Raw genomic sequence first — 57671 nt, forward strand, 5'->3', positions numbered from 1 at the left:
TCAAACCCGAGTGGTCGCGCCGTGGCCCAGATCGGCCCTCATCGCTCAACCGAACATAGCCAGTGATAGTGTTTCCCACAGTAATGCCCCTCCGCCAGTGGGTACGCGGCATCATGTGCCGGTCAGCTGAAGACCGCGGGCAAGCTCGTGGGAAGAGAGAGCTGCGCCACGAACTCGACGTGCTCGCGCAGGACCTCCGCTACAACGTCCGGGTCATTCGGCGCGCGGGTCCCCTGTCGATCGCCGTCGTGCTGACTCTCATCGTGGGGCTGGGCATCAACTCGATTGCCTTTTCCCTATTCAACGGTTTGCTGTTCCGTCCGTGGGCAACGCGCGATCCCGATAGCTTCGTGCATGTCTACGCGCGGCCGTCCGGATCGGCGCGTCCCGCGTCGGATGGCCCAGACACGATGGTCACCCTCGAGGACTTCACGGCAATCCGGTCCGACACGCGCACGTTGTCAGCCGTGACGGCGGAGCGGTGGGCGTCGTTCAGGCTCGGCGAGGGCGACGGCGACGGTATTTCGTTACGGGGCGTGTTCGTATCGTGCAATTTCCTTTCGGCGCATCTCGGACCGATGCAGCTCGGGCGCGGGCTGCTCGACAGCGACTGTTCGGGGTCTGGCCGGGAGCCGGTCGTCGTGGTGACGAAACGGGGCTGGAATCGGTATTTCGCCTCCGATCCCAACATCATTGGGCGCACGCTGCGGCTGAATGACAATCTGCTCACGGTCGTTGGCGTCGCACCGGACGATGCGGTCGGCGGTCCGATCGCGGCGATGCTGTACGTCCCGTATACGATGCAGCCCGTCCTGTATGGCCCGACTGACTATTTTCGCGAGCCGGCGGGGCTGCATGCGTGGCTGAACCTTGCTGGGCGACTGGCGCCCGGGCACACGATCAGCCAGGCAGGAGCTGAGCTGGCCGTCATCGCGCGATCGCTTGATCGTCTTCACCCCGGTCGAGCGACCGGCCTGCAAGTCACCGACGGCGCGATCATCCACGAACCCAACACGGTTCGCACGATGCCGCTGCTGTTTGCCCTGTGTGTTGGCACCACCGTGCTGATCCTGTTGATGGTCTGCGCAAACGTCACGACGCTGCTCCTGGCTCGGGCAGTTGCCCGCCGACAGGAAATGGCCATCCGATTGGCGCTTGGCGGCAGCCGTTCGCGACTGCTGCGGCAGCTACTGACCGAGACGATCGCGCTCGCCAGTTTCGCGGGGCTTGGCAGCATCGCGCTCGCCTGCTACGTGCCGCAGTACGTGGCAGAGCGGCTATCGCTCTTTCCGCTGCTGAAAGGATTCGCGCCAGACTGGCATGTCTTTGCCGGCACCCTCGGGCTCGCTCTACTGGCCGGGTGCGTTGCGGGTGTCTCGCCGGCGATGGAGACGCTGAGGGTCGATATCATCACGGCGTTGAGGGGCGCCGGAAGCGGCGGCGGTCCCGCAGTTAGCCCGACGCTCCGCGGAACGCTGATCGCCAACCAGCTTTCGATCAGCCTGGCGCTCCTCATCGTCATCGGGGTGATCGTGCGGACGCAGGATCGGCTCGTCCATACCACGCTCGACTACGACGCCAACGCGACGATCGTCACCACAGTCGACTTGTCGCACTCCGGCTACTCTGGCCCCTTGGCGCGCGCGTTCTACGACCGGCTGGTGCCCAGTCTCCAGGCGTTACCGAGCGTCCGCGCGGTGGCCCTCGCCAGCCCGCCTCCGTTTAGCGGCATGCCGCGGACGTCCTTTTCACTGGACACGGCCCCCGGCCGTACGCTCGTCGCCTCCTTCCGCTGCGTCACGCCGGAATACTTCGCGGTGACGGGCGTACACGTGCTGGCGGGACGTCTGTTCTCCGACCTCCAGGCACGAACACCGGCGCAGGTCATGCCGATCGTCGTTTCGGACTCGTTTGCGCGGACCTTCTTTCGAGGTGTCGAGGCTGTTGGCGGACGTATCCGCTTCGGCAACGACGACCTGGCCCAGATTGTCGCCGTCGTCCGGGACACGTCGAGCCTACGGCCGACCGAGCCCGACGAGCCAATGATCTATCAGCCGATCTACAGCGCCGAACTCACGAGCCTCGCGCCGGTGCTTAGGGTTGACGGGGACCCGCGGCCGGTGATGCAAGGCATTCGCGCGGAGGTGCTGAGGCTCGATCAGAAGTCGTCCGCGCGTCCGGAGACGGTCGCCATGATAATCGCGGGCGCCGCCGGCCGATACGACGCGGTGATCGACGTCATCGCAATTCCGGCAATGCTGGCACTTTTCCTCTCGGTGATTGGCATCTACGGCCTGACGGCGTTCGCCGCCGCCCAGCGGACGCACGAGATGGGCGTGCGCGTCGCGCTCGGCGCAAGCCGGCGCGACATCGTCGTCCTGTTCTTCTGGTCGTTGCGCTGGCCGTTCGTGTTCGGGGTGGCTGGCGGATGCGTGTGCGCGGGCATTTGCGTCGCGATCCTGAGATCGGTCAACGTCTTGGCGAACGGTTCTTCGCTCGAGCCGTCTGCGTACGGCCTGTCGATCGTCGTGCTGCTGTTCACCGCAAGTGTCGCCACGCTGCTACCCGCAATTCGCGCGGCCCGCGGTGAACCATGGTCGAGCTTGCGAGACCATTAAAACATCGCAGGCGTCCGTCGCGGGCGTAGGCGGACTGCCACAGCCTCGGCTGCATGACCAGCTCACGAGGTCTCGCAGTGAGTGAGACAGTGGCAGACGTCGCGGGAAGTGCCACAGCGGTGCACTTTGGTGCAACGTGGTGTAAAATGATGTTATGGCTATCGTCGAAAAACGCGTCAGGCAGAGCGTCACGCTGCCGGCGCGCGTCGTCCGTCGGGTGAAATCGCTGGCAAAAACCAACGGCACAAGCGCCAACCGCATCATCGTCGAACTCATCGAGTCCGGTATCGAAGCCCGGCACCAGGAAAGGAAACGCTTCATCGACTTGGCGGACCGTTTGGCACGTTCACGCGATCCGGAAGAGCAGAGCCGCCTCAAGGAAGAACTCGCCGTCATGACCTTTGGCGAGTGATGCCCCGGATCCAGTGGAGCGGTACCTCCGGCGCTCCGCGACCATCTTTTTGAACGACTCCGTGAGCGCAAGATCACCGCAGAAGACCTCTATCAGCTGAAGCTGTGGAGAGAATCGAATCCGGACGCCCCGGACGGAGCCTGGTACAAGGACTTCGGCTCATTCAAGATCTGTCGCGAAGGAAGATTTCCCAAGACGTTCTTGCTGGCGAGCCACGCTGCCAAGGGGCAGGAACTCTGAGGTAGCTGAACGGTCATAACCCAGTCATTCCAAGGCCGAATGCTGGCGCTTATGAAGTGACATGAATCGTCGAATCGCACTTCACTGAAGGCGTCGAACTGTCGTCGCGTGTGTCGTGTTGCCGCGCCGATCCCCGCCAACACAGCTGCCACGGCAAAGCGTGTGAACACGCGTGTCGGAGAGCGGTTGTCGTCCGCGTGCGCCGCGCTGCGCGACGAGCCGGGCTCGACAACACCGGCCCGCACATTCTCCGACACACGTTCTGTTCGCACCTCTCCATGCGCGGAGCACCGGCGCGAGCAATTCAAGAGCTCGCCGGCCATCGAGATTTGATGACCACACCAGCGCTACATGCATCTCAGCGCGGCGGCTCTCGATCAGGCGATTCGCTTGCTGGAAGCCCCGAGGGCGACGCGCATGGCTGGAGACATTCTGGAGACGGGGCAGGTCGGTGAGACGAACTCGAACCGATAGAAGCAGTTAGTTGGTGCGGAAGAAAGGATTTGAACCTTCACTGCCTTGCGGCAACAAGCTCCTGAGGCTTGCGCGTCTGCCAGTTCCGCCACTTCCGCACGAAGGGGGCACGACCGTCTGGAATCACCAATTCTAGCCGATCAGCGGGCGCGAGTCGAGCACCGCCGGCCGAATCGGATCCGGCAGCGTCTTAGCCGCATGGACCGCCGCGCGTGGACAGGGCCAGGCCTTTCCGTGTTCCTGCACCTCGCGCTGCTGGGGATCCTGGTTTACGCCGCGCTGGACGCGTCGCGCCTCGCGGCGACCGCCGTCGACGCGTCGATACCGGCGCGCATCGTCTATAGAGTGGCCGCCGGCTCACGTGTCGGCGGCGACGGGGATCCGACCCCGACGATGCCCCGGCGCGCGCCGCTGCGTAGAGCGACGCCGATCGCTTTGGTGCCGCCGCCCACACTCACGCCCACCGATCCGCCGCCGGTCGCGCCGGTGCCGGCCATCGTCGAAGAGAGCGTCGCTGTGCTGCCCGGCGCGCCGACGCCGATCGACGGCGCGGCGCCCGGCAAGGGTGCCGGCCCGGATGGCCGCGGCGGCCGCGGCGACGGCATCGGGCCCGGCGACGGACCTGGCGCCGGCGACGTGTTCACGCCGGGCGTCGGAGGAGTGAGCGATCCGATCCTGGTGCGCGAAGTGCGGCCCAACTACACCGTCGATGCGATGCGCGCCAAGATTCAGGGGGTAGTCATCATGGACATCGTGGTCCGCGCCGACGGCACCGTCGAGGCGAGCCGCATCCGCATCACCCGGTCGCTCGATCCCGGTCTCGACCGCGAGGCGATCGCCGCCGTGCGTCAGTGGCGGTTCCGGCCAAGCCGCCTGCTCGCGCAACCGGTCGCGTCGCGGGTGATCGTCGAGCTTGCCTTCACGCTTCGCTAGCGTCCAATGCCACCGCGGCGCTCCCGCCGGCGCGGCGGCCGTGCTATAACCTGCGCCCATGCTGGTCGTCCTCTTTCGATCCAGGCTCGTGCCGGAGCCAGATGGCTACGCCGAAATGGCGCAGGAGATGTTCGAGACGGCGCGATCGATGCCCGGCTTCGTCGACGTGAAGGCGTTCACCGCGGCCGACGGCGAGCGGTTGACGCTCGTCTGGTGGCAGGACGAGGAGACGCTGCGCGCCTGGCGGCTGCACGCGCGACATCTCGTCGCGCAGAAGACCGGACGCGAGCGCTGGTACCAGCACTACACGCTCGAAGTCGCCGAGATCGTCCGCAGCAAGCAGTTTTCGCGGCCCGCCTGACCCCAGGCCGTCCCACTGCCGGTCCCAGGCGTCAGCGCGGTGTAGAGTCTGTCGCATGCTTGCACGCGTCCTGGAGATCACGCCCACAGTCGCCGGCATGTGCGGCGCAGGCCTGGTCGTACTCGTCATCGGCCTGCTGGCCGCGAAGCACGAGGTCGCTCGCGCCAGCGGCCTCGATTCGATCGTCGCGCTGGCCAACGTCTGCGTCGCGGTGCCGCTGGCGGTCTTCGGCGCGCTGCACTTGTTCGGCGTGCGATTCGTCCTCCCGCTCGTACCCCGCTACATGCCGGGGCGTCTCTTCTGGGCGTACCTCGTCGGCGTGGCGCTGATGGCGGCATCCCTGAGCATCGCGACACGCGTGGCGGTGCGCTGGTCGGGGCTGCTGTTCGGCCTCACGATGTTCCTGTTCGTCGCGATGATCCACTTCCCGGGAGCGCTGCGGACGCCGCACGACCGGATTATCTGGATGATCGTATTTCGCGAGATGTCGTTCGGCGGCGCCGGCTGGCTCCTCGCTGGCTGCGCCATGGCGGCGAGGCGCGAGCCCGGCTGGCGCGGCTTGATTGCGGTCGGTCGTGTCTGCGCCATCGCGGCGCTGCTGGTGTTCGGCGTCGAGCACTTCCTTCATCCGCTGGGCATGCCAGGCGTTCCGCTCGCGAAGGAGATGCCGTCATGGGTTCCGGCGCGGCCCCTGATCGACTACGTGACCGGCGCTGCGCTCCTCGCCGCGGCGGCGAGCGTGTTGACGACGCGGACGCGCACGGTGGCTGCCGCGGCCGGCGGCTGGCTCCTGCTCCTGCTCCTCGTCATCTACGTCCCCGTGATGATCGCCGCGCTGTCCAATCCGGGTGTCGGCGTCCAGCTCGAGGGCGTCAATTACTTCGCCGACACGCTGCTGTTCACCGGAGTCCTTCTCGCGCTGGCGCGCGCGGCAGGAGGCATCCTCGATCGCCCTACCAGTGGGTGAGAGATCCGTCAGGCCGCCGGTAGAGATTCTTGCGCCCGGGCTCAGTCACTTCGCCGACGAGCGTCAGGCGCTCGAGATCGACCGTCACGCCGAGGCCGGGCCGCTGGTTGAAGTAGGCCTTGCCGTTCTTGAAATCGAGGCACTCCGGCAGATAGTCGATCGGGCGGCCGCCGTAGTTGTATTCGAGGAGGACCGGACCTGAGAATGTCGACAGGCAGTTGACCAGCGCCGCCGTCGCCACCGGGCCGGTGAAGTGCGGGACGATCCCGACGGCGTGCGTTTCGCAGAGCGAGGCGATCTTCATCAGCTCGGTGATGCCGCCCACGTTGGGCAGCGTGCAGCGGACGAAGTCGACGTCGTGGTTCTCGACCAGCCGGTTGAAGTCCCAGCGCAGGCCCCACTCCTCGCCGTGCGTGAGCGGCACCGTCGTCTGCTGCCGAAGCTTGGGGATGTCCTGGAGCGCGTGCTCGTCGCGCACCGGGTCCTCGACGAAGAAGGGGTCGTAGGCCTCGATTGCCTTGCAGAGACGGAGGGCGTCGTTCAGCTCGAAGCGCTGGTGGAAGTCGATGCACCAGTTGCCGTCCGGTCCGACGCCGTCGCGCACGTCACGGCATTCCTGCGCGGCGCGCTGCACGAACGCGCGCGTGTCGTAGACGTCGCCGGGGGGGACGTCGACCGGCGTCATCCGGAACGCGCGATAGCCGGCTTCCATCGTCGCGCGCGCGCGCTCCTTGAGACTCAGACGCGCGCCGGATGGTGTGTCCGGCGGCACGGCGCCGCCTGTCGCGTAGCACTCGCAGTAGTTGCGCGCCGGTCCGCCGAGCAGTTGATGCACCGGTACTCCCAGCGCCTTGCCCTTGATGTCCCAGAGCGCCAGATCGAGGGCGCCGAGCGCGTGCGCCTTCTCGCGGCCTGGCGGATAGAACCAGGCGATGTAGGCTTCCTGCCAGATCGACTCGGTGTTGAAGGGATTCTGGCCGATCAGCGTGCCGGCGACCTGCTCGAGCGTATCCTTCGATCCGCCTTCGCCGATCCCGGTGAGACCGGCGTCGGTTTCGACGGTGACGAGCATGTTGCTCTGATTGAAGAGTGGATTGAAGCCGGGCGGGCGGTAGATCCGGACGCGCGTGATCTTCGCCGTCGGCGGGTTGGTCGTCGATCGAGCCGGCAGCCGCGGCGCGAGGCCAAGCGCAGACGCCGCACCGCCGGTCTTGAGGAACGTGCGCCGGTCCATGCGATCGGCTGCATCATGCCGCCCGGCGGGTGCCGCGTCAAGGGCGCCGCGCATATAATGCTGGCTTCATGACACCGGAGCAGTGGGACATCTTCAAGCGGGCGGCCCGGCGCGAAAAGCTCGACAAGGTGCCGATGGCCCTCATCGTCGACAGCCCGTGGATTCCGGGATACCTCGGAATCAAGCACATGGACTACTACCTCGACCCGCGCCTGTGGTTCGACGCGAACCTCAAGATCATGCGCGAGTTCCCGGACGTGATCATGGTGCCCTCCTGGTGGATGGAGTACGGCATGGCCGCCGAGCCGTCGGTGCTCGGCGCGAAGATCAAGTTCTGGCAGGACAACACGCCGAGTGAGTACCACACGCTCTACCGGCTGGAAGACATCGACGAATTCCCCGAGTACGAAGTCGAGGCGGACGCCTTCGCCGCCATGACCCTGCACCGCATCGGCATGCACCGGCAGGAGATCCTCGACCACGGCTACATCCTGCCGATGGTCACCTCGCGCGGGCCGCTGTGCACGGCCGGCTTCGTCCGCAGCACGACGAACCTGATGGTGGAGCTCGTCGAGAACCCGGACGGCTGCCACAAGCTGATCGACCTCTGCACGCGCGTCATCATCGACTGGCTCAAGGCGCAGCACAAGGTGATGGGCGACACCGTCGAAGGCATCTTCATCCTCGACGACATCGTCGGCTTCATCAACGAAGATCACTACATGGAGTTCGCGCATCCGTATCTGAAGCGGATCTGCGATGCGTTCCCGAAGGACTGGGTGAAGCTCTATCACAACGACGCCGAAGTCGACGCCTGCCTGAACCATCTGCCCGACGCCGGCTTCAACGTGCTCAACTGGGGCAAGCAGAAGGACATCCGCGAAGTGAAGCAGCGCGTCGGCGATCGGATGTGCCTGATGGGCAACGTCAATCCGCTCGAGATCGCGGTGCGCGGCACGCCCGAGGAAGTCCGCGACGCCACCCTCGACGTGCTCGAGGGATCGGGCGGCGAAGGGATCATCCTTTCGGTGGGCGGCGGCGTGTCCCCCGGCATGCCTCGAGAGAACATCCTCGCGATGCTCGCGGCGCTCGCAGAGTTCAACACGAGCCGGGTGTAGGGGACCATGCCTGACTACGCGTTGATGAATCAGTACCTCTACGAGGGCAACGCCAAAGAGGTCGAGCAGCGGACGAAGGACGCCCTCGCGGACGGACGTCCGGTGAATGAAGTGCTGATTGAGGGCCTGATCGCCGGGATGAGCGTCGTCGGCGAAGACTTCAAGCACAACGTGCTCTACGTCCCTGAAGTGCTGATCGCCGCCCGCGCGATGAAGGCCGGCATGGCTGTGCTCAAACCGCTCCTGAGCGCGAAGGACAGCGCCGTGGAACGGCTGGGCACGCTGCTGATGGGCACCGTGCGCGGCGATCTCCATGACATCGGCAAAAATCTCGTCTGCATGATGGCCGAGGGCGCCGGCTTCGAAGTCGTCGACATCGGCGTCGATCAGAGCGTCGAGAAGTTCATGGCGGCGGCCGAGAAGTGCCAGCCGGTGATCATCGGTATGAGCGCGCTCCTCACGACGACGATGACCTACATGAAGACGGTCATCGACGGCTTCGAGACGGCGGGCAAGGGGCACATCAAGATGGCGGTGGGCGGCGCGCCGATCAGCCAGATGTTCGCCGACGAGATTGGCGCCGACGGCTACGGTCAGAACGCCTCGGCGGCAGTCGACCTGTTCCTGCGGCTCGCCAGGCGGTCCTGACGCCGTGGCCACCTACACGATCCTCTACTGGCAGGAAATCCCGTCGCAGCTCAAGGTCGAGGACGATCTCGACGAGGTGACGCTGCCGCTCGATCCGCGCTTCATGGAGCGGATCGATCAGCTCGCCGCGCAGCGCGGGCTGCAGGGCACCGACGACTACCTCGCGCAGTGGCGCTGGAGCGATCCTCAGGAGCGCGCGGGTACGGCCGAGGAGGTCGCGCAGGCCGTCAAGCAGGAGCTCGAAGCCGAAGAGAGTGTCTAGTCACAGGCGCTCGGCCATCCGCGACACCAGCCCGCCCGACGGGCCAAGCCGCTCGGATCATCATGCCGGTCACGCTCACGGTTAACGGTCACCGCATCGAGACACCGGTGGGCGTGTCGATCTTCACCGCCGCCGAACAGGCCGGCGTCCGCATCCCGACCTCTTGCGTCACTCAGGGCAAATGCAAGGAATGCGTCGTCGAAATCACACACGGGATGGAGCGGCTGTCGCCGCCGACCGAGTGCGAGCGGCATCTCGACGCCCGCGCCAGGTTCCGGCTGTCGTGCCAGTGCTGCATTGCCGTGGACGGCGGCAGTGTGGAGTGCCACACGATGCGCCGCGGCCAGATGCGCATCGAGCGGAAGGCGCTCGACCTCCCGGCCAGCCACCAGACGACGGCGCTCGATCCCGCCGTCGTACGCGACGGCGGGCGTGTCGTCGACGCCTCGACCGGTGGCGAGATCGCCCGCGCGGCCGGCCCCATCCACGGCCTTGCGATCGATCTCGGCACCACCACGGTGGTGGTGCGGCTGATCGATCTCGAGAGCGGTGAGCAGGTCGCCGACACCTCGTTCGAGAACCCGCAGCGCTTCGGCGGGTCGGACGTCATGTCGCGGATCCACTACGACACCGAGCATCCGGGCCGGCTGCTGATGCGGACGCTGGCCGGTTATCTGAGCCATGCGATTGCCGACTTGCCGGTCAACCCGCTGACCATCTACGAGGTCGTGCTGGCCGGCAACTCGACGATGCGCGATCTGTTCTTCCGGCAGAGCGTCTACACCATCGGCCAGAACCCCTATCGATCGATCACCGAGATCGATTTGGCCGAGGGGCGGCGCACCACGACCAGTCTGACGACGACCGGCAGGCGCAGCCTGCTGCCGATCCACCCGAACGCGCGCGTCTACGGCCTGCCGATCATCAGCGGCCACGTCGGCGCCGACGCCGCCGCGTGTCTGTTGGCCGCCGATCTCGCGCACGAGGATCGCCTCGTCGCCATCATGGACATCGGCACCAACACGGAACTGCTCCTCGGCAATCGTCACCGCATTCTTGCGGCGTCGTGTCCGGCGGGGCCCGCCTTCGAAGGGGGCGCGATCTCGTGCGGCATGCCGGGCCTGGACGGGGCGATTGAAGACGTTGCGATCGACGAGGACGGGGCATTCCGGCTGGGCGTCATCGGCGGAGGTCCACCGGAGGGCATCTGCGGTTCGGGATTGGTCGATCTGCTGAGCGAACTGCTCAGGACCGGCCGCATGAACACGATGGGCCGCTTCGAGGATGGTGTGGAGCGGGTCACGCTCGACGCCGGCCGCAACGTCTTCCTGCTCGAGCAGGACGTGAACGAGCTGGCGCAGGCGAAGGGGGCCAACATCGCCGGCCTGCAGGTCGTGTTCAGCCAATACGGCATCCAGTTCGACGACGTGGCCGTGTTCTATCTGGCTGGCGGCTTCGGGCGCCATCTGAAGAAGGCCGCGTCCAGGCGCATCGGGCTCATTCCCGATATCGCCGACGCGAAGATCGCGCAGGTGGGCAACGCGTCGCTCGAGGGGGCGACGATCGCGCTCGTGTCGCGCACACGGCGTCAGGAGCTCGAAGCGCTGGTCAAGCGCGTGGAGCACTGCCGCCTCGAGACGCATCCGTCGTTTTTCGATTTCTTCGTGGACGGCTGCCAGTTCGCCCCTGCGGGCCATCGGGTGACCGGGTGATCGAGTTTGCGGACCGCGTGCCGGATGTCGGCGTGCAGCCGGCCGAATACATCCGATTGCTCGGATATCCGCGGGGCTGGGTGCTCGAGGGGCGGGCGCGGGAGCTTGCCGACTGGGCGCGCGAGTGGTATGCCGCGCACGGCCGGCCGTGGACGTATGCGCGCATGGTCGATCACCTTCGACTGGATGGCGGTGTGGTGGTCCTCGACGGCGCGAGATTCCACAGCAGCCGGCTGACGGCGACGCTGGCGGGCGCTGCGGCCGACCGGGCGTTCCTGGTGGCGGTCGGCGCCGGTCCGGAGCTCGAGGCGGAAGCGCAGGTCCGCTGGCAGGACGGCAAGCCCGACGAGTATTTCTTCCTGGAAATCTACGGATCGGCGGTCGTCGAGCAGCTGGTGACGATGACAGGGGCGCGGCTCTGCGCCTGGGCCGATGGGGAGCACGCCGCGGTGCTGCCGCACTACAGCCCAGGCTATCCCGAATGGACGATCGAGGAGCAGGGGAGTCTGCTCGATCTGATCCGCGCGCCACAGCCGTCCGCGGTGCCGCTGGATGCGTTCGAGACCGGGATGCTGCGCCCGAAGAAATCACTCCTCGCCGTGTTCGGCGTGACACGCCACGTCGAGAGGGTGCGGCCGCTGACCGAGCTGAGCCCGTGCGAGAGCTGCTCGTACGCCGCGTGTCAGTATCGCCGGGCGCCGTACCGCCGGGCGCGGAGACCGGCGCCATCCGAGCTGCCGTTCGTGACCGACGCCGACGTCAATCCGTTGAGCGCCGGCGCGAGCTACACCGTCAGCGTCAAGGCGCTGCAGCGCTGGAGCCAGGAGCGCCTGACGATCGAGACGCGCGGCGACGGCAGCGTCGCGGCGGTGTTTCGCTACGAAGGGACGACCTGCACCAACATGGGACGGCCGCTGCAGTTCCACTATCATGTGAAGCTCGGGCGGCGTGAAGACGGCTACCCGATTCTGGAACAGTCGTGCGGACCGGCGGCGGGCGACACCGGTCACCTGGCCATGTGCCGCTACATCAGCGATCGCGACGAGCTGATGGCGGCGATTGCCACGGAGTCTCCCCTCCATGGCCGGCCGCTCGACGACGTCGTCCGCTGGGCGCGGACGGCCAGTCCAGCCGGCTGCTACTGCGAGGCGGAGAGCCGCCAGCACAAGTGGGGACTGGTGCTCGAAACGATTCATTTTGCATTGGCGAAGCATCTGTGAAGAAGAAGCTGCTCGAGGCAATCAAGGAACGGCCGCTGCTCGGGGACGGCGCGATGGGCACCCAGTTGATGTTCGCCGGGCTCGAGCAGGGGCGCTCGGGCGAAGCGTGGAACCTGACGCATCCCGACCGTGTGCTGGCGATTCAGCGTCGATACGTCGACGCCGGATCCGAGTGCCTCCTCACCAATACGTTCGGCGGCAGCCGCATCATGCTCAACCGACACGGCATCGCCGACGATGTCAGGGCGGTCAACGCCGCCGCCGTCGCGATCGCGCGCGAGGCGTTCGCCGGCCGCGACGGCTATGTCATCGGCGACATCGGCCCGTTCGGCGGCCTGATGGAGCCGTATGGCGACTTCACCGAGACACAGGTGCGCGAGGCGTTCCGCGAGCAGGCGACAGCGCTCGTCGAGGCCGGCGCCGACGCCGTCATCATCGAGACACAAACCTCGCTCGAGGAATTGCGCCTCGGCCTGATGGCCGCGCGTGAAGCCGGCGCCGCGTGCGTCATCGGGTCGATGGCCTACGACGTCACGCTCGACGGCTCGACGTTCCGGACGATGATGGGCATCGATCCCGAGCGCGCCGCGGAAGACATGCAGCAGCACGGCGCCGACATCGTGGCGCTCAACTGCGGCACCGGGATGGACATGGAACGCGCCCGCCAGGCGGTCCTGCGCTATCTCAAGGTCACCGGTCTGCCGATCATGGCGCAGCCCAACGCCGGGCAGCCCAAGCTCGTGGACATGAAAGTCGTCTACGATGAGACGCCGTCGCAGATGGTGGCGGGGGTCGTGCCTCTGCTCCAGGCCGGCGCCAGCATCATCGGCGGCTGCTGCGGCAGCACACCCGATCACATTCGCGCCTTCCGCGAGGCGATGGATCAGTTCCGGACGACGAAGGCCCACTGATGAAACAGCGTTTGTGCGAGGTCAACGCGGCGGCGGTCACCAGGCTGCCGCAGCTCACCGACGACAAGTCCGGCATTGGCGTGCACTACGTCGACGCCTACCTCAAGCCGATGAACGGGAAGCTCGAGGACGGCACGCCGGTCAAGTGCAAGCGGAAGGGCTTGAAGATCGTCCTGTCGGTCGGCCTGAAGAAGGGCGAAGGGCTGATGCGCCGGCTGGCGGTGAGCGCCGATCCGATCGGCATGCTCGACGCGGCGCTGCAGGAAGCGGCGAAGGGCGCAGGCGTGGATCTCAGCGTCGAAGACGGCGCGATGTTCATCGCCTCGTAGCGCTACTGACGGCCGTTCCAGTTCGTGATCACGTCGAGCGTGGGAACGCTCTCGCCGACGACGCGGTTGACGATGAACTTCGTCCCGTCCCTGCTGACGTCGTACTCGTACGTGCCGTAGATGATGGGATTGGGATCGGTGACGAGCTTCATCTCGAAGCGGATTTCCGGCGTGCCGAAGGCCGGCGTGCTGCCCGGCGTCACGCTCGCCGACATCAGCGTTGCCCCGGCGGCATAGTAGATCTCCCTTCCGTCGGCGCGCCAGCGTCGAAATCGGCCGCCGTGCTGCGAGACGCGCATCGGCGGGCCGGGTTCGGGAAAGTGCTGGACGTACACCTCCAAGGCGCCCGACCGATCGCTCGAGTAGGCGAGCCAATGGCCATCGGGCGAGAGCCGTCCCTCGGGATTGTTGGCCCGGTTCTGCAGCAATGGCGTCGCCTTCGAGGCGTCACCCACGGGCATGCTCCAGATGTCGAACAGGGCGTCGCCTGTTTGCACGAAGAGGAAGGTCTTGCCGTCGGGCGTCCACGCGACGGGCTTGACGAGCGCCGTCGGCCTCGACAACAGCACCGCCGCTTCGGCGGCGCCGCTCGCCGGGACGGTCATGATCGCAAACTGGGTGGCTGACGGCGGCGGCTCCTGGTGAAGGAATGCCGCCGTTGCCGCATCGGGCGACCGGAGATTGTGGGTGCCGGCCAGCTTGGTCACGACGGTCGCCGCGCCGGTCGCCGCGTCAATGGCCCACAGCCACGGCCTGTTCTCGCCGCGCCGGGTGAGGAACTGCCGTCCGTCGGGCGCAAGCTCGACGCCGGACTGACCGTTGGCAGGCTCACCGATCGTGCCGACGACGCGGCCGTCGCGGCTGACCGCGTTGAATTGCGCCATCTGCTCGATGGGACCGAAATTAGCGACGACGCCAGACGGGGATGAAGACCAGGCGTCCCGTCCGAGGCGGTCGCCGGATCGCGATCGGGCGATCGCGATTTCGTCGCCGGTGAGCGTGCCACTGGGCAACTGCATTCGCTGGGCCCGAAGCCAGTGGTCGTCGCGGGTCGAAAGCAGGAAGCCGTTCGCGTATTCGCCGCCGTAGCGGCCGGGATAGAAGGCGAGTGGTTTGTCGGGCGCCTCGAGCGACACCAGCCGCAGTCCGCTGGCGCCGGTCGACCAGACGAAGTACAGGAGGTAGCCGCCGCGAATCCACGAGGGCCAACGATGTCCCTGTTCGTTCTGCAGCGTCGTTAGGGCCGTCGGCGTGCCGCCGATCGCGGCGACGCGATAGAGCGGCCCGGTCGAGACCATGTTGAAGACGATCGTGCCGTCGTCAAGCCACGTGCCGCCGCGCGCCGACGGCGCGTCGCAGATGACGACAGGCGGGTCGTCGCCGATGGCGCGGAGCCGCATGAGTTTTCCCTCACCCTTCGCGAAGAACGCGATCGTGGTGCCGTCGGGGGACCAGAACGGGTTGTCCGCGTCGTTGGTGCCTGGCAGCTCTCGAGCCTCTGGCGACGAGAGCTGGCGCAGCCACAACATCCGCTCCGTGCCGTCGCCGTGCTGGGCGACGAACGCGATCGACCGGCCGTCGGGGGACACCGCGGCGGAGCTCGCGAACTGCTGGCCTCTGGGCGGGACGAGCGCGAGCCGCGCCTCCGTGGACGCCGTCGTGGGGCGCGATCGGCCCAGGAGATACGCGCCGGTCACCGCGGCGGCGACGAATACGAGTACGAGCGCGCCGGCGGCCAGCCCCCACGCCCGCGGCCGGCGGCGATCGCCGGCCACTTCGGCTGCCGCGCGCCGTGCGCCCGACGACGCCCCCGACAGCGAGCCGCGCGCTTCTTCGATGTCGAGCCGCGCATCGCCGATGTCGCGCAGCCGCGTGCGCGGATCCTTCTCGAGGCAGCGCTGCAGGAGCCGAAGCAGTGGCGGCGGCGTCTTGCGCGGCAGCGCCTCCCAGTCGGGCGTCTCGCGCAGAATGCCGGCGAGCGTGTCATGGGTTGACGCGCCGGCGAACGGCCGGCGGCCGGTCAGCATCTCGAAGATCACGACGCCGAAGGCCCACACATCGGCGCTGCGCGTGACGGGCTCGCCGCGCGCCTGTTCCGGACTCATGTAGGCCGGCGTGCCGACGATCAGGCCCGCTTCGGTTGCGCCTGTGGCGGTCGCCGCCTCATGGGCGGGCGCGTCGGGCGTCAGGGCCTTGGCGAGACCGAAGTCGAGTACCTTGACGCGTCCGTCGGGCCGAATCTTGATGTTGGCCGGCTTCAGATCGCGGTGGATGATGCCGCGCTCGTGCGCCGCGTCGAGCGCGTCGGCGATCTGGCGCGCGATCGTGAGCGCCTCGTCGAGACCGAGCGGTCCGGCAGCGATGCGGTCGCACAGCGTTGGCCCTTCGACCAGCTCGAGGACGATCGCGTGGATGCCGCTCGATTCTTCCCATCCGTAAATCGCGCCGACGTTGGGGTGGTCGAGCGAGGCGAGCAGCCGTGCCTCGCGCGCCAGCCGCGTGAGCGCCGCGCGGTCGCGTTCGAGCTCCGGCGGGAGTACCTTCAGCGCGACATCGCGGTCCAGGTGCGTGTCGCGGGCGCGATAGACCTCGCCCATGCCGCCTGCGCCGAGCGCACCGGTAATCTCGTACGGACCCAATCGGGTTCCGCCGCTGAGCGTCATCGTGTGAGGATGAGTCTAGATCAGGGCGGACACCGCTGACCGACGATCTATGAAGTCGTGTACGATGGCACCCTCGTGTCGACCAACCTTTTCAGCCTGCAGGGACGTGTCGCGGTGGTCGTCGGTGGCACGAGCGGCATTGGACGAGTCCTCGCCCTTGGACTGGCGGACGCCGGCGCCGACGTCATCGCGACGGCGCGGCGGGCCCAGCTCGTGGAAGACGTCGCCACGGAGATCGAGCGCAAGGGGCGGCGCACGCTGCGCATCGCCACCGACGTGCTCGACCGGCGCTCGCTGACCGAGACGTGCGGCACGGTACTGCACGCCTTCGGGAAGATCGACGTCGTCATCTACTGCGCCGGCGTCAGCAAGCGCGTGCCCACCATCGAGATGAGCGACGAGGACTGGCAGCGCATCATCGACACCAACCTGACCGGTGCCCTGCACACGTACCAGGTCTTTGCCAAACCGATGCTGGCCCGCGGATCCGGGCGGTTGATCGGCATCGCCTCCCTGTCGTCGTTCGTCGGCCTTCACGAGGTCAGCGCCTACACGGCATCGAAGGCGGGGATCGCCGGTCTGACGCGCGCCTTGGCGGTCGAGTGGGCGCCGCACGGGCTGACGGTGAATGCGATCGCGCCGGGGGTGTTCCGCACCGAGCTGAATGCAAGATTCCTCGACGGGCCGCGCGGACAGGAGTTCCTCCTGCGGACGCCGATGAAACGCTACGGCCAGCTCGAGGAGCTCGTCGGCGCAGCCGTCTACCTCGCGTCCGACGCGTCCACGTTCGTGACCGGACAGATCCTCGCCGTCGACGGCGGTTTCCTCGCCAGCGGCGTCAATCAGTAATCGCCGCCGCCCGTCACTGCACCGTCACCGACCCGGTCATGCCGGGATGGATGGAGCAGTGGTAGCTGAACGTTCCCGCCGTGGGAAAGCTCATCGTATAGTTGCCACCGGGGGCGATCGAACCGGAGTTCCACGTGCTGCCGGTCGATGTATGGGTGGTGTTGTCGTGGTTGGTCCACGTCACGCTGCCGCCGACCGCGACCGTCACCGGGCTCGGCGAAAAGGCGGTCGTCGTCAACACCGATGCGCCGCTGACGATCGATACGGGAGTGCCGTTGCCACTCGGCGTGGTCGGTGTGGTCGGTGTTGAGTATGAGGAACCGCAGCCAGAGATGATGAGAAGGAGCGCGGCTGCCAGCGCCAGGCGAAGAGACGACATACAAGAGCCTCCTGTTTCCAGGAGACGTCGCAAGTCGCCTGCCCGGAGTCAGCGTGCGGATTGCACGGGAATCCACGCGTCTGGCCACCGATGAGTTACCGGAATCTGGAAGGGTTTCAGCTTTCGTAAGGTGCTCCCGCTTCGCCCTTCCGGAGGCGCGTCATCGCCTGCGTCTCGTTATACTCTTCATGGATGAGACGGCGGTCATGATGACGCTCGACGTGCGGTCGGTGCGGCTGGTGGCCGGACTGGCGTGCGCGATGAGCTGCGTCGCGGGTGCGACGGCCGTCGCACAGGACAAGCCGTTCGTGTTCTCGGTGACGACCGCTCCCGATCCGACCCGACATCAGGCCCGCGTCGACTACCAGGCGTGGAAGTAGCCGTCGCGGCGGCCGACGTCGATCGGGAAGTCGAAGGCGCGGGTCAGCGCGTCGGAGGTCAGCAGCCGCTCCTTCGGCCCGTCTTCGACGACGCGTCCGCCGCGCATCAGGATCACGCGATCGATCTCTGGAATGATCTCCGACAGGTTGTGCGTGACGATCACGAGCGCCGTGCCGGCTTGCGCGATCGCGCGCGTCATCTCGCGGAGCTGGTGCGCGGCCCGCAGATCGAGGCTGTTGGCGACCTCGTCGAGCACGAGCGCGGCGGGATCGTGGACGAGCGCGCGCGCGATCACCAGCCGCCGCGCCTCGCCTGACGACAGCTCGTCGAGCGGGCGCGGCGCCAGGTGCGCGATTTCGAGCCGGTCGAGAATCGCCGCCGCCCTCGCCTGCATGGCCGGCGTGATCCCGACGTGCGCCGGGATGCCGATGCTCGAGAAGAATCCCGAGAGCACGGTGTCGAGGCCGGTGACGCGGTGCGGCAGTTCGGCGAAGTCGCTCGACTTGCCGCGCGTGCACTCGGCGATCAGGTCCTGGCTGACGATGCCGAGCATCTGCCGCAGCTCGGCGACGCTCCAGCGATCGCGGCCCATGATGCGCAGCGTGAACGGAGTCGGCTCGATCGCTGGATAGCAGTCGCAGGTCAGCGTCTTGATGAACGTCGACTTGCCGCAGCCATTGGGGCCGAGGATGGCGACGTGCTCGCCGCCGGCGATGGTCAGCGTCAGGCGATCGAGCGCGCGCGTCTCACCGCGGTAGACGGTGACGTCGCGACACTCGACGAGCGGCGGCGCGTAGGATTCGGGTGACGGCATGACAGACGACGATAGCAAACCGGCGCGCCGCGCGGCTGGCGATGTATCATCCTGGATGCTCCCGAAGACTGCATTCGTCCTCGCCGTGTCGTTGATCGCCGCGCCGCTCGCCGCGCAGCAGCGCGGCCAGAATCCGAACCAGCAGAACGCCGCGCCGGGTCAGCGCGAATACGCCGGCGCCGCCGAAGAGAAAATTTCCCAGACCTCGCACACCGTCCACCTGGATGGCCGCGAGATCAAGTACACCGCCACCGCTGGCACGCTGCCGATCCGCGGCGAGGACGGCAAGGTGCAGGCGCGGATGTTCTTCGTCGCCTATACCCGGGACGGCGAAGACGTGAAGACGCGTCCGGTGTCGTTCCTCTACAACGGCGGTCCTGGTGCGGCGACCATCTGGCTGCACATGGGATCGTTCGCGCCCAAACACGTGCAGATGGCGGAAGACGGGTTCCAGCCGGCGCCGCCGTATCACCTGGTCGACAACGAGAATTCGCTGATCGACGCCACCGACCTGGTGTTCATCGACGCCATCGAGACCGGCTACAGCCGCACGGTCGAGGCGGTCAACCCGACGCCCTTCCTCGGTCAGGCCGGGGACCTGCGCGCGTTCGGCGATTTCGTCAACGAGTATCTGAAGACTTACGGCCGATGGCCGTCGCCGAAGTATCTGATCGGCGAGAGCTACGGCACCATCCGCTCCGCGGGCCTGTCGCAGGAGCTCCAGTCGCGGCACGGCATCGAGCTGAACGGCATCGTGCTCGTGTCGGCGCTGCTGACCTATCAGTCGATCTCGACCGGGCCGCAGAACGATCTCGCCTACGTCTCGTACTTCCCGACCTTCGCCACCACCGCGTGGTTCCACAAGCGCCTGGCGGCCGATCTGCAGGCGAAGAGCGTGAAGCAGATCGCCGACGAGGCGCTGGCCTTTGCCACCGGCGAGTACGCGACCACGCTCCTGCGCGGCAATTCACTCAGCGACGCCGAGCGCAAGGCCGTCGCGGCGAAGATCGCGCGCCTGACCGGCCTCTCGCAGGCCTACGTCGAGCAGACGAACCTGCGCATCGATCCCGGCCGCTTCCGCAAAGAGCTGCTGCGCGACAAGCGTCTGGTGGTCGGTCGTCTCGACACGCGCTACACGGCCACGGATCTCGACGCGGCGGGAGAGGACGAGGAGTTCGACCCGTCGAACACGGCGCTCCAGGGCGCCTACACGGCGCTGTTCATGGACTACGTGCGCAACGAGCTGAAATGGGAGAGCGACCTGCACTACGACAGCTCCGGCAACGTCCGGCCGTGGACCTACGTGCAGAACAGCTACATGGACATGACCGAGCCGCTGCGCTCGTCGATGGCGAAGAACCCGTTCCTCAAGGTGCGGGTCGAGGCCGGCTATTACGACATGGCCTGCGTCTTCGGAGGCGCGGTAATCAACTTCTGGCACCTCGCCTACGACAAAATGTTCACCGATCGCGTCTCGTTCGGCTGGTTCGAGGCCGGCCACATGATCTACACGCGGCCGTCGGCGCACAAGGCGCTGAAGAACGACATCGCCAAGTTCATCACCGATACGGTGGGCGCCTCGCGCAGCCATACCGCAACCCAGCATCCGTGACTGTCGCGGTCGTCGGCGCCGGCGCCTTCGGCGGCTGGACGGCGCTGGCACTGCGGCGCCGCGGCGCGCCAGTGACGCTCATCGACGCCTGGGGGGCCGGCCACGCGCGGGCCAGCTCCGGCGGCGAGACGCGCGTCATCCGCGCCACCTACGGGTCGAGGGTCGTCTACACGCGCATGGCGGCGCGCGCGCTTCGACTCTGGCGCGACCATGGCGCCGAAGAAGCCGGACTGCTCCGCACGACCGGCGTGCTCTGGATGTTCGGTGAGGACGACGGCTTCGGGCGCGCTTCTGCGGCGACGCTCGCCGCCGAAGGACTACGCCTCGACCAGCTGTCGCTGCGCGATGCGGCCTCGCGCTTTCCCCAAGTCGATTTCTCCGGCGCCACCTCCGTGCTCTGGGAGCCGGAAGCCGGCTATCTCATGGCGCGGCGCGCATGCGCGCACGTCGTCGATCGATTCGTGGCTGAAGGCGGCATCTATCGTCGAGCCGCGGCTGCGACGCCGGCGTCGATTGCCGCGACCCACGTCCTGCTCGCGGACGGCTCCAGGCTCCACGCCGACGTGGTCGTCTTCGCATGCGGACCGTGGCTCGGCTCGCTCTTCCCGGACCTGCTCGGCTCCCGCGTGACCGTCACGCGGCAGGAGGTCTGCTACTTCGGGACACCCGCCGGCGACGCTCGATTCAGCGAGCCCGCGCTGCCGGTCTGGCTCGACTGCGGTGAACGGGTGATGTACGGCATTCCCGACGCCGGCGGCCGCGGCTTCAAGATTGCCGACGATACCTCCGGGCCGCCGATTGATCCGACCAGCGCGCCGCGCGAGGCGACGCGCGCCGGTGTGGCGGCAGCCAGGGCCTTCCTCGCCAGGCGGTTTCCCGCGCTCGCCGATGCGCCGCTCGTCGGCACTGAGGTGTGCCAATACGAGTCGACGCCCGATTCGCACTTCATTGTCGATCGCCACCCGGCGGCCGACCACGTGTGGATCGCCGGCGGTGGATCCGGACACGGCTTCAAGATGGGACCGGCGATTGGCGAGCTGCTCGCTTCGTGCATTCTCGACGGTGCCGCGCCGGATCCGGCCTTCTCGCTCGCCCGCTTCGCCGCGCCTCGCCGCGACGGATGGGATCAGAAGTGGTCGTAGCGTCGAGCCGCTGAAAAACCGAGGCGCGTCAGCGGTCCAGCCGCTGCCGTCCAAAACCGAAAAGCGCATCGTCCGGCGTCTCGCATCCGAGCGCGATGCGCACGAGCGCCTGCGCGCCCAGGAAGGAGAGCGTCATGCCGTTGCCGCCGTAGCCCAGCGCGAAGAGCTGGCCGGGATAGAGGCGATGGCGGCCGATGTAGGGCAGGCCGTCCTGCGTGGTCGCGAAGAGTCCTTCCCACGCGTACTCGGCACGCTCGCCGCGCAACATCGGGTAGAGGGTGACGAGATCGTCCATCAGTTCGGCGGCGCGGGCGCGCAGCGCTGGTGGCCGTCTCCGCCCGTGCACCTGCGGCCGATCGCGCCCGCCGAAGAGCAGCCGGCCGTCCGGCGTCCAGCGGGCGTAGTGGTACGGGCGAGCGGTATCCCAGAGCATGGCGTTGCCCAGCCCGATCCGCTGGCGCTCGGCGGCGCTGAAGCGTCGGGTCGCGATCACGTAGGTGTTGAGCATCCGGAATCGGGCGGCCAGGTGCTCGAACGACGGGGTCGCGTAGCCGGTGGCGATGACGGCCCAGCCGGCGCGGATGACGGCGCCGTTCTCGAGCAGCACGGCCGTCGAGCCGCCTCGTTGGTCGACCCGCCGTACCGCGGTTGACTCGTAGAGCGCTGCGCCGCGTCGTACCGCCGAGCGTGCGATCGCGAGGCAGGCGCGATAGGGATCCACCTCGCCATTGCCTTCGGTGACGATGGCCCCGGGCGCATCGAAGCCGGCGCGTGCCCGAACCTCTGCGCCGTCGATCCACCGTGCCGGCAGTCGGGCCCGCCGCCGCAGGCGCCATTCCGTGTGCAGTGCGTCACGGGCCCGGCCGTCGGGTGCGTAGTAGATCGACGGCAGCCGGCGAATCGCGGGGGCGCCTGCGCGGCGCAGCAGCAGGAGGAAGTCGCGCACGGCCTGCCGGCAGCGGTTCCAGATGTGCTGCGCGGCCGTGCTGCCGTAGCGATCGGCCAGGTGGCGGAAGTCGACATCCGGCTCCTGCATCAGGAGCGCTGTGCTCGCGGCCGTGCTGCCGCGGCCGATGCGATGAGCCTCGACCAGGATCACCCGCGCGCCTGCCTGCGCGAACAGGAGAGCCGCCGAGCAGCCGGTAATCCCGCCGCCGATGATCGCGACGTCCGCATCGCCGTTGCGGGACAGTGTCGGCAATCGCTGCGCGCGGCCGGCGAACGTGTCCAGCCAGTAGCTGCGGCCTACTCTCAGCCCCGCCATGTGCTCATGCTCGAGCGACGGAGGCACGTTGTATGCCAAGGCCGAGCTGGAGACGGCAGACGGCCCGGACCTCCCAAGGCGGCGCGCCGCCGCGAGTTGTAGTAACGTTGCGCCAACAACATGGCGCAGACGGCGTGGCCCCTGGTTGAACGAAGGTTCGGCGAGACAACGCGGCGCGATTTCTGGTGGCTCCAGCCCCTCTCGGTTTTTCTCGCGCTCTCCGCTTTCATCGTCTATTCGACGTGGGCCGCCTTCCAGGGCGTCCACTACGAATTCGGTCCGTACCTATCTCCCTTTTACTCACCGCTGCTCTTCGGCGACGGCCCGCACGCGTGGTTCGGGCCCAAGCCGGGCTGGTGGCCGGCGGCGCTGCCGTTCTCGGCTGCGCTGCTGATTCTCTGGGCGCCGGGCGGCTTCCGCTTCACCTGTTACTACTATCGCGGCGCGTACTACAAGGCGTTCTGGCAGGACCCCGCGGCGTGCACGGTGGGTGAGCCGCGGACGTCGTACTGGGGCGAGCGCTACTTCCCGCTCGTCCTGCAGAACGCGCACCGCTACTTCCTCTACATCGCGCTCGTCTTCATCGTCTTTTTGACCTACGACGCGATCTCGTCGTTCCGCTTCGCCGACGGCCTGCACGTCAACGTCGGCAGCCTGGTCCTGACGATCAACACGGCGCTGCTCGCCAGCTACACCTTCAGCTGCCATTCGCTGCGGCACCTCGTCGGCGGCCGCAAGGACGAAGTGTCGACCAACGGTGTGCGCTGGGGCTGCTACACCGCCTGTTCGGCGATGAACCGCAAGCATCAGCTCTTCGCCTGGTGCAGTCTCTGTTCCGTCGGTTTCGCCGACCTCTACGTCCGCCTCTGTTCGATGGGGATCTGGACCGACTACCGCCTGCTGTGAACACATTCGAAACGCTCGACTACGACGTCCTTGTCATTGGCGCCGGCGGCGCCGGCCTGCGCGCGGCGATCGAGGCGTCTGCGGCGGGCGTCAAGGTCGGCCTCATCTGCAAGTCGCTGCTCGGCAAGGCGCACACCGTCATGGCGGAGGGAGGCGTCGCGGCGGCGCTCGCCAACGTCGACGATCGCGACAGCTGGAAGGTGCACTTCGCCGACACCATGCGCGGCGGCCAGTACGTCAACAACTGGCGGATGGCGGAGCTGCACGCCAGGGAAGCGCCGGATCGCGTGCGCGAGCTGGAAGCCTGGGGCGCGGTCTTCGATCGCACCAAGGACGGCAGGATCCTGCAGCGCAACTTCGGCGGCCATCGCTACCCGCGGCTGGCGCACGTCGGCGATCGAACCGGACTGGAACTGATTCGGACGCTCCAGGACTACGGCATCCATCGCGGCATCGACGTGCACATGGAGTTCACCGTCGTGTCGCTGCTCACGAGCAGCGGCCAGGCTGCCGGCGTCATCGGCTACGAGCGTGAGCGGGGGCGGTTCAAGGTCTTCAGGGCCGGCGCCGTTGTCCTTGCCACCGGTGGCGCCGGACGCGCCTACCAGATCACCAGCAACAGCTGGGAAGGCACCGGCGACGGACACGCGCTCGCCTACCAGGCGGGCGCCGACCTGATGGACATGGAGTTCATCCAATTCCATCCGACCGGCATGATCTGGCCGCCGAGCGTGCGCGGCATCCTCGTCACCGAAGGCGTGCGCGGCGAAGGGGGCATCCTCCTGAACAAGGAAGGACGCCGCTTCATGTTCGACGACATCCCTGACGCCTACAAGAACCAGACGGCCACCGACGAGGAAGAGGGCTGGCGTTACACCCAGGGAGACAAGTCGGCGAAGCGGCCGCCCGAGCTGCTGACCCGGGACCACGTCGCGCGCTGCATCATGCGCGAGGTCAAGGCCGGTCGCGGCAGTCCGCACGGCGGCGTCTTCCTCGACATCGCGTGGATCAAGAAGAAGCTGCGCAACGCCGACGAACACATCAAGCGCAAGCTGCCGAGCATGTATCACCAGTTCAAGGAGCTCGGCGACATCGACATCACGAAGGAGCCGATGGAGGTCGGTCCGACGACCCACTACATCATGGGAGGGATTCGCGTCGACGGCGACTCCCAGATGTCGTCGATTCCCGGGCTCTTCGCGGCGGGGGAGTGTGCGGCCGGCATCAACGGCGCCAACCGGCTCGGCGGCAATTCGCTCTCGGATCTGCTCGTGTTCGGCAAGCGCGCCGGCGAGCACGCCGCCGCCTTCGTCAAGACGCACAGCCGCGCCGGCGTTGACGACGCCCAGGCGGCGCGCGCGATGGGCGACGCCTTGAGGCCCTTCGATGCGGCGGCGGGAGGCGGCGAGAACCCGTTCACGATCCAGACGGCGCTTCAGGACATGATGCAGCGCCACGTCGGCATCGTCCGTAACGAGGCTGAGATACAGCAGGCGCTGGTCGAGCTCGAGGCGCTGAAAGTGCGCGCCGCCCGCGCCGCGGTGACCGGGCATCGGGAATACAACCCGGGCTGGCACACCGCGATCGACCTGAGCAACCTGTTGACCGTGTCGGAGGCAATCTCCCGATCCGCCATCGAGCGCAAGGAGAGCCGCGGCGGCCACTTCCGCGAAGACTACCCCGATCGGAAACCCGAGTACGCGACGTTCAACATCGTCACGCGCCGGAAGGCGGACGGATCGATGGAGGTCGTCCGCGTGCCGCTGCCGCCGATGCCCGACGAGCTGAAGCAGATCATCGAGGAGCAGAAGGCATAGCGCGAGGCGCGAGATGCGGCGTGGCGCGAGACGCGAGGCGCGAGACACGAGATGCGGCGGGGCGCGAGACGCGAGACGCGAGATTCGGCGTGGCTCGAGACGCGAGACGCGAGACGCGAGATGCGAGATTCGGCGTAGCGCAGGCCTTCAGGCCTGCCGGAGACATGCATGACGAGAGCGTCGTTCAAGGTCTGGCGTACTGACGACAGCGGCGGCGGTCATTTTGCCGACTACACGGTCGACGTCGTCCCCGGCATGGTCGTGCTCGATGCGATCCACCAGATCCAGGCGACCGCCGCCCCCGACATGGCGGTGCGCTGGAACTGCAAGGCGGGGAAGTGCGGCTCGTGCTCGGCCGAGATCAACGGCAACCCCAGGCTGATGTGCATGACGCGGCTCAACACCCTCAACCAGCTCGAGCCGATCACCGTCGAGCCGATGCGTGCGTTCCCGCCGATCAAGGATCTGGTCACCGACGTCTCGTGGAACTTCCGTGTCAAGCAGACGATCACGCCGTTCACGCCGCGGCCGGCCGACGCGCCCGACGGCACCTGGCGGATGCGCCAGCAGGACGTCGATCGCGTCCAGGAGTTCCGCAAGTGCATCGAGTGTTTCCTCTGCCAGGACGTCTGCCACATCCTGCGCGACCATCACCTGCACGACGAGTTCATTGGCCCGCGCTTCCTGACCTTCGCGGCGGCGCTGGAGATGAACCCGCTCGACGCGGCCGACCGCGTTCCGGCGCTGAAAGAGCAGCACGGCATCGGCTACTGCAACATCACGCGCTGCTGCACGAAGGTCTGCCCGGAGCACATCACGATCACGGAAAATGCGATCATTCCGCTGAAGGAGCGGGTGGTGGATCGCTACTTCGATCCGGTCACCAAGCTGTTCAGGATGTTCCAGTCATAGGCCGGGCCCGTCAGGCCCGGCGAGCAGGCAGGAGGATCACATGTTCGAGCCGAAGCCGATCTCGCGCGACGGCGTGCCCTCGGCGCTCGCCAAGGCGGAGCGTTACCGGCTGCTGAACGAGCCCGGCGAGGCGGAAAGCATCTGCCTCGACGTGCTGCAGATCGAACCCGGCAACCAGGACGCGATCGTCGCGCTGCTGCTGTCGCTGACCGACCAGTTTCCCGACGAAGCCGGCACCTGCGCCAGCCTCGCGGCGCGCGCCGACGGCCTGATCGGGGACCTCACCGATCCCTACGACCGCGAATACTACAAGGGGATCATCCGCGAGCGCCGCGCCAAGGCGGCGCTGCAGCGCGACTCGTTCCACTCGTCGGCCTCGGCGGTCGGCTGGCTGCACGAGGCGCTGGCGTGCTTCGAACGCGCCGAATCGCTCAAGCCGGCGCACAACGACGACGCGGTGCTGCGCTGGAATGCCTGCGCCCGGATGATGCAGCGGCTGCCGCACGCCGCCGTCGAGACCGCGCGGGAACCCATCGAGTCGGAGTAGGCCGGACCGTCAGATCCGGTCACCGGTGAGGCGGACCTGAAGGTCCGCGCTACAGGTGGGGCCCTACAGGTGAGGCGGACCTGAAGGTCCGCGCTACGGGTGGAGGGTGAGGCGGAGCCCCCCAGGTGATGTAGGCCGGACCTTCAGGTCCGGCTCACTTCACGGGCCAGAGCGGATTGTCCGTCCTCGCGCTCTTCAGATAGGCGTCTATCCGCTTGACCACGTCGGCGTGCGCGGCGGCGACGTCGTGCGATTCGGCGGGATCGGCGTCGAGATCGTAGAGTTCCAGCGGCCCGTCCTTCACCAGACGGACGGATTTCCAGCGGCCCATGCGCGCCGCCTGCTGGAAGCCGCTCTCGTGGAACTCCCAGTAGAATGCGTCGTGGGTCGGCTGCGCGGCGCCGCGTAGCGCCCGCGCCATCGAGAAGCCGTCGAGCCCTGGCGGCGTCTTTGCGCCGCCGATCTCGGCCAGCGTCGGGAACAGGTCCCAGTGTGCCCACGGATGGGCGCTGACCCGGCCCGCGGGAATGGTGCCGGGCCAGCTGGCGATGAACGGGACGCGGATGCCGCCTTCGTAGAGATCGCGCTTGATGCCGCGTAGACCGCCCGAGCTGTTGAAGTAGGCGGGAGCGGCGCCTCCCTCCTGATGCGGCCCGTTGTCGCTCACGAACATCAGCAGCGTGTTGCGCTCGATCCCTTTGACCCGCAGGCGCTCGGCGATGGTGCCGATGTCGCGATCCATGCGGGTGACCATCGCCACGAATGCGGCCTTGGGGGTCGCTTGCGAGCGGTACGGCGCGACTTCCTGGTCGCTGCCGGTCGGCGTCGCGTCTCCCGCCGCATTGACGAACGGTGTTTCCGGGAACTTGCCGCGCCACAGCCGCATGGAATCCTCGGGCGCGCGCAGCTCAGCGTGCGGGGCGGTGTAGTTCAGGTAGATGAAAAACGGCCGCGGATCCGTGGCGTCGATGTACGACAGGGTCTCGCGGGTGAAGAGATCGTTGACGTAGTCGTGCTCGAGATCCGTCGGGTAGCGCTCGCCGTTGCGGAACAGGTGATCGGTGTACTGGCGGTGGGCATGGCGCTGGTCGAGGAACCCGAACGCGTAGTCAAACCCTTTCTTGCTCGGTTCGCCGGTCGTGCCGGCGTTGCCGATCCCCCATTTGCCGATGACCGCGGTGCGGTAGCCGGCGTCGTGCAGCGCCATCGCCACGGTAACGTCCGCGGCCGGGAGCGGCGCCTCGAGGTTGCCGCGGATCGAGGTGTGGCCGGTGTGGAACCCGGTCATCAACGCCGTCCGCGACGGAGCGCAGACCGTGCTGCCGGCGTAGTACTGGGTAAAGCGGATGCCGCCGGCGGCGAGCGCGTCGAGCGACGGGGTCCTGAAATGGGTCTGACCGTACGAGCTCAGATCGCCGTAGCCCAGGTCGTCGGCCTGGATCAGCAGGATATTCGGGTGAGGAGGCGGTGACTGGACGGCGGCATGGGCGCCGGCGATGAGGACGGAGACGGCGGCGGCGAGCGCGACGGCGAGCGTGGGGCGCATGGCCCGACCATCCTGCCACATCGCGCCGGAACTTCGCCGCCCGCCGGCACGTCTCATGTTGACATTCAACAGGAGCACGCTCATACTCCTGTTGATTTCCAAAAGGGGATCGTGATGGGACGATGGCGGGAGCTCGTGGCGCGGCTGAGCGGCGCCGTTCGCCGCGAAACCGGCCGCGACGGCGCCGGCGAGCGGATCGATGGCGCCGGCGGTCGATTCGACGACGAGATGGGGGAGCACCTCCGCCTGCTCGCCGACGACTATGCGCGTCGCGGCCTGCCGCCGGCCGAGGCAGCGCGCGCGGCGCGGCTCGCGTTCGGCAACCCGGCGGCCATCCGCGAGGCCTATCGCGATCAGCGCGGCCTGCCGGCCGCCGACTCGCTGGCGCAGGATCTGCGGTATGCCGCGCGGATACTGCGGCGGGCGCCCACGTTTACCTGTGCGGCCGTGGTGACGCTGGCGGTCGGCATCAGCGTCAACACCACCATCTTTTCCGCCGTCGACGCCGTCGCCTTGCACCCGCTTCCCGTCAAGGACGGCGACCGCTTCGTCCGGCTCGAGCGCTGGTTCGCCAGCGAAGGACGGGGCGACATCCAATTCGCGTTTTCGGATGACGAGTTGCGCTACCTCCGGGCGCAGGCGCCGGCCTTCCGGGACGTGGTCGCGGCGGGTTGGCTCACGCACGCGGAGGAGGCCAGCGGCGAGCACGTCCGGATCCAGTTCGTGTCCCCGAACTACTTCGCCGCGCTCGGCGTCGTCCCGATGGCGGGCGCGTTGCCCGATGGCGATAGTGGCGCCGACACCGGCGTCGTGCTGAGCTATCCGTTCTGGGTCCGGCGCTTCCGCGGCGATCGCTCGGTGGCGGGCCGCACGCTGACGCTGAACGGCGTCGCGATGACGGTCGCGGCCATTGCGCCGGAGCCGTTCATCGGCACCGCCAATCCGCCCGAGATTCCAGACGTGTGGGCCCCGGTCGCGGCCGAAGCGCGCCTGGGGATGCCGCACTCGATGGTCCGCCGCTTTCAGCTGCTGGCGCATCTCAGCGACGGCGTCAGCCGCGACGTCGCGCAGCAGCAGATGCGCCCGCTGGCCGCGGCGTTCGACCGGGCCTTTCCGTCGACCGACGCGACGGTCAAGCTCACGCTCGAGCGCGCCAGTTACTTCGGCGAGACCAACGATGCCCGCTTCCAGACGTTCGTCGCCGCCCTCATGGCGGTGGTCGGGCTGGTGCTGCTCATCGCCTGCGCCAACCTCGCCAACATGCTGCTGGCGCGGGGCGCGGCCCGGCAGAAGGAGATCGCGTTGCGGCTGGCGCTCGGCGCCTCGCGCTGGCGCGTCTTCCGTCAGCTCCTCACCGAAAGCACGTTGCTGGCGCTGCTCGGGGGGGCCGCCGGCCTCGCGTGCTCGGTGTGGGCCGCGCGGCTGTTCTGGCTGCTGATCGCCGACGGCGTGCGGCTCTTCGCGCATGGCGACGTCGCGCCGCTGGCGGGGCTCCGTCCCGACCTGCCGGTCTTCCTGTTCACCTGCGCCGCCTCGCTCGCCGCCGCGGTGGCCTTTGGCGTCGTCCCGGCGCTGCGCCTCTCGACGCCGGATCTCACGATGGCCCTGAAGGACGAACGGCCGCTGTCGGGCCGCAGCGGCGGGACCGCGATCCGCCGGTGGTTCGTCGGCGCGCAGGTCGCCATGTCGATGGCGCTGTTGCTGGCCGCCGGGTTGCTCCTGCGCGGTTTTGCCGCGTCGCGGCTGGCGACGACGGGCTACGACACGAGCCGCGTGTTCGATGGATTATCTCGGGATTCGGATCCTGAGTACTGGTCGTACCCCGTTGAGACGCGCGCTGTTGCACCCACTCCGATGCGCGGTGGCGGTTTCTCTATTCGATCCAGGCGAACGCTGCGAGTGCCGCTTCCTCCGAAAGAGTTCGAGCAGCTGCGCGGACATTCGACGGGACCCAATCGGGGAACGGCACTTCTTTAGTCACGTGGCGTCCCGAACTCGTGTGGACCTCAGACACGCGCGAGAGATGAGCCAATCGAATCCAACCCGCCACTCGGACAAGAGCGGGCCACAACCGCCGATGGACAAACGTGATCTTCCCCTTGATCAGCCGACACACGAGGACATCGTCGCTGTCGCGGACCGCTCGCGTCACCGCGAAGATCTCATGACTCTTCGGATGAGACCACCAGTTACCTCGAACCGGCTCTCCCGCGAGGACCTCAGCAAGTGTCGGGACGGGCCCTCGCGCGGACTCAAGCACGACGCCGTGTTTGCGAACGAAGGCAAGAGCCAGACGTGCTGTCACTCGAACCAGATCTCAATCTCGTAGCCATCCGGATCGGCCACGTAAGCGTAGGGGAGCCCTGGACCAAACTCGCCGCGCCGGAGCAGTCGGCCTCCCGCGCGCTCGACTTCGGCAATGGCGCGGTCGATGTCGGCCGGGTTCACGAGGCGAAAACCGAAATGCGCCACACCGCCAACTGTCCCGGCCATGCTGGCGTCCTCCGCGAACGTTAGGATGTCATGTCGTCCCGGCGCCTGCGTGTGGACGAGGCCATCGCCGCGTCCGTACTCACGGAGACCGAAGACTTGCTCATAGAATCGCAGCGCACGCGCGGTGTCTCGAACCGCAAGATTGATATGCGTGAGGCCGTACGTCTCAACCATCGTAACCTCTGACTAGATTTTGTACTCCGCCGATCGCAATGTCGACGCAATATCGACTCGGAGTGTCTTCCAAGCCGGAACACAGACGGCGGTGCAGCCGACGCCACGAGAACCGCCGTGCTGGTCGTACTCCCGTTGAGACGCGCGCTGTTGCGAACAGCGGCGTTTAGGATGAGTCCATGCCGATCTTCAACGTCGACGTCACGGCCGATCCGCACCGCCCTCGCGTCGTCGGTCCGGACCACGCGCCTGTGCCCGCGATCAACGATTTCTTGAGCTATCTCGAGCAGCGCGCGCGTTCGCCCTATACCGTCCGTGCGTATGCGCGGGGCCTGGCGCACTTCGCCGGCTGGCTCCACGAGGCGGGCGTCGACCTCGACGCCGTGACGCGGCCCGTGGTCGGCCAGTACATTGGCGCGTTCGGTCAGGGACCGAGACGCCATGCATCTCCGATCGACCGCCCACCGCAGAACGAAGGCCGTCAAGCGCGGACCGTCAATCATCGTCTCAGCGTCCTGGCGTCGTACTTCGCGTTCCGGATCCGACAGGACGATGACCGTCGTGACGGCGCCTGGCAGCAACACTCGAACCCCGTGTCCACACCCGACGACGAGACGGTGTCCCACCGACTCACGGGTCGTGATCAACCCGTCCGCGAGCGGCGGCGAGAGTTTCGCCGCCGCGTGCCCCGACGACTGCCGGCTCGACTCGATCCGCTCCTCATTGAACGTCTGATCACGACCGCCATGTCGTGGCGCGATAAGGCGATTCTGACGCTGCTGTGTCGCACCGGCCAACGCATTGGGGACTGGAGCGACACCAACGGTCGCCACGGCTTGCTGGGGATGGCGTTGTCCGATATCGATGAACAGCATCAGACCATCACCGTTCGACTGAAGGGCGCGCGACAGGATCATCGCGTCCCGGTGACGGATGATTTCTGGCCGCTGTTTCGTCAGTACCTTCAGGCCGAGCGACCCACGCCCGCGCGCACCGCCGCCGCCTGGGTCGCACAGCGTCGTGGCCATGGCGTGCCGTTGTCCTACGCGGCATTCGAATCGGCGTTGCGGTTGCTCGGTCGCAAGGTTGGCGCGACCGTGCGCGCGCATCAGTTTCGTCACACGGTCGCGCAGGGCGTGCTTGAGACCAGCGGCAATCTGAAGGTCACGCAGGCGCTGCTCGGCCACGCGCACCTGTCGACGACCGCGGACCTCTATCTCACCGTCGATCCTCGCGCGCTCGTGGACGCCGTCGCCGCCGTGAAAACGCGCACCGATGCGGCGCCAGACGCTCAACGCCAAGGGGCCGAGACACCGCCCGCGGCGTACGCCTTCGCGTATGACGCGTTGACCATCGAGGAGTTGGAGCGAGCGGTGACCGCGACTCGGTCGCCCCATGGAGAACGATCATGACGGCGTACGTCCCACCGCGTCACGAGGCGGATGCGGGATTGGTGCCAGACGATGACGGCGTCGAGATCCGCAAGGATCTACACGCCCTCATCGATCGCTTCACCACCTCGGCCGGCGAGCGGCGGCAGACGCATGACGGATGTGCGGCATTCCTGTCGGCCCTCCTGGCGTGTCCCGGTCGGACCCTGCAAACTCGGTGGGACCACTTCGAGCAGACGATCTGGCCGCGCTGGCTCGTCGACGATGGTCGGCCCGAGTCCGGACAATGGATGGGTGGGCCACGCGCCCTGGTGCTGGCTCGGCGCGCGATCCCGACGTGGACGTGGCTGGGCGGCGTGCCGTTTCAGCGGTGGATCGCACGGCTGCCGGCGAATCACGAGTGGCGTCAGGCGCACGATCGCCTCCGGAGCGAGACCGCGTCGATCCCATGGAAGAGCCGAGGTTCCCAAGACAAAGCCGTGTCCGTCGGTCTCCGCGTGCTGATCGCGCGCGGCTACAGCGCGCTTGAAGAGATCACCGACGACGATCTGGCGCAGATTCCCTCCGGCACGCGGGGCCAGGACGGGCTCGACGTGGCGCTGTGTCGACTGGGCTCCTCACCCGCACGCCGCAACGCGGCACGACCCGGCGCAGCCGGCGACCACGACGCACCGTCGCCGAACTCGTTGCCACGGCGAACATGCCTGCGCCCTTCAGGGCGCTGACGGCGCTGTATCTCGAGACCTACGCGACTCGCGTCAGCCACGTCTACGTCACGCTTCGTCACAAGCTGATCGCGCTCGGCCATTTCTGGCGATTTCTGGCCGAGCAGTACCCGGAGATCACGGCGAGCGCAGACGTCGCGCCCGCGCATGGCCGCGCCTACAGTCCGTACGCCATCGCACGTGCGCGCGAACGCCAGCGCGGCGAAGACACCGGCGCCGACCTGCGCCCGACCGCGCACGTGTGGCTGCTCGAAGTCCGCACCTTCTTTGCGGACATCTGCACGTGGGCGACGGAGCCGGACTCGCCGTTTGCGCCATACGCGCCGCGTATCGTGCCGCTCATGCGCCGCGACTTGGTGGGCATCGGCTTCGAGAAAGCCCGCGCACGGACACAGGCACGTATCACGGCGACGGTCCTCGACCTCGAACGTGAGATGCCGACCATTCGAGCGTGTGCGTTGCAGCACTGGAAGGCGGCCGGTGTGGTGCTGCAGCGTCAGCCGGGCGACCGACGCGCGACGGCGGCCGAAGCGGCGACGTTTTGGGATTGGGCGCTGGTGGAGCTGCTCGTGCAGAGCGGCCTCCGCATCGAAGAGGCGAGCGAACTCACGACGCTCGATATCCTCAAACGCCAACTCGCGGATGGCCGCGTGTACTACTTGCTCCACATCAAGCCGTCGAAATTCAATCGCGCGCGCGTCATTCCCATCTGCGATGGTCTCGGACGCGTCATCGCCGAGATCATCCGCCATGTGAAGCGCTTCTATGGCGCAGACGCCGTGCCATCCTGCGATCATTGGGACCACCACGAACGTCTCCCACGCCCGCGCGCGCCGTACCTGCTGCAAGGCGCCAAACATCCGAGTCCGCTCGGCATCCAAACGATTCGCGCCAGGCTCGGTGCCGTGTCGGTCGCGGCGGGCGCGCGCCGAGCGGACGGCCGCCCGCTCGTGCTCTTGCCGCACGACTGCCGCCGCGTCTTCGCGGCCGAGCATTTGAACAACAACGGCCCGTGCACGTCATCCAGGCGCTCCTCGGACATGCGACCCTCGACACGATCATGGTCTACGCCAAGCTCTATCCCACTACGCTGATCGATGAGTACCGGAAGGCTGTCCGTGGCCTGTACAACGCTGTTCACGGCGAGGACAGTCTCCGCAATCCGACCGCGGATGAATGGGCGGCGTTCACCGCCAGCTGCAACCTGCGGGACATGGGCACGCATCTCTGCGCGCTGCCGACCGGTGAGTACTGCCCGAAAGGGCTTGTCTGCCTAGGGTGCACGCACGCGCAGCCGAAACAAAGTGCGGCGCCGATCTTCCGTCGCATGCTCGTCAGCCACGAGCGTGCGCTGGGCACCGCTCGCGAACACGGAGAGCCCGCTGGTCAGATCGCCGCGCGGCAGCTGGAAGTGTCGCGGATCAGCCACGCGTTGCGACGGGCCGAAGAACTGCCGTCCGATGTCGTCGCTGCGATCGAGGGCGAAGCGTGATGACAGCCTCATGCCGACTCGCCAGCCGTGGGCGGGCGAGAGCGTGTCCGCCCTTCGTGTAGCTGCGTCGGCCGGCTTCTGTCCGTTCGCTCTCCGGCACACCCTCGCCTGTTGAGTGCGCCGCGCGCCGAGCCTGACGCCATTCTGGAGCCGCGGCCCCTTCTTCACGGCGACGATGACCGTCGTCTTTGCCTTCTCCCTCTGACTTGTCGTCGAGCGCAGGTTTTCGCGCGCGTGGCCACTGGGCGTGTTTAGGCCGTCGGTCCCGCACAGGCCGCGCCAGCAAAGCTGTCACGGGTGACCCTGTGCACTCGGTCCCTCCGGCACGCCCACCGGCCCCCGCGCCGTCCTCCTTTTTCGGCCGGGTTGAGTTTGCTCTCCCTTTCTGGCGAGAGAGCAAACGTCAACTTCGAAAAAGGAGGCCAGCATGAAACCCTGCACCGTCACCGACAACGCTCAGGACGATCAATCGCCCAAGCAAGACGTCTACGCTCGCATTACGGCGAAGATCGTGGCGGCCCTCGAAGACGGCGTGCGGCCGTGGGTCAGGCCCTGGAACGCCGAACACGCCGCCGGGCGCATCACACGACCGTTGCGTCACAACGGCCAGCCTTACACCGGCATCAACACTCTGTCGCTGTGGGCGTCGGCCAGCGTCCAGGGCTTCGCCGCACCGATCTGGATGACCTACCGCCAAGCAGTCGAACTTCGCGCTCACGTCCGCAAGGGCGAGAAAGGCTCGCCCGTCGTCTATGCGAACAGCATCACGCGCCACGAGACCGACACCGACAGCGGCGTCGACGTCGCGCGCGACATCCACTTCCTCAAGGGTTACACCGTATTCAACGTCGAACAGATCGACGGACTGCCCGCGCAGTACACGGCGCCGGCGTCACCGCGCCTCGACGTGTCCGCCCGCATCGCCCGTGCGGAATGCTTTTTCGGCGCGACCGGGGCCACGCTCGCCCACGGCGGCAGCCGTGCCTTTTATCGGCCCTCGACCGACAGTATCGTGCTGCCGTTCTTCGAGACCTTCCGCGATGCCGAGAGCTACTACGCCACCCTCGCGCACGAGACGACGCACTGGACCGCACATGAATCGCGCCTGGCGCGCGACTTCGGCAGCAAGCGTTTCGGGTCCGAAGGCTACGCGATCGAAGAACTCGTGGCCGAACTTGGCGCCGCGTTCCTCTGTGCCGATCTTGATCTGACCCTTGAGCCGCGCGAGGACCACGCCGCCTACATCGCCAACTGGCTGGACGTCCTCAAGGCAGACAGCCGCGCGATCTTCACGGCAGCCAGCCACGCGCAGCGCGCGGCGGACTTCATCAACGGCCTCCGCCGGCTAACGACCGTGGCATTCGGCATTCGGGGCGGCAACGCCCCCTCGCCCGGAGCGACATCGGCTTGGCGGCCTACACTCAGGTTCTTCTACACATCGCGACTTGTCGGGACCTGTCTCCGAGGTTCTGCCAGTACTGGCGATCGGTCGTCGCGGACTCGGCCGATCACTTTCCACGGCAGCCTCCTACCTCAGGATGAATAGCTCTTGCGCCGGCTGTGTCGCATCGAGGCCCCGTACGAGCACTCGACCGACTGGCACGATCGTCATCCACGCCTGGCGTGATGGACCTCGGCCGTCCTGGGGGCGTGAATAGCTCGCCCCTTGGCCACCAGAAAGAGAAATCGATTCGCCGCCCTTGTCACGGCCGTCCTTGTCGCCATCAAATAGGCTGCTTGACTTGGACGCACTGGGACCGCCGCTTATCCCGTTGACCGCGACGTCGATTTTATCTATGATGCAGTTCTAATGGCCGCTGCGCCGACGATTGGGGAGTTCGAGCAGGTGGTGCTTCTGGCGGTGCTGCGGTTGGAAGACGATGCGTACGGCGTGACGATTCGCACGGTCATCGCGTCGAGAACCGATCGTCGCCCGAGCCCGGGCGCGCTCTACACGACGCTCGATCGGCTCGAGGAGAAGGGGCTCGTCACGTCCAGGCTGGGCGACCCGACGCCTCAGCGCGGCGGGCGGGCCAAACGTTTCTTCCGTGTCACCGCCAAAGGTGTGGAAGCGATTTCGCGGGCACAGCGCTCCTATCAGCGGCTTCTGCAGGGCCTGACGCTCCCTGGAGTCTCACATGCGTAACGCTCGGATTGCCGAATGGTTGCTGTCGCTGGTCATGACGCCGGAACGCGCGATGGCCGCGGTTGGTGACTTGATCGAGGCCACGCCCGCACGCCACGTGCTGTCGTTCTGGGCGTCGGTGATTTCAACGCTGCTCTCATTCGTGTGGCGGGATCTCGCCGCCGACCCGTGGCAGCTCGGACGCCTCGCGGTGCGCGCGCTCGTGCTGGGCCTTGTGATGATGTTCCCGAGCGTTTTCCTGTTCAGCATTGTCGCCGGGACCCTCATGGTATTGTCCGGAGGCCACACGTGGAGCGCGCTCGGCGGGTCTGCTGCGTCGTCGGTCGCGCGGTGTCTCGGTATCCTGTTAGTGGCGGCTCTTCAATTCGAGATCGGGCGCTGGCTGGCGCGGCGGGCGCCAGGACGCGAGATCGCCGCGTGTCTCGCCTTCACGGTGCTGTTGTCGGCCGTCGGGTTCGCCGCGAATCTCGTGTGGCCCACGGGTGCGCGGGAACAGGTTCTGGAGCTGACCGTTTATCAGATCCCCTACGCCCTGCCACTGCTGGTCGGCGCGGCGTTGATTCGCCGTGCGCGCCTGACGCCGGCATCGACGTAGGCACTCTGGCCGGGAGCGAAGATTGAAGCACGACACCGGCCGGGCGAGATTTGTGACAGGGCCGTGTCGCCGAACACTTTCGGTCTTCGACCATCTTGCAATGGCCGTCGTATCCCTCGTTCTTGGCGGCGGGTCGCGAGTAACGCCGCAAGGTTTACCGGTTGCCTCCGGCTTCCAGAACGGGCCAACGTTCCTTGAAGAGACGCGGCAATCCTGTTCGAAACGCGTCGCCACGGGCACCTGGAATTCCGGTTGTGCAAGTGTCGCCCTCTGAGACCACGGCGGCGTTGCCGTGTCCGGCGGAATCCCGAGATAAGACGTCGAGTACACCCGCGGCGCGGATCCCGTGCGCGCCAAAGCGATCGAGGCGCGGCTCGTGGCGGCGCTGCGCGAGCAGGCCGGCCTGTCGGTCATGCTCGCCGATCGACTTCCGCTCGCGGGCACGTGGACGCCACCGTTGACCGCATCCGGCCGGTCCGGCACGATCGCCGTTCGCACGCTGGCCAACCGCGTCGGCCCCGAGTACTTCGAGACGCTCGGTGTTGCGCTGGTCCGCGGCCGGACCTTTCGACCCGACGAAGCGGGCGCCAACGTGGCTGTTATCAGCGAGCGGGCGGCGCGGCTGTTCTGGCCCGGTGAGGATCCGCTCGGGCGGACCTTCACCCTCGACATGACCTTCCGCGGCAACCTGCAGAGGTTCTCGGTAGTCGGCATCGCGCGCGACGTGCGCACGGCGAGCCCGTCGCGCGTCGACCCGTCGTTCGTGTATCTGCCGCTTCCGCTCTCCGGCGCCGATCGCGTGATCGTGCGCGCCGCGCTGCCGCCCGCTCGGGCGCTGGCCGCGATCCGGCGCACGGTGCAGTCGATCGACCCGCGGCTGATGACCGATCTGCAGATCGCCAGCCTCGACGAGGGACCGCTGCGGCTGTGGCACGCCCTGATCGACACGCTGGCCCGATTTGCCGGCACGCTCGCGATGATCGCGCTGGCCCTTGCCCTCGGCGGCATCTACGGCGTCGTCGCCCATCTCGCGTCGCTGCGGCGATACGAGATCGGTGTGCGGCTGGCGCTGGGCGCGCGCCGGACCGACATCCTGCGCCTGGTCGTCGTCGACGCCCTCGCGCCCGTCTCGGGCGGCGCGCTTGTCGGCCTCGGCGGCGGGCTCGCGCTATCGGCGTTGCTGCGCGCGTCGCTCAGCTTCCCGGGGACCCCCGACGTGCTGTTCGGCGTCAGCGCCTTCGATCTCGTCACGTTCGCCGGCGTCACCGCGCTGGTCGCACTGGCCGTGGCGATCGCCAGTGCCGGTCCGCTGTGGCGCGCGACGCGCGTCGATCCGCTCATCGCGCTAAGATCGTGCTAGGGTTAGCGCCGTGCGGCGCATCCTCACCACGCTCCTCGTCGTTCCCACGCTCCTCCTGACGGCGGCGGCGCGACGCCCGCCAGCGGCCGAGCATCATCTGCTCTACGTCGCCGAGCCGGGCATCCGAAATTATGTCGAGTACGGCGGCGTCGGCGTCCTCGTCTACGACATCGACGCCGGCTACAAGTTCCTCCGCCGCATTCCGTCGCAGGCGGTGCCTGCCGGCCAGGAGCCCGAGAACGTCAAGGGCATCGCGGCCAGCGCCGCGACCGGCCGTCTCTACGTGACGACCATCAAGCGGCTGATGGCGTTCGACCTGACGTCGGACCGGAAGTTGTGGGATCGCGAGATGCCAGGCGGCGCGGACCGCCTGGCCATTTCGCCGGACGGCAGGACGCTGTATGTGCCGACGCTCGAGGGGCCGCAGTGGACCGTTGTCGACGCGATGACGAGTGAAATCAAAGGCAACGTGACGACGAATTCCGGATCGCACAACACGATCTGGGGGCCGGACGGCACGCGCGTCTACCTCGCCGGCCTGAAGTCGCCCAGCCTCGCGGTCGCCGATCCGTCGACCAACACCGTCGTGCAGGAAGTCGGTCCGTTCGCCAGCGTGATCCGTCCGTTCACCATCAACGGCTCGCAGACGAAGGTGTACGTGAACGTCAACGGTCTGCTGGGCTTCGAGGTCGGCGATCTGAAGACCGGCAAGGTGCTGCAGCACGTCGAGGTTCCGGGATTCCAGAAAGGCGAGGTGAAGCGCCACGGCTGCCCGAGCCACGGCATTGCGCTGTCGCCGGACGAGAAGGAGCTTTGGCTCGCCGACGGCCACAACAGCGCGATTCACGTGTTCGATATGACGGCGGCGGCGCCGAAACTGATCGCGACGATCAAGGTGCGCGATCAGCCAGGCTGGATCACCTGGAGTCTCGACGGCAGGCACGTGTGGCCGTCGACCGGCGAAATCGTCGACGCGAAGACGAAGAAGATCGTCGGGACGCTGACCGACGAACAACACCGCGTCGTACAGAGCGAAAAAGTCGTCGAAGTCGTCTTCGACGGGACGCGCATCGTTCGCGCCGGCGATCAGTTCGGGCTCGGGCAGAAGCGGTGAAGGTCAACCGACGCCAGGCGCTGCAGGCGGCGGGCGCGGCGCTGGTCGCCCCCCGACTCGCCTTCGCTCGTCCGCACGCCCCCGACGCCTCGTTCGTGACCCAGGCGCCGATTCCCGCTGAACGCCGTCCCGAGATGCGGCCGCTCCTCGACGCCGCCGTGCCGCGAGTTGCGATCTGGGGGAAGTACGCGGCAAAGCTGACCGAGCCCGTGCTGCAAAACCTCGCCGCCGGAACGCTGCGCGCCCGCATGCCCGTCGAGCAGGCGCCGAACACCGACCGCCGCAGCGTCACGCATCTCGAGGCATTCGGCCGGTTGCTCGCCGGTATCGGCCCGTGGCTCGAGAGCGGCGGCGCGCCCGCGTATCCGCAGCTGGCGCTGCAGGCGCTCGATCGCGCCGTCGATCCGAAATCGCCCGACTTCCTGAACTTCACGCGCGAGCGGCAGCCGCTGGTCGACGCGGCCTTCCTTGTCCAGGGACTGCTGCGGGCCCCGACGTCGCTGCTCGCGAAGATCGAAGGGACGACCAGGACAAATCTGATCGCCGCGCTCGAGTCGACGCGAATCATCTCGCCGGCCTTCAGCAACTGGCTGCTCTTCACCGCGATGGTCGAGGCCGGCCTGAACGCGCTCGGCGCACCGTTCGACGCGACGCGGGTCGAGTACGCGGTCCGCGAGCACGAGCAGTGGTACAAGGGAGACGGCGCCTACGGCGACGGTCCGTCGTTCCACTGGGACTACTACAACAGCTTCGTGATCCAGCCGATGCTGGTGGACGTGGCGGCGGCGCTCTCGGCGCGCGTGCCGGCGGTGAAAGACATGGCGGCGCGGATCGACGAGCGCGCGAAGCGCTACGCCGCGGTCCAGGAGCGGATGATCGGGCCCGACGGCACGTTCCCGCCGATCGGCCGTTCGCTGGCGTATCGCTGCGGCGCCTTTCACGCGCTGGCCCAGGCGGCGCTGCGCGGCGCGCTGCCCGACGGCGTCGCGCCCGCCCAGGTGCGCGGCGCGCTGACCGCCGTGATCAGGCGCACACTCGATGCGCCGGACACCTTCGACGCCGACGGCTGGCTCCGCATCGGCTTCTGCGGCCGCCAGCCGGGCGTCGGCGAAACGTACATCTCGACCGGATCCCTCTACCTGTGCAGCGTCGCGCTGCTGCCCCTCGGCCTCCACTGGAGCGACCCGTTCTGGTCGGGCCCGGACGTTCCGTTCACCCAGCAGCGCGCCTGGACCGGCGAGTCGTTCCCGATCGACCACGCGCTCGCGTAACGCGGGACATGGGCTGCGGGGGAGAGAGATCTACCGGACGCGGGAACGAGTGCCGCAGCGCGGCGGCAAACCCGGCTTTTATGTCGTGGTCTCTTGCGATTTCATCGCGTCGCACCAGGACGTCGAGACGGTGGTGTGCGCGCCGATTTACCGCGAAACGCTGGGACTGCGCACCGAGGTGGGTGTCGGGCCTGCCGACGGCCTCCCCGCCGACAGCGCAATCCGCTGCGATTTCCTGACGCTGTTGTTCAAACGGACGCTGACGGGGTCCGTCGCGACGCTGGCGGGCCCAAAGCAGGCGGCGCTGCGACGCGGCCTGGCGTACGCGCTGCAACTGGATTGAGGTCACATGAAGAATTGCGCACCGCGTTGCGCGACTCCCCTCACGGTTGACCCTGCGACGTACTCCCGTGTTCGTGGCCGCTAAGGAGGAGGAATGAAACTGACGCAGTTGGTGACGCTGTTCCTGGTCGTGCTCTCGTTCGTGGCACCGACCGGGGTGGTTCAACAGAAGACCGTTCAGGCAGAGCTGCAGGCCGTCGCCGATCGCCAGGACGCGCCGGCCTTCAGCCTTAGCGATGCCTCCGGCCACAGGTGGCGTCTTGCCGACCATCGCGGCAAGCCGGTGGTCGTCAATCTCTGGGCGACGGATTGCGGCGGATGCAAGGCAGAACTTCCGTCGTTCGTCACGTTGAACCAGCGCTACAAAACCAAAGTCAACATCGTCGGCGTATCGCTCGACATCATGTATGAGGATCTGAAGACGGCCGCGGAAGGCTGGTCACGCGTCAAGCCCTTCGCCGCCGCGCACGGCCTGGTCTACCAGATCCTTCTCGATGACGGCAGTGCGGAGAAGGCGTTCAAGGTGACCGCTCTTCCCGCCACGTACCTGATCGATCGATCCGGCCGCATCGCCGCCAGTTACATCGGCATCGTCGACGCCGACAATCTGGAAGCGAACCTGAAAACGATGCTGGCCGAACGCTAGAAGCGTCGCGCAGACTATTCCGTCCGGAACGCCACGAGCGGGTCGATGCGCGACGCGCGCAGCGAGGGGGCCAGGCAGGCCAGCGCGGCGACGAGGCCGAACGCCGCCGCGACCGCCAGATAGATCGGCGCGCTCAAGGGCCCGACACCGAACAGCAGCTGCCGGATCAGCCGGCTCGCGGCGGCAGCGCCGCCGAGCCCGAGCGCCAGGCCGACCGCCACCAGCGCCAGCCCGCTGCGCATGACCATGCCGACGACCTGTCCCGGCGTCGCGCCCAGCGCCATGCGGATGCCGATTTCCGGCGTCCGCTGCGACACGAGGTGGGCGAGCATCGAATAGAGCCCGAGCAGCGAGAGGACCAGCGCCAGCGCCGCGAACAGGCCCGTGAGCGTGGCCACGAGGCGCTGGGCGCCGAGGCTCTGCGCCAACGCGCTCTCCAGCGTTGCGAAGAACGAGACCGCCTGCGTGCGATCGACCGCCGCCACGGCGTTCCTGATCGCCGCCTGCAGCATCGCCGGGTCGCTGCCCGTCTTGCCCATGACGTTCATACCGGGCTTGGCGAGCTGGCGCAGCGGAAAATACACTTCGGCGGGGGCCGGCGCGTTGACGCCGACGCTCTTGACGTCGCCGGTGACGCCGACGATCTCGACGTGCCGGTCGTTGATCCCGAACAGCAGCACCTGACCGATCGCCGACCCTCCGGGGAACACCTGTTTCGCGAACGCCTGGTTCACCGTGCAGATGAGCGTCGAGGTCAGCCGATCGTCCGCCGAGAACGTCCGTCCCTGCGCGACCGGGATCCGCAGGAGCCGGAAGTAATTCTCGCTGACCACGTCGAACGTGACGAGCGGGCGCTCGGCAATCGGCGGCTGCGGCCGCCCAAGGACGCCGAACGGCGTGCGAATGCCGCCGTTGAGCGGTGTCGCAAGCGACGCGGCGGCGCTGCCGACGCCCGGCTGGGCGGCGAGCTGTTCGATGACCCGCTCGTAGAAGTCCGATTGCTGCTGCGGCGTCGGGTAGCGCGCGGGCGGCAGTCCGACGAACGCGGACGCCGCGCCGCCGGCCTCGATGCCGGTTTCCGTAGCGGTCAGTTTGACGAAGCTCTCGACGAGCAGTCCCGCCCCGACGAGGAGCACGACCGAGAGTGTGACCTCGGCGACGATGAGCACCTGGCGGAGGCGTCCGCCGTGGCCCGACGACGATCCGCGGCTGCTGTCCTTCAACTGACCGACCAGATCGGGCTGGGAGGCCTGAAGCGCCGGAACGAGTCCGGTGAGGATTGCTGCGGCCAGGCTGACGGCGGCTGCGACGACCAGCGCGCGCCAGTTCAGGCTCAGGGTGGCGTTGGGGGGCAGTTGTGACGCGAGGACCGGCCGCAGCGCCCGAAGCGTCCAGACGGCGACGGTCGCGCCGAGCGCCCCGGCCGCCGCCGAGAAGAGCAGGCTCTCGGCGAGGAATTGCCGTACGATCGCGCCGCGGCTCGCGCCGAGCGACATGCGCACGGCGATCTCCTTGCGGCGCTTGAGCAGCCGACCGAGGAAGAGCGATGCCACGTTGGTGCAGGCAATCAGCAGGACGCAGCCGACCGCGCCGAGCAGTGTGTACATCGTCGGGGCGACGCCGCCGACCAGCGAGCCGACGAACGTCCGCGGGTCCATCAGCGCCCGCGCGTCGATGTTGCCCGCATTGCGCGCCTTGTAGCCGCCGTCGGCGGCCGACATTTCGGCGCGCGCCTGCGCCAGCGTCGCGCCGGTCCTGAGGCGGGCGATCGCCGACGCGACGGTCGCGCCGATCTTGATCTGCGCCGGCGTCAGGCCGCCGACCTCGAAGACGCGCGGCGCGAAGACCTGGACCTGTCCGAACGGTGCCGTCAACCGGGGCGGCATCACGCCGACGACCTCCCATGCGGTGCCGTTCAGCTCGATGGTCTCGCCGACGATCGAGTCGCGCCCGCCGAGGACCGCCAGCCACAGCTCGTGGCTGATGATGCAGACCGCCGGGCCGTTGACGACGTCTTCCGCCGCGCTGAAATTGCGGCCGCGCGCCGGCATGATGCCGAGCGTCGGAAAGAAGGACGGGCTCACGCGCAGGCCATTGAGCTGCGTGGCGTCGCCCTTGCCGGTCAGTGTGAAGCTGTCCGGCGCGGAGGCGGCCATCGACGAGAACGCGTGGATCCGATCCTTCAGATCGTCGTAGCGGGGGACCGAGATAGCCGGCGCCTGGATCGCGCGGTCGCTGCTGGTGATCCAGATCTGGACGAGTGAAGACGGATCCGGGAGCGTCACCGGATGCGCGACCAGTTGGTCGTAGACCGAGAAGATTGCCGTCGTCGACGCGATGGCGACGGCCATGGTCAGAACGGCCACCGCCGAAAACGCCGGGGTGGCACGAAGGGCTCGGACCGCCGGTGTGACGATCGTCATGAGGGCCCAAGCCTCGCACAGGGGCGGCGGCCCGAGCGCCGTATGCCGCCAACGGAGTCGTGCGTGCCGCGAATGGCGGCGTCGCGGGGACGAAACCGGTCAAACCGTCGTCGGTCGGATCGGTCGCGCCGAGCTTGCCTTCTTCCACCAGCGACAAAATGACGGCGCTGGTCAGCGCCTTCGACTGCGACACGATGCGGAAGATGCTGTCGATCGCCATCTTCCGGTTGGCTTCCTTGTCGGCCCAGCCGAAGGTCCGAAGACCGGCCTACAATAAGAGGATGGCCATACGCCGCGGTGTCTGGATAGTCATCGTCCTCATCGTCCTCGCGATTTCCGTGTCTGCTGCCGGCCTGTTGCTGATCGCGTCGGCGTTCGGGCGCGAGCCGGCCGTCGCGCGCAACTCGACGCTGGTGCTCCGGATCGGCGGCGACCTGAACGAGGTTGAGCCGGGCGGGGTGTTCGGGCCCTTTCTCGAATCGGCTCCGACCGTGCGTGGCGTGGTCGACATGCTGCGCCGCGCCAAGACCGACAGCCGTATCGCCAGCGTGATCCTCAAACCGTCTGGCGCCGGCGCGCTGTGGGGCAAGGTGCAGGAGGTCCGCGACGCGATCACCGATTTCCGGCGCTCGGGCAAGCCGGTCGTTGCATATCTCGAGTATGGCGGCGAGCAGGAGTTCTACCTGGCGACGGCGTGCGACAAGGTGTTCCTGATGCCGAGCGCCACGCTCGATCTCACCGGCGTCGCCAGCTACGAGCTGTTCATGCGCGGCATGCTCGACAAGATCGGCGCCTACCCCGACGGCATGCACATCGGCGAGTTCAAGACGGCGCTCAACGAGTTCACCGAGCATTCTTATACGCCGGCACACCGGGAGATGGCCGAATCGCTGAATACGGATCTCTACGAGCAGTTGGTGCGCGGTATCGCCGACGGCCGGCACAAGAGCGAGGCCGACGTGAAGTCGCTCATCGATCACGGGCCGTTTCTCTCGGAGGACGCGCTCAAGGCGGGACTGATCGACGACGTGGCCTATGAGGACGAGCTCGACGGCAAGGTCAAGCTCGGCGCGCCGAGAGTGAATTACGTCGACATGAACGACTACCGGCAGGCGAGCGGCGCATCCGCCTACCGCGGCCAGCGAGTCGCCGTCATCTACGTGACCGGCCTGATCGCGTCCGGGAAAAGCAGCTACGACACCACCGGCAGCCAGGTGACGGGATCCGACACGATCGACGAATACCTGCGGAAGGCGCGGGCCGACGACAGCATCAAGGCCATCGTCCTGCGGGTCGACAGCCCCGGCGGGTCCGCGATCGCCTCGGACGTCATCTGGCGCGAGGTGTTCCTGACCCGGCGGCAGAAGCCGGTGATCGCGTCGATGTCGGACGTGGCGGCGTCCGGCGGCTACTACGTCGCGATGCCGGCCAACGTCATCGTCTCGGAGCCCTCGACGCTGACCGGCTCGATCGGCGTCGTCCTGACGAAGTTCGTGATCGACGGCACGCTCAAGAAGCTCGGGCTCAACATGGAAGGTGTGGCGAAGGGGCGCTACGCCGATCTCTACTCGCCGGTCCGGCCGTTCACGGCGGAAGAACGGCAGCGCGTCTTCGAGAATATGCAGGCGACCTACAACACGTTCGTCGAGAAGGCGGCGCAGGGGCGCAACACGACGCCCGAGAAGATCGACGCCGTCGGACAGGGCCGGGTGTGGACCGGGCTCCAGGCGAAGCAGATCGGCCTGGTCGACGAGCTGGGCGGGCTCGATCGCGCGATCTCGATCGCCAAGCAGCGCGCCAAGATTCCCCAGGACCAGGACGTGGAACTGGTGATCTATCCGCCCAGGAAGTCGTTCTACGACGTGTTTACCAACCCGTTCGGCGCCTCCGACCGCGCCGGCACGCTGGCGGCGATGCTCGGCTTCACCAACCCGCGCGTGATCCAGTCGCTCGCGGCGCCGCTGCAGGTGTTCCGTCGCGGAGAGCCGCTGGCGCTGATGCCGAACGTGTTCGTCAGATAGCCGGCAGGGCCGCTGCGACTACCGCTGCACGCGGCCCGACGCGTCGCCGTTGGCGAGGGCTTCGACTTCCGCCAGCGTGACGCGATTGAAATCGCCGGGGATCGTCTGCTGGAGGGCGCTCGCCGCAACTGCGAAGCGCAGCGCGTCTTCGTTCGAACGGCCGGTTACCAGGCCGTAGATCAGGCCGGCCGCGAAGCTGTCGCCGCCGCCGATACGGTCGACGAGGCGGACGGCATAGTGCTGCGAGCGGTGCAGCGTGCCGGCCGCGCCGTCCCACAGCACGGCGCTCCAGCCGTTGTCGCTCGCCGACAGGCTCTCGCGCAGCGTAATCGCGACGAGCGGCGGCCCGAGCGTGCGGGTCACCTGCTCGGCGGCGTCGCGGTAGGCATCGACGTTCAGCGTGCCGCTCGTGACGTCGGTGCCGCTGACTGTCACGCCGAGCACCGACTGCAGGTCTTCCTCGTTGGCGATGACGACGTCGACGGCGCTCATCAGCGGGCGCATCACCGTCTGCGCCTGCGCCTCGGTCCAGAGCTTCTTGCGATAGTTCAGGTCGACGCTGATTTTCGCCCCGGCCCGCTTCGCCGCGGCAATCGAGGCTTGCGTCGCCGCGACGGTCTTCGCGCCGAGCGCCGGGGTGATGCCAGTGACGTGGAACCACGCTGCGCCCGCCATCACCGCCTCCCACTGCACGGCGTCGGGCGGGATCTCGCTGATCGCTGAGTGGGCGCGGTCGTAGAGAACTGTCGAGGCCCGCTGGCTGGCGCCGCTTTCGGTGAAGTAGATGCCGAGGCGGCTGCCGCCGCGCGCGATGTGCGCGGTGCCGACCCCTTCGGCGCGCAGCGCGCGCACGGCCGCGTCGCCGAGCGCGTTTACCGGCAGCCGCGTCACGTAGTCGCTCGGCAGGCCGAACTGCGCCAGGCTCACCGCGACGTTGGCCTCGCCGCCGCCGAAGGTCGCGGTCAGCGCGGCCGACTGCAGGAGCCGCTCGAACCCGGGCGACCCCAGGCGGAGCATGATCTCGCCGAAGGTGACGACGCGTGGTGGCATATTCCTCTCGGGTTCGTGGCGGACCTGAGGGTCCAGCCCGCGTTTTTGCGCCGGACCCGAAGGCCCAGCCTGCCGGTATGGCCTACGTTCTCGCGGACGCGACGCTGGCGACGATGCGGCGCGCGTTGGCGGCGATGACGTCGAGACGGCCCTCGTCGATCGCTTTCGTGTCGAGGAGCGCCGAGCCGACGCCGACCGCGACCGCGCCGGCGCGGATCCAGTCGCCGGCGTTGTCGAGCGTGACGCCGCCGGTCGGCATCAGCTTCAACTGCGGCATCGGCGCACGCAGATCCTTGATGTATTGCGGTCCGAGCGCCGTCGCCGGAAACACCTTGACGATGTCGGCGCCCAGGTCGTGCGCGTCGAGGATCTCGGTCGGCGAGAAGCACCCAGGCGCGGCGACGATTCCGTGCTCCAGGCAGGTGGTCACGACGTCACGCCGGAACACCGGCGAGACGATGAAGCGTGCGCCGGCGTCGATCACCGCGCGGGCGGTGGGCACGTCGATGACCGTTCCGGCGCCGAGTACGACGCCGGCCGGCAGCGAGGCCGCGAGTTGGCGGATCAGATCGACGGCTCCCGGCACCGTCATCGTCACCTCGATCGCCTTGACGCCGCCGTCGGCCAGCGCGTCGAAGACGGCCCGCAGCTTCGCCGGATCCTTCATCCGGATCACCGCGACGATGCCGAGGCGCTCGATGTCGCCGGCTATGCGAGCTCGTGAATCCACGTGTGCGCCGGATCCTCGTGCAGCGCGATCCGGCGTTCCGGCCCGGCGAGCGCCCACAGGTAATAGAGCCGGTAGCCCGGGGGGGACGACACCGGGTGGTAGCCGTAGGGGAGCAGCACCGCGTCGCCGTCCTTCACCGTGTGTGTATGGGTTTCACCGTCCGCGGCGTAGAGCAGCTGCTGGCCGAACCCGTGCGTGGGGAGGACGCGATAGTAATAAATCTCCTCCAGCACCGGCTCGCCGTCCTTGCCATCGTGCTTGTGCGGCGGATAGCTGCTCCAGTTGCCGGGCGGGTTGTAGGTCTCGCCGACCATCAGCTTCCGGGCGTGCGCGTCGGTGACGAAGAGATTGTGCACCTCGCGGGAGTAGTGGCCGCGGCCGCGCGCGTTCACTTCGACGTCGGCCGGCGCGACCGCCGCCGCCTTGCCGCCGGCGGGAACGGGTGCCGAGAACAGGATCGCCTCGAGCGGCGTCTCGGCGTGGACGGTCAGGTGCGCACCCGGCGGCAGGTAGACGCCGCTGCCGCGTTCGTCGAAGACGTTGTTGCGCGACAGGGTCCAGGAGCCGTCAGGAGTCGTGAAGGTGCCGCGCCCTTCCTGGAGCACGACGATCGTCTCCTCGCCGGCGATATGGAACTTCTGCGTGGCGCCCGCGGCGAGCCGCAGCCGGAGGCTGCTGATCTCGCGCGCCCCGCCTTCGCCGCGCTTCTGCAGCTGCTGCAGCCCTTCGATGCGCCGGACGCGGTAGAGCGTGTCCTTCAGCATGATCGTAGCGCGACAGCTTATCATGCGGCCATGACCGGCATCTCGCGACGGCGATTCGTGACTGCGGCGGCGGCGGCACTCGCGGCAGCACGCGCGCCCGCCTGGCTCGACGCCTGGCAGGACGACCTGTGGAGTACGGCCGCCGAGATCCTGCGGCGGATCACCGATCCCGCGTTCCCGGCGCGCGACGTCGACATCACCGCGCACGGCGCCACCGAAGACGGCGCCACGGATTGCACGGCGGCGATCCGCGCCGCGATCGAGGCCTGCCGCGCCGCCGGCGGCGGACGCGTGGTCGTGCCGCCAGGGCGCTTCCTGACCGGCGCGATCCGGCTGCGATCGCACGTCAATCTGCACCTGCGCGAAGGGGCGACGCTGGCCTTTCGCCCCGACGCCGACGCCTACCTGCCGCTCGTGCTGACGCGTTTCGAGGGCACCGAGCTCATGAACTACTCGCCGCTGATCTACGCACTCGACGAGACGAACGTCGGCATCAGCGGCGCCGGCACGCTCGACGGGCAGGCGAACGCCCAGAACTGGTGGAGCTGGCGAACCGACCAGGCGGAGGCGCGCAACCGGCTGCTGCAGATGGCGACCGACGGCGTGGCGCCCGAGCAGCGGCGGTTCGGCCCGGGCGCGTCGAGGCTGCGCGTCAATTTCGTCCAGCCCTACCGCTGCCAGAACGTCCTGATCGAAGGCGTGCGCATCGTCAATTCGCCGATGTGGGAAGTGAACCCGGTGCTGTGCACGAACGTGACGATCCGCGGGCTCCACATCAGCAGCCACGGGCCGAACAACGACGGCTGCGACCCCGAGTCGTGCCGCGACGTGCTGATCGAGCGCTGCACGTTCGACACCGGCGACGACTGCATCGCGCTCAAGTCGGGGAAGAACGACGACGGCCGGCGCCTGCACACGCCGATCGAGAACGTCATCATCCGCGACTGCGACATGAAGGACGGCCACGGCGGCGTGACGATCGGCAGCGAGATCTCCGGCGGCGCGCGCAACATCTTTGCCGAGAAATGCCGCATGGACAGCCCGCGCCTCGACCGGGTCCTGCGCTTCAAGAACAACGCCGCGCGCGGCGGGGTGATCGAGCGCGTCGCGATGCGCGACATCACCGTCGGCGAAGTGGCCGAGGCGATCGTCGCCGCCGATTTTTTCTACGAGGAAGGGCGCAATGGCAAGTACACGCCGATCCTGCGCGACGTCGATGTGAGGAGCGTCACCAGCCGCAAGAGCAAATACGCCTTCATGCTGCGCGGCTTCGCCGAAGCGCCGATCACCAACATCCGCGTCAGCGACTGCCGCTTCGACGGTGTCGCGTCTCCAGACGTGCTCGAAGGAGTGAAGGACCTCGTCCTGAAGAACGTCCGCGTGAACGGCCAGCGGCGCGACGAGACGCTGTCGCGCTGAGGAAAGTTGCGGCCGGGCCCCGGCGATCGACGCCGGGGAACGCGTGTGACCTGGTGGATCGGGCGGATATGCGTCAGCCCGAGGTGAACCGCTCGTACTCGGGCAGCCGTTCTTTATAGATTGCGGCGGCCGCGGCATCCGGGGTCACGCGCAGGTTCGGATCGGTGAAGCCGTCGATGACGTCGTGCCACGGGCGCGGCGTCCGGCTGGCCAGGCAGTCGGCGTGGAAGGCGCGGAGCGCCGCGCCGAGCGACGCGGCGTTGCGCGGCGCGATGCGGACCAGTTCGGCGTCGAAGACGTCGGCGATGACCTGCAGGATCGCCGCGTTCTCCGCCGCACCGCCGGTGACGCGGATCGTCGAGACCGTCGGCGCGATCCAGCGGGAGTGGATCCGCATCGCCATCGCCTGCCCTTCGACGACGGCGCGCACGGCGCGCGGCGCGTCGGTGGGCGCAACGTCCTTCCAGCGAGGCTGCGCATCGGGCACCGGCGGCGTGATTTCCGGGACGAACCACGGAGCCAGCATGCCGCCGCCGTTACCGGGCGCCGTATCCGCGAGCAGCCTCGAGAAGCCGCTCCAGTCGAGGCGGTGCAGGTCGCGCACGCGCTCGCGCGCCAGCGATCCGTTCGCGAAACAGGTCAGCGCCATGTAGCCGCCGGCCGGCGATCCGAACACGTGGCCCGTGCCCTGCGGATCGTGAACGGGCTTGACGACCGGACCGAAGACGGTATCGCTCGTGCCGAGCGAGATCCCGAGCTGGCCGGCCTCGATCAGGCCGAGCCCGATGAGCGAACACGGGTTGTCGCCAGACCAGGCGATCACTTTCGCCGGCCCGAAGCCGTATTTCGTCTGCCAGTATGGCGCCAGCGTGCCGACGACCGCCCACGAGTCCTTGATCTCCGGCATCCGCCGCGCGAGATCAGGCGCCGCCGCGTCGAGCGCGCGCGGCGCCCAGGTCCGCGCCGCCAGATCCATCAGGTTCATGCCGGCGCCGTCGCCCGGATCGATCGGCGCGTGACGGCCGGCGAGCAGCGACGCCATGAACGAGCTGACGAGATGGATGCGATCGGTGCGCGCGTAACCCGCCGGCTCCTGCTCCGCGAATTTGTGGATCTGTGCGCCGGTGAAACGCTCGTAGGCGCGGGAGCCGGTGAGCGCCGCGACGGCGGCGCCGCCGCCCAGCGCGCGGGTCAGCACCGCGCAATCGGCGCCCGTGCTGCAGTCGAGCCAGACGGGAGAGACGCGGCGGGACAACACCGGCGTGATCTGATCGACGAGCGGCCGGTCCGGATCGAGCGACGCGAGGGCCTGGGTCGCGTCGGCGGTCAGGTAGACGCTGCCGTGCTGCTGGCCGGAACCGGAAATCGCCGCGATGCGCGTCAGGTCGACGCCGCTCCCGGCCAGGATGCCGGCCATGCGGTCGAGCGCCGCCACCCAGAGAGCCGGCGGCGTCGTGACCGTCACGCCGTCGTGACCGCGCACGACGCCGTTCGTCGTGTCGAATTCGGGGAACGTCTCGTCGAAATTGATCGCGTGCTCGAAGACGATCTCGCGGCGGCCGCGGCCGGTCTCGATGACGGTAGCGGTCAGGCTCTGCGTGCTGCTGTCGAAGCCGAGGTAGAGAGGCATTGAATCAAGACCGGCGCTAAGTCTAGGCTACCCCTCATGAAAGGTCCATCCCGCCGCACGTTCCTCAAGACCGCCATGGCCGGAGGCGTCGCGGCCGCCGCGGCGCCGCAGGTCCTGCTGACGGCCGGGTCTCAGGCACAGGCGCCGGCGGTCGCCCCCTCCGATCGCATCCACATCGCGCTCATCGGGGCCGGCGGGCAGGGCTCGTCGGATACGCGGACGGCGGTGCGCGTGCCCGGGGTCGAGCTGGTCGCCGTCGCCGACTGCTACGACGGGCGGCTGGCGCGGGCGAAGGAAGTGTGGGGCGGCAGCATCGCCACGACCCGCGACTACCGCGAGATCCTGGCGCGCCGCGACGTCGACGCGGTCATCATCGGCACGCCCGACCACTGGCATGCCGCGATCGCGATCGACGCCATGCAGGCCGGCAAGGACGTCTACGTCGAAAAACCCATGGTCCAGCGCATCGACGACGGCGCCGGCGTGATCGCGGCGGCGGCGGCGACCACCCGCATCCTGCAGGTCGGCAGCCAGCGGGTCAGCTCGATCATCTACGCCAAGGCACGCGCGCTCTATCGTTCGGGTGTCATCGGCGAGCTGAACATGGTCGAGGCGTGGATCAATCGCAACTCGGCGCTCGGCGCCTGGCAGTACACGATTCCACCGGACGCGTCGCCGCAGACCGTGGACTGGGATCGCTTCCTCGGCCGCGCGCCGAAGCGTCCGTTCGACGCGACGCGCGTCTTCCGCTGGCGGAATTATCGCGACTACGGCACCGGTATCCCGGGCGATCTGTTCGTGCACCTCTTTACCGGCATTCACTTCGTGCTCGACGCCATCGGCCCGACACGTGTGCTGGCCACCGGCGGGCTGCGGTTCTGGAACGACGGGCGCGACGTCCCCGACGTGATGCTCGGCCTCTACGACTACCCGAAGACGGCCGCGCATCCGGCGTTTACGCTGACACTCCGCGTCAACTTCGCCGACGGCTCCGGCGGCAGCGAGGGCTTCCACTTCATCGGCAGCGAGGGTGTGCTCACGATCGGCGGGGCAGGGGTGACCGTGTCGCGCAAGCCGCGCGCCAGCGAACCGGGCTACTCGATCGATACCTTCCCGCAGGCGATGCAGCAGCGGATCGTCGACGAGTACCGCGCGAAGTATCCGCCGCAGTCGACGCTCGCCACGACCAGCGACGAGGTCTACACCGCGCCGTCAGGCTACAGCGATCAGTACGATCACTTCGTCACGTTCATCACCGCGATGCGCAGCCGCCAGCCGGTCACCGAAGACGCGACCTTCGGGTTTCGCGCCGCCGCGCCTGCGCTGCTCAGCAACGACAGCTATTTCGAAGCTGCGCCGATTGCCTGGAACCCGGAGACGATGCAGAGAGGCCGAGCCTGACAGTCAACATCTCCGCCGCCATCGACTGGCGGATGCTGCGGTTTTCGGCCGCGCCCGCGATCGAGCGCGCTAGAATACGGCGCCAGTGACGCGTTCGTTCATCATCTGGGCGTTGACGCTGGCGGCGCTGGCAGCGCAGCAGAACCCGGGCACGTTCCCCGCGATGCAGCGCAAGCCGGCCGACCCGGCGACCATCGCGCGCGGCCGGGCGCTCTTCGGCGTCAACTGCGTGGCGTGCCACGGGGCCGACGCACGCGGCGGGCAGCTCAACGGGCCGAATCTGCTCCGATCGCAGCTCGTCCTCGCCGATCGCGACGGCGAAAAGATTGCCCCCGTCGTCCGCGACGGCCGGCCCGAGCGCGGCATGCCGCCATTTCCGCTGGGCGCCGCCGACGTGAGCGCCGTCGTCGAGTTCCTGCATAGCCTGACCGCTGCCAGTCCCGGGCAGGGCGCGCCGCCGCCCTCGGAGACGCCACTGCCCGACATCGTCGTCGGCGACGCGGTCGCGGGCCGTCAGTATTTCGTTGCGACGTGCGCAGCCTGCCATGCCGCCGACGGCGATCTACGCGGCATCGCCACGAGGGCCCGCGACGCCAGGGCGCTGCAGAATCTGTGGGTATCGGGCGGCGCGACCGGCCGCCGGGGCGCCGACGACGCCGCACCGGCGATCATCGCGACGGTCACCGCCGAGCGAGCCGAGCCGGTCCGCGGACGTCTGATCTTCATCGACGACTTCGAAATCAAGTTGCGGCTCGACGACGGCAGCGTCCGGAGTTGGGGCCGCGCTGGGTCCTCGCCGCGGGTCCGCGTCGAGGACCCGCTCGAGGGCCACAAGGCGCTACTGTCGGCGCTGACCGATCGCGACATGCGGAATTTGACCGCCTATCTGGTGACGCTGAAGTGACGATGAAGTCCTGGCTCGCGGCCGCCGCGATCGCCTGTGCCTGTGTTGGCCTCGACGCGCAGGGACACGGCGTCGATCCGGCGCAGCTGCTCAAGCCGCTCGGCGCCGACTGGCCTACCCACAACGGCGACTACTCCGGACGCCGCTACAGCACGCTCGACGCCGTCAACCGGCGGACGGTTCGGCAGCTGTCGCTCGCCTGGGTCTCGCGCCTTCGCGAAGGCGCGCGCGGCAACGTCGGCGGAGAGGGCACGATCGAGTTTCCCGATCCAGGTCCCCCGACGATCAAGGCGTCGGCGCTGATGGTGGACGACACGGTGTATATCTCGACGCCGGACAACGCGTGGGCGCTCGACGCGCGTGACGGGCGCGAGCTCTGGCACTACTTCTGGAAGACGCGGGGCGGCACCCATATCGCCAGCCGCGGCCTCGGCATGTGGAACGGCTATCTCTACATGGAGACGCCCGACAACTACCTCGTGTCGCTCGACGCGAAGACCGGCAAGGAGCGCTGGCACAAGGTCATCGCCGATTTCAGTCTGCAGTACTTTTCGACCACGGCGCCCGTCGCGATCGGGAACCACATCATCGCCGGCACCGGCAACGACATGGACGCGCCCGGTTTCCTGCAGTCGTTCGATCCCGAGAGCGGCGAGCTGCAGTGGAAGCTCTACACCGTGCCGATGAATCCCGGCGATCCGGGGCTCGACACGTGGCCGAACCTCGACGCGGCGCGTCACGGCGGCGCGCAGCCGTGGATGCCGGGCGCCTACGATCCCGAGACGCACCTCTACATTTTCGGGACCGGCAATCCGACACCCGCCTACACAGCGGGTCGCGGCGAGGGAGACAATCTGTTCACCTGTTCGCTCGTCGCCGTCAACGTCGACACCGGAAAGATGGCCTGGTATTACCAGACGTCGCCGCACGACATGCACGACTGGGACTCGGCCCAGACCCCGGTCCTCTTCGACGCGGTGATCGGCGGCCGGACGCGCAAGCTCGTCTCGACGGCGGCGCGCAACGGCTACTTCTTCACGCTCGATCGCGTCACCGGTGAACCGGTCGCGACCGAGCGGTATGGAAAGTTCACGAACTGGGTCAAAGGGGAAGACGCAAAGGGGCAGCCGCGGCGCGATCCCGAGAAAGACGCCTCGGTCGGCGGCTCCCTGGTGTCGCCGCCGGCTGGCGGAACGATCAACTGGCAGCCGCCGGCCTACAATCCCGACACCGGCCTGTTCTACGTCACGGAGCACAACGCATTCTCGATCTTCTACCTGCTCGATCCGGATCCGCGCGGCTCGATGGGGCTCGGCGGCAAGGAGGAAGTGCACGTCGGGCAGCGCGGCAGCTTTCTCACCGCGATCGATCCAACGACCGGCCGCGTCGCCTGGCGGCACGAATATCCGAGCCTGAACGGCGGCGGAGGCGGCGGCGGACTGCTGACGACGCGGGGCGGCCTGGTGTTCAGCGGCGACGCGGCTGGCAGTTTCGTGGCTCACGACGCTACCGACGGCACACCGCTGTGGCATGCCCGCATCGGCGGGCTGACGAATCCGCCGCAGACCTGGCTGGTCGACCGCCAGCAGTACGTGGTCGTCGCGGCGGGAGACACGATCTACGCCTTCACGCTCAACCAGAACCCATGAAGCAGATCCTCGCAGTGTCGGTGGCGCTCCTCGCGCTGCAAACCCAGCCGGCGCCGCAGCCCGCGTCGCCGATCCCCGCGACGCACCTGAAGACGAAGTGGGCCGCCGACGTCAATCCCGAGCATCCACTGCCGGAATATCCGCGCCCGCAGATGGAACGGAAGCAGTGGGTCAATCTCAACGGGCCGTGGGGTTATGCCATCGCCGCCGCCGAGGCGCCGCGGCCGGCGTCGTTCGACAAGCAGATCATCGTGCCGTTTCCGATCGAGTCGCAGTTGAGCGGCGCGGGGGAATGGGTGGCGCCGAATCAGCGGCTCTGGTACCGGCGCACCTTCCCAACGCCGTCGCTCGTCAGCGGCCAGCGCGTGCTGCTCAACTTCGGCGCCGTCGATTGGGAGACCGATGTCTACGTGAACGGGACGAAGGTCGGATCGCACCAGGGCGGCTACGATCCGTTCGCGTTCGACATCACTGGCGCCCTGAAGGCGACTGCGGCCGAGCAGGAACTCGTCGTCGCGGTGCGCGATCCGACGGACGAAGGGCAGCAGCCGCGCGGCAAGCAGGTGCGCCGGCCGCACAGCATCTTCTACACCGAAGTGACCGGCATCTGGCAGACCGTGTGGCTGGAGACGGTGCCGGCGTGGCACGTGGCTGACCTTCGTATCGACCCGGATCTCGAAGGGGGCACCGTCAAGGTGACGGTCAATGCGGGGCGCGCCGCCAGCGGCGACCTGACCGTCAGCGTCCTCGACGGGACGCGCGTGGTTGCGACGGCCAATGCGCCGGTCTCGACGATTCGGATTCCGTCGCCGCACCGATGGTCGCCGGCCGACCCGTTCCTCTATGGGCTGCGCGTGCGGCTCTCGTCCGGCGACGAGGTCGAGAGCTACTTCGGCATGCGGAGCATCGCCGTCCGCGCCGACGCGACCGGCGCGAGGAAGCTGTTCCTCAATGGCGAACCGATCTTCCAGTTCGGGCCGCTCGATCAGGGCTGGTGGCCCGACGGCCTTTACACGGCGCCGACCGACGAGGCACTCGCCTTCGACATCCAGAAGACGCGCGACCTCGGATTCAACGTGATCCGCAAGCACGTGAAGGTCGAGCCGGCACGCTGGTACTACCACGCCGATCGCCTCGGCATGCTCGTGTGGCAGGACATGCCGAGCGGCGACAACAAGGGCGCCGACGCAGAAGCGGAATACATGCGCGAGCTGCGGGCCGAGATCGCCAACCTGCGGAACCACCCGTCGATCGTCATGTGGGTGCCGTTCAACGAGGGGTGGGGACAGCACGACACCGAGAAGGTCGTCGCGTGGATCAAGTCGGAGGACCCGTCGCGGCTGGTCGACAACGCCAGCGGCTGGGACGACAAGCAGGCCGGCGACGTGGCCGACCTGCATTCGTACCCGGGACCGGGAATGCCGCCGCTCGAGACGGTCCGCGCCTCGGTGCTCGGCGAGTTCGGCGGGCTTGGCCTGCCGCTCGACGGCCACACCTGGGTCGACAGGGGCAACTGGGGCTATCGCAGCTACACGACGCTCGACGAGATGAATGCGGCGTACCGCGAGTTGATCGCGCAGCTCCGCATCCACCAGGGGGACGGCCTCGCCGCCGCGATCTACACGCAGACGACCGACTGCGAGATCGAAGTGAACGGCGT

Annotated in this window: 51 protein-coding genes and 1 tRNA gene (1 of these 52 running past the window's edge); 39 read left to right on the forward strand and 13 right to left on the reverse strand. The window is 67.9% G+C overall.

Features of this window, described 5'->3' with window-relative positions; genetic code table 11:
* Positions 1-83 precede the first annotated feature (83 nt).
* Both VGI12_16835 and VGI12_16840 read left to right on the forward strand, forming a co-directional pair.
* Positions 84-2618 (forward strand): ABC transporter permease, encoded by a 2535-nt coding sequence (locus VGI12_16835; GenBank protein ID HEY2434343.1) that lies wholly within the window; start codon positions 84-86, stop codon positions 2616-2618.
* A gap of 154 nt (positions 2619-2772) precedes the next feature.
* Entirely contained in the window at positions 2773-3030 is a 258-nt protein-coding gene (locus VGI12_16840; GenBank protein ID HEY2434344.1) for a hypothetical protein, read from the forward strand.
* A gap of 725 nt (positions 3031-3755) precedes the next feature.
* On the opposite strand, the gene VGI12_16845 is transcribed toward VGI12_16840, so the two are convergent.
* Positions 3756-3842 (reverse strand) — tRNA-Leu (locus VGI12_16845).
* Between the two features lie 136 nt (positions 3843-3978).
* On the opposite strand from VGI12_16845, the gene VGI12_16850 reads away from it, so the two are divergent.
* The 3 genes from VGI12_16850 to VGI12_16860 are packed head-to-tail and all read left to right on the forward strand — an operon-like array spanning position 3979 to position 6005.
* Positions 3979-4677, forward strand: a complete 699-nt coding sequence (locus tag VGI12_16850) for an energy transducer TonB (GenBank protein HEY2434345.1) — start codon at positions 3979-3981, stop codon at positions 4675-4677.
* A 58-nt stretch (positions 4678-4735) separates the two neighbouring features.
* Positions 4736-5038: an antibiotic biosynthesis monooxygenase gene (locus tag VGI12_16855; GenBank protein HEY2434346.1), complete on the forward strand. Its 303-nt coding sequence runs from the start codon at positions 4736-4738 to the stop codon at positions 5036-5038.
* A gap of 55 nt (positions 5039-5093) precedes the next feature.
* Positions 5094-6005, forward strand: a complete 912-nt coding sequence (locus tag VGI12_16860) for a hypothetical protein (protein HEY2434347.1) — start codon at positions 5094-5096, stop codon at positions 6003-6005.
* Here VGI12_16860 and VGI12_16865 read toward each other — a convergent pair.
* Positions 5992-7239, reverse strand: coding sequence for an enolase C-terminal domain-like protein (locus VGI12_16865; GenBank protein ID HEY2434348.1), 1248 nt, complete (start codon positions 7237-7239; stop codon positions 5992-5994). The genes VGI12_16860 and VGI12_16865 overlap by 14 nt on opposite strands.
* A gap of 68 nt (positions 7240-7307) precedes the next feature.
* Between VGI12_16865 and VGI12_16870 the strand changes: the two genes are divergently transcribed.
* The 7 genes from VGI12_16870 (at position 7308) to VGI12_16900 (ending at position 13439) form a co-directional block, all read left to right on the forward strand.
* The gene (locus tag VGI12_16870) at positions 7308-8357 is read left to right on the forward strand and encodes a uroporphyrinogen decarboxylase family protein (GenBank protein HEY2434349.1); all 1050 of its coding nucleotides are present in this window, start codon (positions 7308-7310) and stop codon (positions 8355-8357) included.
* A gap of 6 nt (positions 8358-8363) precedes the next feature.
* Complete coding sequence (locus VGI12_16875) at positions 8364-9005, forward strand: corrinoid protein (GenBank protein HEY2434350.1); 642 nt, start codon at positions 8364-8366, stop codon at positions 9003-9005.
* Positions 9006-9009: 4 nt separating this feature from the next.
* On the forward strand, positions 9010-9267 hold the full coding sequence (locus VGI12_16880; GenBank protein ID HEY2434351.1) for a virulence factor: 258 nt from the start codon (positions 9010-9012) through the stop codon (positions 9265-9267).
* A 62-nt stretch (positions 9268-9329) separates the two neighbouring features.
* Positions 9330-10979, forward strand: coding sequence for an ASKHA domain-containing protein (locus VGI12_16885; GenBank protein HEY2434352.1), 1650 nt, complete (start codon positions 9330-9332; stop codon positions 10977-10979).
* Positions 10976-12199 carry a hypothetical protein gene (locus tag VGI12_16890; GenBank protein ID HEY2434353.1) on the forward strand — a complete coding sequence of 408 codons (1224 nt, stop codon included), beginning with the start codon at positions 10976-10978 and terminating at the stop codon, positions 12197-12199. The genes VGI12_16885 and VGI12_16890 overlap by 4 nt, the downstream gene beginning before the upstream one ends.
* Complete coding sequence (locus tag VGI12_16895; protein ID HEY2434354.1) at positions 12196-13110, forward strand: homocysteine S-methyltransferase family protein; 915 nt, start codon at positions 12196-12198, stop codon at positions 13108-13110. Before VGI12_16890 ends, VGI12_16895 begins: the two co-directional genes overlap by 4 nt.
* Positions 13110-13439 carry a hypothetical protein gene (locus VGI12_16900; protein ID HEY2434355.1) on the forward strand — a complete coding sequence of 110 codons (330 nt, stop codon included), beginning with the start codon at positions 13110-13112 and terminating at the stop codon, positions 13437-13439. The genes VGI12_16895 and VGI12_16900 overlap by 1 nt, the downstream gene beginning before the upstream one ends.
* A 2-nt stretch (positions 13440-13441) precedes the next feature.
* On the opposite strand, the gene VGI12_16905 is transcribed toward VGI12_16900, so the two are convergent.
* Positions 13442-16102, reverse strand: coding sequence for a protein kinase (locus tag VGI12_16905; protein ID HEY2434356.1), 2661 nt, complete (start codon positions 16100-16102; stop codon positions 13442-13444).
* Positions 16103-16159: 57 nt separating this feature from the next.
* Here VGI12_16905 and VGI12_16910 point away from each other — a divergent pair, with 57 nt between their 5' ends.
* The gene (locus VGI12_16910) at positions 16160-16951 is read left to right on the forward strand and encodes an SDR family oxidoreductase (GenBank protein ID HEY2434357.1); all 792 of its coding nucleotides are present in this window, start codon (positions 16160-16162) and stop codon (positions 16949-16951) included.
* Between the two features lie 13 nt (positions 16952-16964).
* Here the strand turns inward: VGI12_16910 and VGI12_16915 are convergent, their stop codons facing one another.
* The gene (locus VGI12_16915) at positions 16965-17330 is read right to left on the reverse strand and encodes a hypothetical protein (protein HEY2434358.1); all 366 of its coding nucleotides are present in this window, start codon (positions 17328-17330) and stop codon (positions 16965-16967) included.
* Positions 17331-17518: 188 nt separating this feature from the next.
* Between VGI12_16915 and VGI12_16920 the strand changes: the two genes are divergently transcribed.
* Complete coding sequence (locus tag VGI12_16920; GenBank protein HEY2434359.1) at positions 17519-17710, forward strand: hypothetical protein; 192 nt, start codon at positions 17519-17521, stop codon at positions 17708-17710.
* Here the strand turns inward: VGI12_16920 and VGI12_16925 are convergent.
* The gene (locus VGI12_16925; GenBank protein ID HEY2434360.1) at positions 17692-18525 is read right to left on the reverse strand and encodes an ATP-binding cassette domain-containing protein; all 834 of its coding nucleotides are present in this window, start codon (positions 18523-18525) and stop codon (positions 17692-17694) included. The two genes, VGI12_16920 and VGI12_16925, sit on opposite strands and share 19 nt — an antisense overlap.
* A gap of 55 nt (positions 18526-18580) precedes the next feature.
* Here VGI12_16925 and VGI12_16930 point away from each other — a divergent pair, with 55 nt between their 5' ends.
* On the forward strand, positions 18581-20137 hold the full coding sequence (locus tag VGI12_16930) for a hypothetical protein (GenBank protein ID HEY2434361.1): 1557 nt from the start codon (positions 18581-18583) through the stop codon (positions 20135-20137).
* The gene (locus tag VGI12_16935) at positions 20134-21279 is read left to right on the forward strand and encodes an FAD-dependent oxidoreductase (protein ID HEY2434362.1); all 1146 of its coding nucleotides are present in this window, start codon (positions 20134-20136) and stop codon (positions 21277-21279) included. The genes VGI12_16930 and VGI12_16935 overlap by 4 nt, the downstream gene beginning before the upstream one ends.
* A gap of 28 nt (positions 21280-21307) precedes the next feature.
* Here VGI12_16935 and VGI12_16940 read toward each other — a convergent pair whose 3' ends face one another.
* Positions 21308-22543: an FAD-binding oxidoreductase gene (locus tag VGI12_16940; protein ID HEY2434363.1), complete on the reverse strand. Its 1236-nt coding sequence runs from the start codon at positions 22541-22543 to the stop codon at positions 21308-21310.
* Between the two features lie 120 nt (positions 22544-22663).
* On the opposite strand from VGI12_16940, the gene VGI12_16945 reads away from it, so the two are divergent.
* The 4 genes from VGI12_16945 to VGI12_16960 all read left to right on the forward strand — a co-directional run bounded on the left by VGI12_16945 (position 22664) and on the right by VGI12_16960 (position 26725).
* Positions 22664-23449 carry a hypothetical protein gene (locus tag VGI12_16945; GenBank protein HEY2434364.1) on the forward strand — a complete coding sequence of 262 codons (786 nt, stop codon included), beginning with the start codon at positions 22664-22666 and terminating at the stop codon, positions 23447-23449.
* Positions 23446-25266: a fumarate reductase/succinate dehydrogenase flavoprotein subunit gene (locus tag VGI12_16950; protein ID HEY2434365.1), complete on the forward strand. Its 1821-nt coding sequence runs from the start codon at positions 23446-23448 to the stop codon at positions 25264-25266. Before VGI12_16945 ends, VGI12_16950 begins: the two co-directional genes overlap by 4 nt.
* Positions 25267-25434: 168 nt before the next feature.
* Positions 25435-26178 (forward strand): succinate dehydrogenase/fumarate reductase iron-sulfur subunit, encoded by a 744-nt coding sequence (locus tag VGI12_16955; protein ID HEY2434366.1) that lies wholly within the window; start codon positions 25435-25437, stop codon positions 26176-26178.
* 40 nt (positions 26179-26218) lie between these two features.
* Positions 26219-26725, forward strand: a complete 507-nt coding sequence (locus tag VGI12_16960) for a hypothetical protein (GenBank protein ID HEY2434367.1) — start codon at positions 26219-26221, stop codon at positions 26723-26725.
* Positions 26726-26879: 154 nt separating this feature from the next.
* On the opposite strand, the gene VGI12_16965 is transcribed toward VGI12_16960, so the two are convergent.
* Positions 26880-28271 (reverse strand): arylsulfatase, encoded by a 1392-nt coding sequence (locus tag VGI12_16965; protein HEY2434368.1) that lies wholly within the window; start codon positions 28269-28271, stop codon positions 26880-26882.
* 114 nt (positions 28272-28385) lie between these two features.
* Here VGI12_16965 and VGI12_16970 point away from each other — a divergent pair, with 114 nt between their 5' ends.
* Positions 28386-30248, forward strand: a complete 1863-nt coding sequence (locus tag VGI12_16970; GenBank protein ID HEY2434369.1) for an ABC transporter permease — start codon at positions 28386-28388, stop codon at positions 30246-30248.
* Positions 30249-30572: 324 nt separating this feature from the next.
* Here VGI12_16970 and VGI12_16975 read toward each other — a convergent pair whose 3' ends face one another.
* Positions 30573-30938 carry a VOC family protein gene (locus VGI12_16975; GenBank protein HEY2434370.1) on the reverse strand — a complete coding sequence of 122 codons (366 nt, stop codon included), beginning with the start codon at positions 30936-30938 and terminating at the stop codon, positions 30573-30575.
* 179 nt (positions 30939-31117) lie between these two features.
* Between VGI12_16975 and VGI12_16980 the strand changes: the two genes are divergently transcribed.
* From VGI12_16980 to VGI12_17035, 12 genes are all read left to right on the forward strand, one after another.
* Complete coding sequence (locus tag VGI12_16980; protein ID HEY2434371.1) at positions 31118-32350, forward strand: tyrosine-type recombinase/integrase; 1233 nt, start codon at positions 31118-31120, stop codon at positions 32348-32350.
* Positions 32347-33054 carry a hypothetical protein gene (locus VGI12_16985; protein ID HEY2434372.1) on the forward strand — a complete coding sequence of 236 codons (708 nt, stop codon included), beginning with the start codon at positions 32347-32349 and terminating at the stop codon, positions 33052-33054. The genes VGI12_16980 and VGI12_16985 overlap by 4 nt, the downstream gene beginning before the upstream one ends.
* Entirely contained in the window at positions 33030-34148 is a 1119-nt protein-coding gene (locus VGI12_16990; protein ID HEY2434373.1) for a tyrosine-type recombinase/integrase, read from the forward strand. The genes VGI12_16985 and VGI12_16990 overlap by 25 nt, the downstream gene beginning before the upstream one ends.
* Positions 34115-34546, forward strand: a complete 432-nt coding sequence (locus VGI12_16995; protein HEY2434374.1) for a hypothetical protein — start codon at positions 34115-34117, stop codon at positions 34544-34546. Before VGI12_16990 ends, VGI12_16995 begins: the two co-directional genes overlap by 34 nt.
* Before the next feature lie 427 nt (positions 34547-34973).
* Complete coding sequence (locus VGI12_17000) at positions 34974-36092, forward strand: zincin-like metallopeptidase domain-containing protein (GenBank protein HEY2434375.1); 1119 nt, start codon at positions 34974-34976, stop codon at positions 36090-36092.
* Between the two features lie 264 nt (positions 36093-36356).
* Positions 36357-36692, forward strand: coding sequence for a PadR family transcriptional regulator (locus VGI12_17005; protein HEY2434376.1), 336 nt, complete (start codon positions 36357-36359; stop codon positions 36690-36692).
* A 19-nt stretch (positions 36693-36711) separates the two neighbouring features.
* Positions 36712-37287 carry a hypothetical protein gene (locus VGI12_17010; GenBank protein ID HEY2434377.1) on the forward strand — a complete coding sequence of 192 codons (576 nt, stop codon included), beginning with the start codon at positions 36712-36714 and terminating at the stop codon, positions 37285-37287.
* 346 nt (positions 37288-37633) lie between these two features.
* Positions 37634-38647 carry an ABC transporter permease gene (locus tag VGI12_17015; protein ID HEY2434378.1) on the forward strand — a complete coding sequence of 338 codons (1014 nt, stop codon included), beginning with the start codon at positions 37634-37636 and terminating at the stop codon, positions 38645-38647.
* 10 nt (positions 38648-38657) lie between these two features.
* The gene (locus tag VGI12_17020) at positions 38658-39761 is read left to right on the forward strand and encodes a YncE family protein (protein HEY2434379.1); all 1104 of its coding nucleotides are present in this window, start codon (positions 38658-38660) and stop codon (positions 39759-39761) included.
* The gene (locus tag VGI12_17025; GenBank protein ID HEY2434380.1) at positions 39758-41032 is read left to right on the forward strand and encodes a DUF2264 domain-containing protein; all 1275 of its coding nucleotides are present in this window, start codon (positions 39758-39760) and stop codon (positions 41030-41032) included. The genes VGI12_17020 and VGI12_17025 overlap by 4 nt, the downstream gene beginning before the upstream one ends.
* Positions 41033-41081: 49 nt before the next feature.
* Entirely contained in the window at positions 41082-41375 is a 294-nt protein-coding gene (locus VGI12_17030; protein HEY2434381.1) for a hypothetical protein, read from the forward strand.
* A 93-nt stretch (positions 41376-41468) separates the two neighbouring features.
* Positions 41469-42020: a TlpA disulfide reductase family protein gene (locus VGI12_17035; GenBank protein ID HEY2434382.1), complete on the forward strand. Its 552-nt coding sequence runs from the start codon at positions 41469-41471 to the stop codon at positions 42018-42020.
* Between the two features lie 14 nt (positions 42021-42034).
* Here the strand turns inward: VGI12_17035 and VGI12_17040 are convergent, their stop codons facing one another.
* Positions 42035-44443 carry an ABC transporter permease gene (locus tag VGI12_17040; protein HEY2434383.1) on the reverse strand — a complete coding sequence of 803 codons (2409 nt, stop codon included), beginning with the start codon at positions 44441-44443 and terminating at the stop codon, positions 42035-42037.
* A gap of 281 nt (positions 44444-44724) precedes the next feature.
* Between VGI12_17040 and sppA the strand changes: the two genes are divergently transcribed.
* On the forward strand, positions 44725-46464 hold the full coding sequence (sppA, locus tag VGI12_17045; protein ID HEY2434384.1) for a signal peptide peptidase SppA: 1740 nt from the start codon (positions 44725-44727) through the stop codon (positions 46462-46464).
* An 18-nt stretch (positions 46465-46482) separates the two neighbouring features.
* Here the strand turns inward: sppA and VGI12_17050 are convergent, their stop codons facing one another.
* The 3 genes from VGI12_17050 to iolB all read right to left on the reverse strand — a co-directional run bounded on the left by VGI12_17050 (position 46483) and on the right by iolB (position 49008).
* Positions 46483-47514, reverse strand: a complete 1032-nt coding sequence (locus VGI12_17050) for a sugar kinase (protein HEY2434385.1) — start codon at positions 47512-47514, stop codon at positions 46483-46485.
* A gap of 82 nt (positions 47515-47596) precedes the next feature.
* On the reverse strand, positions 47597-48244 hold the full coding sequence (locus VGI12_17055; protein HEY2434386.1) for a bifunctional 4-hydroxy-2-oxoglutarate aldolase/2-dehydro-3-deoxy-phosphogluconate aldolase: 648 nt from the start codon (positions 48242-48244) through the stop codon (positions 47597-47599).
* Positions 48223-49008, reverse strand: coding sequence for a 5-deoxy-glucuronate isomerase (gene iolB, locus VGI12_17060; protein HEY2434387.1), 786 nt, complete (start codon positions 49006-49008; stop codon positions 48223-48225). The genes VGI12_17055 and iolB overlap by 22 nt, the downstream gene beginning before the upstream one ends.
* A 30-nt stretch (positions 49009-49038) precedes the next feature.
* On the opposite strand from iolB, the gene VGI12_17065 reads away from it, so the two are divergent.
* Complete coding sequence (locus tag VGI12_17065) at positions 49039-50427, forward strand: glycoside hydrolase family 28 protein (protein ID HEY2434388.1); 1389 nt, start codon at positions 49039-49041, stop codon at positions 50425-50427.
* Between the two features lie 73 nt (positions 50428-50500).
* Here the strand turns inward: VGI12_17065 and VGI12_17070 are convergent, their stop codons facing one another.
* On the reverse strand, positions 50501-52057 hold the full coding sequence (locus VGI12_17070; protein ID HEY2434389.1) for an FGGY-family carbohydrate kinase: 1557 nt from the start codon (positions 52055-52057) through the stop codon (positions 50501-50503).
* 36 nt (positions 52058-52093) lie between these two features.
* Between VGI12_17070 and VGI12_17075 the strand changes: the two genes are divergently transcribed.
* The 4 genes from VGI12_17075 to VGI12_17090 form a co-directional block, all read left to right on the forward strand.
* Entirely contained in the window at positions 52094-53458 is a 1365-nt protein-coding gene (locus tag VGI12_17075) for a Gfo/Idh/MocA family oxidoreductase (protein ID HEY2434390.1), read from the forward strand.
* 85 nt (positions 53459-53543) lie between these two features.
* Positions 53544-54362 (forward strand): c-type cytochrome, encoded by an 819-nt coding sequence (locus tag VGI12_17080; protein HEY2434391.1) that lies wholly within the window; start codon positions 53544-53546, stop codon positions 54360-54362.
* A 2-nt stretch (positions 54363-54364) separates the two neighbouring features.
* Positions 54365-56011 (forward strand): acido-empty-quinoprotein group A, encoded by a 1647-nt coding sequence (locus VGI12_17085; protein ID HEY2434392.1) that lies wholly within the window; start codon positions 54365-54367, stop codon positions 56009-56011.
* On the forward strand, positions 56008-57671 hold the 5' portion of the coding sequence (locus VGI12_17090; GenBank protein HEY2434393.1) for a glycoside hydrolase family 2 TIM barrel-domain containing protein. 535 nt of this gene lie beyond the right edge of the window; 1664 of the gene's 2199 nt are visible here — the first part of the coding sequence; the start codon lies at positions 56008-56010; its stop codon lies off the right edge, out of view. Before VGI12_17085 ends, VGI12_17090 begins: the two co-directional genes overlap by 4 nt.

This window comes from Vicinamibacterales bacterium, assembly GCA_036496585.1.
In the GTDB taxonomy this organism is placed as follows: Bacteria; Acidobacteriota; Vicinamibacteria; order Vicinamibacterales; family 2-12-FULL-66-21; genus JAICSD01.

Excerpts from the sequence above, each read along its gene's own strand:
- iolB (HEY2434387.1), bottom strand. The coding sequence starts at position 49,008 with ATGCTGAAGGACACGCTCTACCGCGTCCGGCGCATCGAAGGGCTGCAG.
- VGI12_16865 (HEY2434348.1), bottom strand. The coding sequence starts at position 7,239 with ATGGACCGGCGCACGTTCCTCAAGACCGGCGGTGCGGCGTCTGCGCTT.
- VGI12_16975 (HEY2434370.1), bottom strand. The coding sequence starts at position 30,938 with ATGGTTGAGACGTACGGCCTCACGCATATCAATCTTGCGGTTCGAGAC.
- VGI12_17050 (HEY2434385.1), bottom strand. The coding sequence starts at position 47,514 with ATGCCACCACGCGTCGTCACCTTCGGCGAGATCATGCTCCGCCTGGGG.
- VGI12_16965 (HEY2434368.1), bottom strand. The coding sequence starts at position 28,271 with ATGCGCCCCACGCTCGCCGTCGCGCTCGCCGCCGCCGTCTCCGTCCTC.
- sppA (HEY2434384.1), top strand. The coding sequence starts at position 44,725 with ATGGCCATACGCCGCGGTGTCTGGATAGTCATCGTCCTCATCGTCCTC.
- VGI12_16855 (HEY2434346.1), top strand. The coding sequence starts at position 4,736 with ATGCTGGTCGTCCTCTTTCGATCCAGGCTCGTGCCGGAGCCAGATGGC.
- VGI12_17000 (HEY2434375.1), top strand. The coding sequence starts at position 34,974 with ATGAAACCCTGCACCGTCACCGACAACGCTCAGGACGATCAATCGCCC.
- VGI12_16885 (HEY2434352.1), top strand. The coding sequence starts at position 9,330 with ATGCCGGTCACGCTCACGGTTAACGGTCACCGCATCGAGACACCGGTG.
- VGI12_17035 (HEY2434382.1), top strand. The coding sequence starts at position 41,469 with ATGAAACTGACGCAGTTGGTGACGCTGTTCCTGGTCGTGCTCTCGTTC.
- VGI12_17005 (HEY2434376.1), top strand. The coding sequence starts at position 36,357 with ATGGCCGCTGCGCCGACGATTGGGGAGTTCGAGCAGGTGGTGCTTCTG.
- VGI12_16945 (HEY2434364.1), top strand. The coding sequence starts at position 22,664 with ATGGCGCAGACGGCGTGGCCCCTGGTTGAACGAAGGTTCGGCGAGACA.
- VGI12_16915 (HEY2434358.1), bottom strand. The coding sequence starts at position 17,330 with ATGTCGTCTCTTCGCCTGGCGCTGGCAGCCGCGCTCCTTCTCATCATC.
- VGI12_16840 (HEY2434344.1), top strand. The coding sequence starts at position 2,773 with ATGGCTATCGTCGAAAAACGCGTCAGGCAGAGCGTCACGCTGCCGGCG.
- VGI12_16930 (HEY2434361.1), top strand. The coding sequence starts at position 18,581 with ATGCTCCCGAAGACTGCATTCGTCCTCGCCGTGTCGTTGATCGCCGCG.
- VGI12_17085 (HEY2434392.1), top strand. The coding sequence starts at position 54,365 with ATGAAGTCCTGGCTCGCGGCCGCCGCGATCGCCTGTGCCTGTGTTGGC.
- VGI12_17065 (HEY2434388.1), top strand. The coding sequence starts at position 49,039 with ATGACCGGCATCTCGCGACGGCGATTCGTGACTGCGGCGGCGGCGGCA.
- VGI12_16875 (HEY2434350.1), top strand. The coding sequence starts at position 8,364 with ATGCCTGACTACGCGTTGATGAATCAGTACCTCTACGAGGGCAACGCC.
- VGI12_16860 (HEY2434347.1), top strand. The coding sequence starts at position 5,094 with ATGCTTGCACGCGTCCTGGAGATCACGCCCACAGTCGCCGGCATGTGC.
- VGI12_16985 (HEY2434372.1), top strand. The coding sequence starts at position 32,347 with ATGACGGCGTACGTCCCACCGCGTCACGAGGCGGATGCGGGATTGGTG.
- VGI12_16900 (HEY2434355.1), top strand. The coding sequence starts at position 13,110 with ATGAAACAGCGTTTGTGCGAGGTCAACGCGGCGGCGGTCACCAGGCTG.
- VGI12_16835 (HEY2434343.1), top strand. The coding sequence starts at position 84 with ATGCCCCTCCGCCAGTGGGTACGCGGCATCATGTGCCGGTCAGCTGAA.
- VGI12_17040 (HEY2434383.1), bottom strand. The coding sequence starts at position 44,443 with ATGACGATCGTCACACCGGCGGTCCGAGCCCTTCGTGCCACCCCGGCG.
- VGI12_16925 (HEY2434360.1), bottom strand. The coding sequence starts at position 18,525 with ATGCCGTCACCCGAATCCTACGCGCCGCCGCTCGTCGAGTGTCGCGAC.
- VGI12_16920 (HEY2434359.1), top strand. The coding sequence starts at position 17,519 with ATGGATGAGACGGCGGTCATGATGACGCTCGACGTGCGGTCGGTGCGG.
- VGI12_16995 (HEY2434374.1), top strand. The coding sequence starts at position 34,115 with ATGGTCTACGCCAAGCTCTATCCCACTACGCTGATCGATGAGTACCGG.
- VGI12_16905 (HEY2434356.1), bottom strand. The coding sequence starts at position 16,102 with ATGACGCTCAGCGGCGGAACCCGATTGGGTCCGTACGAGATTACCGGT.
- VGI12_16990 (HEY2434373.1), top strand. The coding sequence starts at position 33,030 with ATGCCTGCGCCCTTCAGGGCGCTGACGGCGCTGTATCTCGAGACCTAC.
- VGI12_16960 (HEY2434367.1), top strand. The coding sequence starts at position 26,219 with ATGTTCGAGCCGAAGCCGATCTCGCGCGACGGCGTGCCCTCGGCGCTC.
- VGI12_17070 (HEY2434389.1), bottom strand. The coding sequence starts at position 52,057 with ATGCCTCTCTACCTCGGCTTCGACAGCAGCACGCAGAGCCTGACCGCT.
- VGI12_17075 (HEY2434390.1), top strand. The coding sequence starts at position 52,094 with ATGAAAGGTCCATCCCGCCGCACGTTCCTCAAGACCGCCATGGCCGGA.
- VGI12_16870 (HEY2434349.1), top strand. The coding sequence starts at position 7,308 with ATGACACCGGAGCAGTGGGACATCTTCAAGCGGGCGGCCCGGCGCGAA.
- VGI12_16980 (HEY2434371.1), top strand. The coding sequence starts at position 31,118 with ATGCCGATCTTCAACGTCGACGTCACGGCCGATCCGCACCGCCCTCGC.
- VGI12_16955 (HEY2434366.1), top strand. The coding sequence starts at position 25,435 with ATGACGAGAGCGTCGTTCAAGGTCTGGCGTACTGACGACAGCGGCGGC.
- VGI12_16970 (HEY2434369.1), top strand. The coding sequence starts at position 28,386 with ATGGGACGATGGCGGGAGCTCGTGGCGCGGCTGAGCGGCGCCGTTCGC.
- VGI12_16940 (HEY2434363.1), bottom strand. The coding sequence starts at position 22,543 with ATGGCGGGGCTGAGAGTAGGCCGCAGCTACTGGCTGGACACGTTCGCC.